Here is a 57,671-nt window from a genome sequence, read left to right as displayed (position 1 = left end):
CGCAAGCATCTCTTTTCCGGTTCCATTTTCGCCGGTAATAAGAATATTGGCCTCGGTTTTTGCCACTTTTGTAACAAGCCTGATTAGCTGCATCATGGCATTGGAACGTCCTATAACCATGCCCGGCTCGCTTTTGCGATTGCTTCCGTAGGGCATCTCTTTTGCGGCTTTGCCTTTCGCTTCGCGACGGGACTTATTCAAGGTAGTAAAGGCTGTTTGCACTTTCTCAAGCAGAACATCGTTATCCCATGGCTTCAGTATGAAGTCTGACGCTCCGTTTTTAAGAGCTTTTACGGCAAGTTCCACATCTCCGTATGCGGTAAGCATTATGACAGGCATGCCGGGCTTTATCTCAAGGATACGGCTCAACCAGAATAGCCCTTCGTTTCCGGTATTCACGCCTGCCGAAAAATTCATATCCAGGATTACCAGATCAATATCTTCTGTATCAAGCAGGGCAACGATCTGATTTGGATTTGCAGCCGTTTCTATATGCTCAAACTCACATTCCAACAGCATCTCCAATGAAGTGAGTACGCTCTTGTTGTCATCTACAATAAGGATTGTTCCGGATTGCATAGTTTGCTTTTTTCGGTAAAGGTATCAGCTATCCGTTTACTTAGCAAGCAAGTGTAAAAATATTTGACGGTTGCAGTAGGGAATTAACACCGATTCCATATCTTTGTATGGTAGTAACTATCAATAAAAGATTTATTATGACGCAATTAGATTTACAGGCACGGAAGCTCAACCTGATACAAGACATCATCAACACCATTGATAATGAAGAGCTGATGAGCCGTCTGGAAGCTGCTTATAAGCGCCTCAAGAAGTCTGCCTCGCCTGCTGCAAAACGCCCTTGCACCTATACGCTTGAAGAAGTGGAGGAGCGGTTGGATGAAGCCGTAAAGGCAGCAAATGAAGGTAGAATATATACAACAAACCAGGTTAGGGAACAGCTAAAAGTATGGCAACAGAAGTAATTTGGACGGAGCCGGCGCTTGTTCAATTGAACGAGGTTTATCGTTATCACAAGAAAGAATATTCGGAGTCAGTGGCCGTTAAGCTATTTAATGCCATTGTGGATGCGACGGATAATTTATCCTCATTCCCGGAAATGGCTCCTTGTGAGCAACTTTTGAGGCATCGTGCCGAAGGTTTCAGGTCATTGGTTCAGGGCTATTATAAGATTATCTACTATAGAGAGAAAGATATTATTTATATTGCCATGTTGTGGGATCGCCGCCAAAACCCAATCCATCTTATAGATAAATTCAAATAATCGAAAACCTTCCCATCCCTTCATATACGGTCATAATTCTTCCGGTGCTTTGCAGCGGAAGCAAACGCCTATGCCCTGAATTAAAGAAATTCATCATCCTGATGTCTGCATCGTATACTAGTAGCCGGATGTTCGGTACTGGTTAGCCTGTTTTTCCCAAACAAGTAGTTGTCCGCCGTACGTAAATCGATTGTCCGCCGCCCGTAGAACGATCGTCCGTTGGACGGTGAACGACTGTCCGACGTCCAGCGGACGATTAATAGTTCGGGGGAAAAAATATAGAAGATGCCGATAAAAAGAGTAACATTTCCCATTATCCAGGCTAACGCCCGGGTGTAAATTTTTTTTACGAATGTCTGTAAAATTTTTTTACACTGGCTTTGCTTCTGTTTTTTATTTAATTTGATAATCTGATAGTTGCAATTGTGGCATACCGTTTGCTTATCTTTTTTTGATGTAACAAATAATACGTATATGCGAATTGTAGCCATCTATTTTCTGTTATCCTTCTGTTTGATACAAACAAAAGCCCAGACCTACTGGTCGCTGGATGACTGTATCCGTTACGGAATAGAGCGGAACTTGAACTTGAAAAACAGCCGGCTGGATGTCCGGATAGCGCATGAAGACTATATTGGTGCTATAGGCCGTTTCTTGCCGGAGGTCTCTACCTCAGGTGGTTTAGGTAAACGCTTCGGGCGTTCGGTCGACCCTAAAACCAATTTGTATACTTCTTCTTCATTTGTAGAAAGTAATATGGGACTGAGTGTTTCCTTACCTTTATTTGATGGTTTTACGCGGATAAACCGGCTGAAGTTCAACCGTCTGAACCGGCACATCAGTAAGTTGAATGCTAAAGTAAAGGAAAACGACATAGCCTATCAGGTAATGGAAGCTTTTTATAAGCTTTGTTTTGAAAAAAAGATGTGGAGACTTGCTGTCGAACAACGTAAATTAAGCGAAGAATATCTTACACAGACAGAAGAATTTCTGAGCCTGGGACTTAAATCCTCTTCAGACTTGCGGGAGATGAAAGCCCGTCTTCAATCGGATATTTATCAGGAAACAGTGCGCGAAAATAACTGCAATTCTTTTCTTATCTATCTGAAGGAATTATTAAATCTTACAGCTTCCGATTCGTTGCAGATTGCTTATGACGCGGACGATGCAACATTGTCTTTGCAAGAAAATACTTCGGTGGAGGATATTTACAGACAATCCGAAGAGGTATTGCCTCAGTTTCTGGCAGTTCAATTACAACAAAAGGCAGCACGGAAGTCACTGGCCTTGGCTGCAGGTAAGTTCTCGCCATCTGTTTGGGCGGATTTCGGACTCAGTTCCGGCTATTATGATACAGAACGGAACGAACAGGGAAATGTAATTTCTTTGTCGGATCAGTTGAGGAACAACCAGCGTAAATATATCGGTATAAGCGTCTCTTTCCCGATCCTGAGTGGCTTGTCGCGCTTTACGGAAGTAAGGAAAGAGCGCTTGCGTGTGAAGCAGGCCGACAACAATGCCGCCCAACAAAAGATCACATTGTATGCCGAGATTGAAGACGCCGTGCAACAGCTTCGTGCTTCCATAGCAGAACACCGGCAGGCTTTGGAGCAACTTCGAGCTGAGGAAATCTCATTGCGTGAAAACGAAGAGAAGTGGGCGGAAGGCTTAATTTCTGTTTTTGAATTAATGGAAAAGCGTAACCGTTATATTTCGGCTAAGGCCGAACTATCACGCACCCGCCTGCAATATGAAATTAAAAGCCGTACGGTCGGATTCTACCGTACGGGAACATTTATTCCGTCAAATTAATGCATTATGATAAATAATATGGACACCCGTATAGAACGGAAATCCCGTTTTACGAAGAAGCAAATCTATTCTGCGGCAGGCAGCTTGCTGCTTTTACTTTGTGTTGCATGGCTTGTTCTTCGCGACACCTCTTCATCCATGAAGGTGGAGAAAGAACGTTTAACAATAAGCCGGGTGGAACAAGGGCAGTTTAATGACTATATTCGCGTGATCGGGCAGGTATTGCCAAGCCGTATTATCTATCTGGATGCCATCGAAGGCGGCCGTGTGGAAGAACGTTTGCTGGAAGAAGGAGCGATGGTAAAGGCCGGAGACGTAATTTTGCGCCTTAGCAATCCGTTACTTAATATCGGAATCATGCAGAGCCAGGCCGATCTGGCTTATCAGGAAAACGAACTGCGTAATACGCGTATCAGCATGGAGCAGGAGAGCCTGAGATTAAAGCAGGAGCGTATCGGACTGGACAACGACTGGATGAAAAGAGAACGCCGCTTCCGTCAATATGAACGGCTTTATAATAAGGGGTTACTCTCGAAAGAGGATTATCTTTTAGCTAAAGAGGAATATGAAACAGCTACAAAGCAGTTGAAAGTGGTGGACGAACGTATCCATAACGACAGCTTGTTCCGTAAGGCACAATTGGCCAGTCTGGACGAAAATATCCGAAACATGAAACTGAGTCTGGAACTGGTGCGCGAACGGTTGGAGAACCTCAAGGTGAAGGCGCCTGTAGACGGACAGCTCGGAAATCTGGAAGCCCAGATAGGACAGTCTATCGCCCAGGGCGAACGTATCGGACAGATCATCACGCCCGATCTGAAAGTGGAGGCAAAGATAGACGAACACTATGTGGAGCGTATTCTTCCGGGATTGCCGGCTGGTTTCGAACGTGAAGGAAAAAAATATGAAATGGAGGTAACGAAGGTTTATCCCGAGGTACGTGAAGGTCAGTTTCGTACCGACTTGTACTTTGTTTCCGGCCGGCCGGAGAATATTCGTGCCGGACAAACCTACCATTTGAACTTGCAATTGGGAGATCCGGTGCAAGCCGTGCTTGTGCCTCGCGGCAGTTTTTATCAGGCAAGCGCCGGACAGTATATATATGTAGTGAACGAAGACGAAACGGAGGCCCGTCGCCGTCCGGTTAAGCTGGGGCGCCAGAATCCACAATACTACGAAGTGGTAGAAGGAATCGAGCCGGGCGAAAGAGTGATTACCTCCGGCTATGAGTTGTTTGGAGAAAATGAACGTTTAATTATCAGATAAATGGAATATTGGTCGCAAGTGATAAGAAGCCAGCGGACGCGGAAGTCGCTTCTGTTTATTAATATATTCGGACTGTCCGTATGTATAGCTGCCGCATTGCTTATATTACTTTTTGTAAGGTTTGAGTTGAGTTATGACTCTTTTCATGACGGCGAACGTATCTACAGGGTGGAGAGCCGGTTGTATGAAGGGGAGGCGCTGACCGATAATTGGGCTACCACTGCTTTCGGACATGCACCTGCCATGAGCCATGAAATACCGGGTATCGAGAAGTACGCCCGCCTCACGGCGCAGGATAAAGAACAGGAGGTAACTTATGAGGATAAACAGTTTGCCGAGAAAAAGTATTGTTATGCCGAACCTACCTTTTTCGAGATGTTCAACTTTCCGGTAATAAAAGGCGATAAAACCGGCCAGTTGGTACGTCCTAATACGGTGGTGCTGACTGAAAGTGCGGCTCATCGCTACTTTGGCGATCAGGAACCGCTGGGTAAGATATTAACCTTCCGCACCGCTTCGGCCGAACAATACTTTGAGGTGACGGGAGTGATTGCCGATATGCCGGCCAATTCACATATCCGTTTCGACTTCCTATTGTCGTATTCTACCATACCGGAAGCTTTCAGGGATATTTGGTATATTCATGGGGTTTATACCTATGTACGGTTGGAACCGGGCAAGAACCCGAAAGATATAGAAACCGCTTTCCGTTCGATCTCCGATAAATATAAACCGGCTGCACTCAGCTATAAAACATGGGCGGTAGAACTGATACCGCTGAAAGATATTCACCTGACGCCTCAGAAACCGTATGAGAAGGAGACAAAAGGCAGTCGTACGGCCGTCTATATTCTTTTTTGGATGGCAATAGCCCTGCTGCTGATCGGGTGGGTGAATGCTCTGAACCTGACGATTGCCCGTTTTCTGGAGCGCGGACGCGAGTTCGGTATGCGGAAAGCCTTCGGTGCTTCACGCAGGCAAATCATCATACAAGGATTATTGGAAGCCGGGTTGCTAAATGCTGTAGCCGTAGTTGTTGGGATGGGATGGCTGGAAGCTCTTCTTCCTTTGGTCTATTCGTGGGCCGGACAAGATTTCGGGGTGGGCATTTTGTATCAGCCGGCTTTCTGGGCAACTGCTGCGGTTTTGTTTGTGGTGGGTACGTTGTTCACAGGCTTATATCCGTCGGTGTTGCTTACCCGTATCCGGCCGTCTGATATAATGCGCGGTAAGCTCTTGCATAGCCGGAAGGGGAATGTGATCAGGAAGACATTGATCGTTGTGCAGTTTGTTGCCTCTTTTGTCTTGATAACGGGTACGTTTGTTGTGATACAACAAGTACGTTATATGCAACAGCAAACATCTGCTATGTCGCTGAAACAAATATTGGTACTGAAATATCCGTCATATACGGAAGATATACAGGCTAAGATGGAGAGCTTTAAGAAGCAACTGGAAAAGATACCGGACGTACGCAAGGTCTCTGTCTCGGGGGCAGTGCCGGGTGTGGAGGTGGCTAACTATTTTAGTAACCGTCCGTATGGCAGCGATCTTTCCGATTCCAAAATGATACAGATGTTCCCTGTAGACTATGATTACTTTTCTATTTATCAGCCTGAATTGGTTTGCGGACGAAGCTTTTCGGAAATGTATGGCGACGAGCTGAACAAAGTAGTCTTGAATGAAGAGGCTGTTTCCGTTTTGGGCTTTTCCTCACCGGAAGCGGCTTTAGGCAAACAGTTGGCCATGGAGGTTGTGAAAGAACCGTTGGAGATAATAGGTGTGGTTAAGAACTTTCACCAGCAATCGTTATCCATATCTTATAAACCAATCATCTTCTTCATAAAGGAACGCGTATCTTTACTGGTGACTCCTTATATTTCGGTTGCTATGAACGGAGCGGCAAATGCCGGCAGGTTGGCAGAGATAGAGCAAGTCTACCGGGATTTCTTTCCTTCCGCTTTGTTCTCCTATTTCTACCTGGACGATTTTAATGACAACCAGTATAAGGCCGACCGCAATTTCGGATGGATGTTTGCCAGTGCCGCACTGCTGGCTGTGTTTGTTGCCTGCCTAGGGCTATGGGTGGTTACGCTTTTCTCCACGTTGTCTCGTGTAAAGGAAGTAGGCATACGCAAAGTGCTGGGTGCTACAAAGGTGAGCCTGTTTACCGTACTTACGCGCGAATTGTTAATGCTTACACTTTTGTCGGCTGTGGTGGGAATACCGCTTTCAGCTTTTCTGATGACGGGTTGGCTCGAGAGTTATGCTTTCCATATCGGTTTGCCATTGTGGATATATCCTGTGGCATTTATATTGCTCGTATTGGTTGCTTTTATTACGATTGTCCGTCAGGTATGGCGTGTTGTCCGCCTGCGTCCGATGCGCATATTAAGGAATGAATAATTAAATAAAAAACAGAATATGATTAAGACAGAGAATTTATCCATGGTCTTCACAACAGAAGATGTACAGACGAAAGCATTGAATGAAGTTAACCTGGAGATCAGGCAGGGAGAATTTGTTGCCATTATGGGACCATCGGGCTGCGGCAAGTCTACCTTGCTGAATATATTGGGCACACTGGATTCTCCGACTTCCGGCAAATATGTTTTCAATGGTGCGCAAGTGGATAAGATGAGCGAAAGCCAGTTGACATCATTCCGTAAGGGTAATATCGGTTTTGTGTTCCAGAACTTCAATCTGATTGATGAACTGACGGTTTACGAGAACGTGGAACTGCCCTTGGTCTATCTGGGTAGCAAAAGCGTCGAGAGGAAGAAAAAGGTAGCCGAAGTGTTGGAACGTATGAATATCGCCCACCGCGCCGGACACTTGCCCCAACAGCTTTCCGGAGGACAGCAGCAGCGTGTAGCCATTGCCCGTGCAGTTGTAACGGACTGTCCTTTGATTCTGGCAGACGAACCAACCGGAAATCTGGACTCTACAAATGGTATCGAGGTGATGGAGTTACTTTCCGAATTGAACAGGCAAGGCACAACGATTGTAATGGTGACTCACTCCAAGCGGGATGCAGGCTATGCGCACCGTATTATTCATCTGCTGGATGGGCGGATCGTATCGGAAGAACATAACGAACCAGTTTAAGAACTCAGCTTTATGATAATACAGAATTACTGGAACAGTGCCATTAATATAGTGGGGCTTGCCATTGGTATGACTGCCAGTTGGCAAACGGCCAAAGTGGTCTTCGGCAAACCGGCACGGGCGTTGCGATATGAATGATATACCCTTTTCTGTTATTCTTTCAGGAACGGTACTATATGTTTATGTATAATTTCCGGCTGGTTCAGATTGTGCCCGGTGTTGGGCAAGATTACTAATTCCGAATTGGGAATTGTGCAGTGTGCTTCTTCGAAACAAGCTGTTTCGAAGAAGAAATCTTTATCTCCTCCTATAATGAGGGTTGGAGATTGGATAGTTGCCGCCGCCTCTTTGGAAAGATATACTTCTGTTTGCCATAATGGGCGCATGTAAGTTATCAGGGAATCCATTCTTGCAAGGTCATTAGGGGACGCATCCGCTCCCAAGCGGTCTTTGCCTGTTACCGTTTTTATCCAGTTTACGCCTTCCGGTTTGTAGTCGGAATAGCGGAAACAACCGGCCAGCGAAATAATACGGTCTATACGTTGAGGATAAAGGGCGGCTAAACAATAGGCTGTAACTCCTCCGTCACTGAATCCTACAACCGAAGCCTTTCTTTCTTTCTCGTTGTCTAATACGGCTATTATGTCTTCTGCAAATAAGCCGAAAGAGTAAGGGCGGTTTCCTAACGTAGACCTGTTATGTCCGCGAAATGAAATTGCAATTACTTTGTGTGCCTTTTTCAGGCTGTCCGCCAGAGAAGTATATCCGTCTATGTTTCCTAAGCCGCCATGTAATATGACAACAGGTTTTCCTTGCCCGGATACTTCATAATAGATAAGCGCATCGCCACGATCTGCGTATTTTGCCTGTTTTTGTGCCGTAAGATGGGGCATGGTTCCGAGTAGCAGGAGAAGGAAAAGTATTTTTGCTGTTTTCATTTCTGTATATTATTCAATAGGGGGGAAGGGGAGTTCTGTGTCTTTGCGATAGCCGGTGCCGTTGAAGGTGGCAATCAGTTCGCCGGCTTCGTTAGTGATGCTGACTTCGCAATTGGCCAGCCGTTTGTGGCTGAACACTTCACGTGCTTCGGCATACAGGTAGCCACGGCTCTCGGCTTTGAAGAAGTTGATGCTGGAGGTGATGGAGAGCGTTAGCCGGGCGTGGCTGTTGGTGGCTGCTGCAAAGGCCAGATCGGCCAGGGTAAAGATTGCACCGCCTTGACATACTCCGCCTCCGTTCAGGTGCTCCGGTTTGATCTCCATACGGGCTTTAGCGTAACCATTGCCTGTTTCTGTCAGTTCTACACCTGCCAGAAGGGCAAATTTATCTCCTTGAAGGAATTCGTTTATTGTCATTTTGATATGTTATATGGTTTATTCAGTGTTATTTTGAAATGTTTTTGCTTTGATATTTCCTTTTTAGGCCTACAAAACCATTACCGCCCTTACGGTGAAGCCTCCGTAGGCCTGCAAAACCGTTACCAACGCGTGGGTAGTCCTTTCGTAGGCCTACAAAGCCTTCACAGCTGCTCGGGTGAAACATTTGTAGGGCTACAAAACATCCGCCGGAGCTCCGGTGAAGGTTCTGTAGCCCTACGGAGGCTTCGCAGCCGCAGCTGCGAAATCAGTTACTTAGCTTCCACTCTGCGCCGTCCTTCGTGTCTTTTATTTCGAAGCCGAGGGCGGTCAGTTCGTTGCGTATCTTGTCCGAAGTTGCCCAGTCTTTGTTTGCTTTGGCCTGTTGGCGGATGGATAATAAAAGGTCTACCGCTTTGCCAAACGTTTCGTAGTTGTTGCCTCCGGCAGACGCTTCGTCTTTCATTCCCAGAATGTCGAAGATGAATGTGTGGAATACATCTTTCAATTCTTCCAGGTCTTCGGCAGAGATGGTTGCTTTGCCGTCTTTTACGGAGTTGATGGCGCGGCAGGCGTCGAAGAGGTTGGAGATGACGATTGGTGAGTTGAGGTCGTCGTTCATCGCCTCGTAGCATCTCTGGCGCAGTCCTTTTACGTCTACGGATGAGGTGGCCGATGGTTGCAGCTTTTGCAAATGGCTGTAAGCTTCCATCAGACGGCTTAGCCCCTTTTCGGATGCTTCCAACGCTTCATTGCTGAAGTCTACCGTGCTGCGGTAGTGTGCCTGGAGAATAAAGAAGCGGATCGTCATCGGAGAATAGGCGTGGTGCAACATATTATGGTTGCCTGTGAAGAATTCTTCCAGTGTAATGAAGTTGCCTAACGATTTGCCCATCTTCTGCCCGTTGATCGTAATCATATTGTTGTGCATCCAGTAGTGTACCATGTCGTCGCCTTGCGAGGCTACGGCTTGTGCAATCTCGCATTCGTGGTGGGGGAAGATCAGATCCATGCCGCCGCCATGTATGTCGAAGTGCTCGCCCAGATATTTCTTACCCATGGCTGTACATTCGCAGTGCCAGCCGGGGAAACCGTTGCTCCAGGGTGAGGGCCAGCGCATGATATGTTCGGGCTGCGCACATTTCCAGAGGGCGAAGTCTACCGCATTGTGCTTCTCGTCTTGTCCGTCCAGTGCACGGGTTGTGTTGAGCATATCTTCGATGTTGCGTCCTGAGAGTACACCGTAGTTATGGTCTTTGTTGTATTTCTCTACGTCGAAGTAAACAGAGCCCCGGCTTTCGTAGGCATAGCCGTTGTCCAGTATTTTCTTTACCAGTTCGATCTGTTCGATGATATGCCCGGAGGCGTGTGGTTCGATGCTTGGCGGAAGAACATTTAATTCTTCCATGGCGTGATGGTAACGGTTCAGATAATATTGAACCACTTCCATTGGCTCCAGTTGTTCCAGACGGGCTTTCTTGGCAATCTTGTCTTCGCCTTCGTCGGCATCATGTTCCAAATGGCCTACGTCGGTGATGTTGCGCACATACCGTACCTTATAGCCCAGATGGGTGAGGTAGCGGAACAAGAGGTCGAAGGTGATAGCCGGACGCGCATGTCCCAGATGAGCATCTCCATATACGGTAGGACCGCAAACGTACATGCCTGCATGCGGTTCGTGCAGGGGTACGAATTGTTCTTTCTTTCGTGTAAGCGTGTTGTAAATGTGCAATGGATGTTCCATATCTATACGTTTTTAAGAGTCGCAAATATAGGAATAATCTCCCTGTATGGCAACCTGTTTATGCGGTATTACGTTAATTTAGTTTGCTGCCGGAACCGTATTGCAGACGATGTTGAAATTAAAGTGGTACCTTTGCCATGTAATCGTTTTTTATAGAGAATGAAGATACGTGCATTGACAGTTTTATTTTTGATGATATCTTGCATTTTGCAGATGACGGCGCAGGACAATGTGGCTGTGTGTGATAGTGCCGGGAAGAGAATTCCTGTTATAGAGTATAAGTTCAATCCCAAATCATTGATCCTTCCGGCCTCTTTAATAACAGTAGGTGCCATTGGTACGGCTATCGACGGCATGAGCGACTTCCATCTGTTTACCCGCAAAGAGTCGGTGAAGAAGATACATATAGACGATTATATGGAGTGGGGGATGCTGGCCTGGCCTTTTTTATGTGACTTGATGGGAAAAGAGAAGCATAACTGGGCAGATCAGCTTTGCCTTGTTGTGCTGGCCGAAGGTTTAAATGCCGGTATGACCCGTACTCTGAAATATACGGTGAAAGAACCGCGCCCCGACGGAGGAGCTTACTCCTTCCCATCCGGTCATACGGCAAATGCTTTTTTAGGGGCACATATGGCATATAAGGAGTTTAAGGATAGTAATGCCTGGCTGGCCTATTCCGGTTATGCCCTGGCTACTTTCGTAGCATGTTCCCGTTTGTACAATAATCGTCATTGGGTGGCGGATGTGGTGGCAGGTGCCGGATTTGGAATCTTATCTGTAGAGTTGTCTTATTTGATTTATTTTCCGATACGGAATGCCATCGCCCGTAAAATTAACCTTAAAAAGACGAATAGCCTGGTGCTGTCGCCCGTCGTGAATGAATATGGGGGAGGTTTGTATCTTTCTTATTCCTTTTAAATGCAAACCGGATTCCAGAGACTTTGGAGTTATGCTTGCAGAGTGTCCGGAGTTATGCTTGCAGAGTGTCTGGAGTTATCGCTGTAAAGTCTGTAGAGTTACCGCTGCATACGCTATGGAGTTATGCCTGCAGACACTTTGCAAGCATAACTCCAAACCGTTTGGACTAATTATAGTGCTCTCTTTGGTTCACTTCCAGCAACTCTTCTAAGTAAGTACGGTCGTTGCTCAGGCGTGGAATCTTATGCTGCCCTCCTAGTTTGCCTTTCTGCTTGAGCCAGTCGTAAAATACGCCTTCTTTTGATATTATTATTTCCAGAGGCTGGAGGGAAATGTCTTTATACCGTTTTGCTTCGTAGTCTGAGTTGAGTTCCTGCAAGTGTTTATCCAACAATGCTGCAAATTCACTGATTGATGGAGGCATTTCTTCAAATTCGATAAACCACTGGTGACGGCCTTTGGCTTTGTCTAATATAAAAAGAGGAGCGGCTGTATACTCATTTACTTTAGCTCCGGTTTCTCTACAAGTGAGACTAAGAGCCTTGTCTGCATTATCAACCATTAATTCTTCACCGAATGCGTTGATATAATGTTTGGTTCTTCCCGAAATGACGAATTTATGAGGGAAAAGCGAGGTGAAGCGTACGGTATCTCCAATCTGATAACGCCATAATCCTCCGGTTGTAGAGATAACCATTGCATAGTTTTTGTTGGTCTCTACCGCCTCCAGCGGCAAAACGGTGGGATTAGAGGTTCCTACTTCGTTCATGGGAATAAATTCGTAAAATATACCATAATCCTGCATCATCAGCAGACTGGGGTTATCGGGATCGTCTTGTATCCCGAAAAAACCTTCGGACGCATTATAGGTTTCAACATAATGCATTTTGCCGGAAGGGATCAATGCCTTGTATTGGTCGCGGTAAGGTTCGAAGCTGATACCGCCGTGGAAAAAGACTTCCAGGTTAGGCCATACTTCGGTTAAGTTTTCTTTTCCTGCTTTTTGAAGAATAGCTTTAATCAGTACCAGCATCCATGAAGGTACACCGGAAAGGCTGTTTACATCCTTATTCCAGGTGTTTTCTACAATTGCTTTTATTTTGCTTTCCCATTCGTCCATCAGTATAACGCGTTTACTCGGAACCCGCATCAGGTTGACAAGCGGACTAAGGTTCTGTAATAAAACGGCCGACAGGTCGCCACAATGAGCTTGTGCATTAAGTGGTGACGGACTATGGCTGCCTCCTAGTATCAGGCCTTTCTTAGAGAAAAAGCGGCTTTCGGGATTATTGCGAAGGTAGAGGGCTACACAATCAAAACCTCCCTTATAGTGGCATCCCCGCAGTATTTCGTTTGTTACAGGTAAAAATTTGCTTTTATCATTCGTTGTACCGCTGCTTTTGGCATACCATCGAATGATAGAGGGCCAAAGAATATTTCTTTCTCCATTTATCATCCGTTCAACATAAGGTTTGATATCATCATACGTTTGCAAAGGTACCCGTTGACGATAATCTTCATAGCTGCGTATACTTTTATAATCGTATTTTCTTCCCCACTCGGTACATCTGGCACCGGCTAGAAGAGCATGCAGCTGTCTACGCTGGATTATATCGGTATCCTGCCCAAACTTCTCAATATTTTTCTGACGTTGTAGAAAAAATAGTGAAATCGCTTTTGTTAAAATATCCATGCTCCCTATTTTGTATTGGACACAAATGTAGGCATTCTCTTTTTATTTATATCTTTGCCTAATAATAAATTAACGTTACTATGAAAATAGGGATTCTCTCATCCGGCGGCGATTGCCCTGGTATCAATGCTACAATACGTGGCGTTGGCAAGACTGCTATCATGCACTATGGAATGGATGTAATAGGAATCCACAGCGGCTTTATAGGCCTTCTGAATAAGGATATACAGACCTTTGATGAGAGAAGCCTCTCCGGAATACTTAATCTGGGAGGGACTATTCTGGGAACTTCTCGTGAAAAGCCTTTTCGTAAATTATTAGCTTCGGGCGATACTGAAAAGCCTCAGATTATTAAGCAGAATTATGAAGAATTAGGATTAGATTGTCTTGTATGCATAGGAGGAAACGGCACGCAGAAAACGGCGAATCTCCTTGCCCGCTTAGGATTGAACGTAATAGGCGTTCCTAAGACGATCGATAATGACGTTTGGGGAACGGATATTACTTTTGGATTCGATACGGCAGTTAACATTGCAACCGAATCTATAGACCGCCTGCATTCCACTGCAAGTTCTCATAAAAGAGTGATGGTTGTGGAAGTTATGGGACATCATGCCGGCTGGATTGCTTTATATGCCGGTATGGCCGGAGGGGCGGATGTTATTTTATTGCCCGAATTGGGGTATGACATTAACAAGGTAAATGAAGCAATTCTGAATCGTGCCCACCGCGGAAAGCCCTATTCTATTGTTGTTGTTGCCGAAGGTATTGATACTCCGGACAAAAAACGTCCGTCTGATTATATTACGAAAGAAATAGAGGCCGTTACGGGCATTGAGACTCGCGATACTGTATTAGGGTATACACAGCGGGGAGGAAATCCGTCTCCTTTTGACCGTAACCTTGCTACACGTCTTGGAGGTCACGCTACGGAATTGATTGCTAATAGACAATTCGGAAGGATGGTGTGCATGAAAGGGGCGTCTGTCGGATCTATTCCTCTATCGGAAGTGGCAGGTAAGCTAAAACTTGTAACACCGGAGCACGATTTGATTATTCAAGGAAAAAGGATGGGGGTAACATTCGGGAAATAAAATAAAAAAGGTTGTGCGTCAGAGGACGCACAACCTTTTTTACTTTATACTAGTAGGCGGCCGTTTATTTCTTAATACCTTGAACGGTTTGGCTTCCCTTTTCGGTAGTTAAGCGGAAGATATACATTCCAGTGGCAAAATCACCCGTGCTGAGACTGCTTCCCGGTTGCGGGATACTACGTATCAACTTTCCATCGGCCCTGTAGATATCAAGCGATTTCAGTTGTTGATAATTCTGGATCTGTACTTCATTCGAGAAGATACGTGGTTGAATGTCTACTTCTTCGCCTGTTGGCTTCAGTTCGTTACCTACGCTCGTTTCCGGAATTACTGTAGCCGGAGCGCTCTCGTCGGTACTATAAAGTGCCGTTACTTGGAGCAGAGGGGTACTTGTCGTCAGATTTTTCACCGTATAATTCCGTTGAGAAACAGGTAATGTCGTCAGTTCTCGGGTATCTTGATATACCTTATAACCGGTCAGCTCCGGAAAAGCCGTGATCAACTCTGCTTCTTGCGCATCGGAGGCGATAGCCAGTTTCCGGAATGATAATCGGCCTGTTCTCATGGGTTGCGGTTTCTCCGAGAAAGTGCTCGTGGAGAATACGGAACTTGAGGGGAGCTCACCTTCTTCCGCGCTTATTACGATCGATAACACAACATTGGCATCTAGCTCATCATCTGAGAATGTTTCCCATTTTTTTCCGTCCAAAGAATATAAATTCCCTTTTCCATCGACTGCGGGGCCTTCATCGGAGCATGCCGGGTATGTGTTATTAGCATAGCTTATCACATGAATGGCTACCAGTAAATCCTGCTTCGCGTCGATTACGAATGGTGTTTTAAGTGTGACCGAATTTATTTTACCTGATTTCAGTTGAGTGAAACTCTCTTCATACTCCCGGTTTCCCTGTTTGATATAGACTCCATAAGTGACTCCTTCCTGCGGATAGAAATTAACCTTCCGGATCGTTTTTTTATGCACCGGTTGTAGATCTTTCGTATCCCATTTCTGAGCGAAATAGAATGGATCTCCTCCGAGACCGAACTGTTGATAACGATCTTGTGATCCCCAACCAGCTATTTTTTCGAGGACTGGGGCATTCCATGTCAGTTGAATCTCACTCGTGGAGATCTGTTTGTATTTCAAATCTGTCGGACCTTCATACTCGTTTCCGATCGTTTTCCCATCCTGCGTCATTCCCTGCAACGAGGTGACGCCCGTTCCGAGTGGATCTAGCCAGACATCCATCCGGGCTGTATCATTATCACTGTATTTATTCCAGTGATAATACAATTTACCGTATAAATTCAATCCTTCGGGCAGTTCGCAACTGGAGCTTCCACCGCTCAGCGTACCTATAATCAAACCTTTGCTATTAAATAAAGGCGAACCGGAAGAACCTCCCTCGGTCACCCCGTGTCCGTTTAGCGTGGCATCGAAAGTAGCGTTCCAATGAGCGTTCGTGGCCCCGGTTTTTCCAACATCACTATTACGCCATGTAATCGATCCTGTCGGATAATTTCCATAGGTGGAGATTTTCATATAATCGCCGGAAGGATGATGGATGCCTACGCCCGAGAGTGAAAGCATATTTGAACGATCCCATCCGTTAAAGAATACATTATAATCATCGGGGATCTCATCGTTAAGCAACAGCAACAGTCCGTCGGAACCGTTTTCGATAGGGGTAGAGGCTTTCCGTGTACATCCTACCATGGTTTTTATCGGATAAATGGGTGACTCATTATCGCAGCCCACATGTTCTTGGTGGAAATAAAACAACCAGACTGCTAATTCCTCGGGAGTAACCGTCTGTTCACCCAACATATCTTGCGAACAATGGAAGGCGGATAATACATAAGGCTTTTTGTCACGGGCCGTATTATTTACCAGAGAAGCTGTACAAATATAGCTTCCTCCTTCTCCCTTTTTATTACGGATGTATTGAATCATTTGTATCACCCCCTTCTTTTGCTCCTGCCAATCGGCTCCCTCCTCGCAATTGATATTCACTTCGCAAGCTTCTGAAAAGCCGGCTCCCGGCGCTTCCTGTACTTCTGGCATGATCGCTTCAAGATGATTATACCCGTAACCGACCTCCCGGATGCGTAGTCGAGGTGTCTCGCCGGATGGTGCCGGTACATATTCGAGGATCACCTCATCGCCTGCTACGGCTTGGGTTGCGAACGGTCCGTTTTTAGGATGCGTACGATGCGTATAGGCACCCAATACTTGGTTTTTCGCTGCGTTATACAGGTATAACCGGGCACCTTTGGGGATATAAAAATCGGAGTAATACAGGATCAAGGCGATCGCTCCTTTCGCTTGAAGGTGAAGTTGCCATACTTGGCTGCCGTCGGGTAGTGAAATCCAATCGCCGCTATCGGCGATGTCGAAGCTGGTTGGGATCGACTTGGCTACACGCAACGGAGCGCCTTGGCTGACCCTCCACGCATCGACCGTCTTGAGGTCTTCCACACTGAAATTCACTGGAACTTGTTCTGCTAGCTTTTCACTTCGAAGTGAACCTGCGAATTGAAAGCTGGGGGGGAGTCCTCCTTCGCTGATCTGCGCCAACGAACTTGAAATCGAGAAATAACCGATATATAATATGTCGGTTATTAATATTCGGAGAAGTTTACTGTACTGGTTTTTCATACATACAACTTTTTTATACGAGCTTATTCTTATATAACGAATCAAACGATATACCTAAGTTTTGCTGTTTATCATACAGTTTCTTCCTCGGGTAATTCTTCAAATTCCTTTTCGCTTGTATTTTCTCCGGTACGCTTTTTCTTTAGCTCGGATATGAAGAGTTGGAAATCTCTGTCTGTGCGCAGTTTTTTTATTGCCATTTTCGCGGCATTCTGCTGTGATTCTTTTTTAGAATAACCGATGCCTACTCCTATTTGTACATCCGAGAGAGTAATAGCTGTTTGAAAAACAGGATTTCCATCGTTATCAGTAAAAGATTCAATCAGATCGAACTTAATTTCGAGCTTATTTTTCTGGCTCCATTCTATCAGGCTGGATTTAAAGTTGACCTCTTTGCGGGCGATATTATCTAAGTCAATATGTTGTTTGATAATGACATTCTGAATAAATTTATAGCATGTATCAAAACCTTTGTCCAGATAAATAGCACCGAATAAAGCTTCGAGGGCATTTCCGTACATGTGATTATTATGGGAGCTTAACTTGGCAGAGTATACGACAAACTTGTCTAATCCTATTTCCAAGGCTATTCTGTTTAAAGTCTCACGTTGTACGATTTTTGAGCGGGTATTGGTAAGGAATCCTTCTTTCCGGTTTTGGAAGTGTTTATATACAATATCAGCAACTACTGCATCTAATACTGCATCCCCTAAAAATTCCAACCGTTCATTATTTATCCATTTCCCGTCATTACCTTCTATAGATGAAGATTTATGTAGAAATGCCTGTTCGTAGATGTGGATATTCTCAGGGTAAAAACCTAGTATTTTATATAAAGAAGAATAAGGCTCCTTACCTTTATTTTTAAGGAGCCTTATTGTTTTGTATAGCTTTGAAAACACGTTACTTCACAAATTTTTTAACGATCGCGCAGGCATTATGACCACCGAACCCGAAGGTATTTGACAGTGCAGCCCGTACTTCTCTTTTTTGAGCTTTATTGAATGTGAAATTCAGTTTATAGTCTATTTCCGGATCATCATCACCTTCTGCGTGGTTGATTGTAGGAGGAACGATACCGTTATTTATTGCCATAATGCAGAGCATTGCTTCTATTGCTCCGGCGGCACCTAACAGGTGACCGGTCATTGATTTCGTAGAGCTGATATTCAGCTTGTAAGCGTGTTCTCCGAAAACTTCTTTGATCGCTTTTACTTCTGAGATATCACCTACCGGAGTTGATGTACCGTGAACATTGATATAATCAATATCTTCCGGAGCCATTCCGGCATCTTCTAATGCGTTGCGCATAACTAACTTCGCTCCTAATCCATCCGGATGGGAAGCTGTCAAATGATATGCATCAGCAGACATTCCTGTTCCTGCAATTTCGCAATATATTTTAGCTCCACGCGCCAAAGCGTGTTCCATTTCTTCTAATATCAGACAAGCACCACCTTCTCCCATTACAAATCCGTCGCGGCTTGCACTGAATGGACGAGAGGCTGTTTCGGGAGAATCGTTACGCGTTGATAATGCATTCATTGAATTGAATCCACCTACGCCTGATTCTGAAATAGCAGCTTCTGCACCACCTGTGACAATGACATTAGCCTTGCCTAAGCGGATGTAATTGTATGCGTCGCTAATTGCGTTTGTAGAAGAAGCACAAGCAGAGACTGTAGCAAAGTTCGGACCATGAAATCCATAAAGCATGGAGATATGTCCGGCTGCAATGTCTGAAATCATTTTCGGGATGAAGAAAGGATTAAACTTCGGACCAATTGTGTCTTTAGTCTTTGCATATCCTAGTACTTCTTCGTCAAATGTCTTGATACCACCTATACCAGAGGCAAAAATAACGCCGATACGGTTCTTGTCTTCCTTATCCAAGTCCATTGCTGCATCAGCGATCGCTTGTTTAGCAGCATCAATTGCGAATAAGCTATAACGATCACATTTGCGGGCTTCTTTGCGATCCATAACTGTCAATGGATCGAAGCCTTTTACTTCGCATGCAAATTGAGTCTTGAATTTGGATGCATCAAACTGAGTAATAGGCCCGGCTCCACTTTTCCCATTGATAATACCTTCCCATGTTTCAGGAAGGGTATTGCCAAGCGGAGAAATAGCTCCAAGACCTGTTACCACAACTCTTTTTAATTCCATACCTTTCAATAAAAGGATTGATTACTTCGCGTTTTCTTCGATGTACTTAATAGCGTCACCTACTGTTGTAATCTTTTCTGCTTGATCATCAGGAATAGAGATACCGAATTCTTTTTCGAATTCCATAATCAATTCAACAGTGTCAAGAGAGTCTGCTCCTAGATCATTAGTAAAGCTTGCTTCGTTTGTAACTTCTGTTTCTTCAACACTTAATTTATCAACGATAATAGCTTTTACTCTTTCAGAAACTTCAGACATAACTTTTTCAATTTAGATTAATAAATACGAATATACTTTTTAAATTTGCAGTGCAAAGAAAAGAATTTTTTATGTTACAAAACAAATTTAATGAGCTAAAAATGCGGAAAACTGCACATTATTTCTTTTCTTGTGCACTAAAACATCAAAAAATATGAAGAATATAGCGATTTTTGCCTCCGGTTCGGGTACGAATGCCGAAAATATAGCCCGATATTTTGCTAAAAGTGAAACTGTTAATGTTGCAGTTGTTTTATCAAATAATCGTAATGTCGGTGTACATGCCCGGGTAAATAAACTGGGAGTACCTTCATTTGTTTTTTCCAGGGATGAATTTGTTGAGGGGAAAGCTGTCTTGGCAAAGTTGACCGAGTATAAAATTGATTTTATTGTTCTCGCTGGTTTTATGAATAAGATTTCCGATGCTTTATTAAAAGCATATCCGGGAAAAATAATTAATATACATCCTGCATTATTGCCTAAGTATGGAGGAAAAGGTATGTTTGGTATGCACGTGCATGAGGCTGTCGTTGCTGCCAAAGAAAAAGAATCTGGTATTACTATACATTATATAGATGAGAATTATGATGAAGGGGCTATTATTTTTCAGGCTACATGCCCGGTTCTTTCTTCAGATACTCCGGAAGAAGTAGCAACCAAAGTGCATGCGTTGGAATATGCTCATTACCCGCATGTGATAGAGGAGGTTTTAAATATGTTATAATGCAGCTTTATATTCCGCAGGTGTCATTCCCATTTTTTCTTTGAAAAGGCGGTGGTAGGTTCTGACATTGCTAATGCCTGAATCTTGCGCAATGGCTTGAATAGTGTGGTGGGGATATTGTTTCATTAAAAGCATGGAATATTCCAATCGCATATCGTTAATGTAACTGTTGAAGTTGCTGTTTGCATTTTCCTGGAGCATCCGGGCAAATCTGTTTTTATCCGTTTTTATTCGTTTTAGAAGATATTCGCGTGTAAGATCTGGTTGCAAGAAAAGTTTTTCTTTAACTATTATTTCTTGTAATGTTGCGAATAGGTCGCTGTCGGCAGGCTCATTTGTTATTGAGACGATCTCTTTTACAGGCGACTTGATATTTGATTGGCTTAGTTCTTTGATTGTTTCGCGAGCTTGTTGTAGTTGATCCCTGCAAGAAATAAGTTGATCAGTCAGATTTGCTATAATTTTGTTTTTATGTCTGACAATTTGACTATTTCGATAGGTAAGCCAAGTTAGAAGAAGTAACAATATAATTATGTATGCAGAAATAATAAATAGCCTGCTCTGATCTTGTAGTTCTGCTGTGTCGGCATGTGTGACTGCTTTCTCCGAAGCCAGTATTGTCTGGTTATATATGTATTCCAGGGTTAATTTATTATTGTTTTGAAAGAAACCTATGGAAAATTGGGTTGTTAGTAGTATAAAGCAAAAGAGTAAGGGTTGTTTCATATCGGCATGTATTTGTTTTCTATTTAGAGTTGAACCCTAACGAAAGTAGTAGATGCCGCTCTTCCGGGGTGGCATTTATTACTGTATATGCCCTAAACTCCCGGGGATGATTGTAATTTGTACGGAACCATTCAAATTTATCAGGCGCTTCTCGAAGTGCTTTATCTACAACTGTTGGATTAAAGCTTGCCAGTATAGCTTGCTCAATTCTGCTTTGTGTGGAAAAACGATTCAAATCAATAATTGTGTTTTGAGGAGCGGGTGGAGTTACTTCTCCTATTTTTTCTATTGTGATGTGAAAAAACTTGCCGATATTTTCTAAACAGGTTCTTGTTCCGTTTGCTTTTCCGTCAGCAGAAAATCCTGCAATATGTGGAGTTGCGATGATTGCTTCTTCTAATAATTCACGGTCAATGTCCGGTTCATTTTCCCAACAATCGATAACTAGTTCGCTTATTTTGTTCTCCCGTTTAGCTTGTAGCAATGCCTGCGTGTCGTGTACTGCTCCACGGCAACTGTTGATGAACCAGGGGTTTCTTTTTAACTTGTTGAAAAACTCTTCGTTGGCAAGATGGCGGGTAGCGAAACGCCCTTCTTTTGTCAGTGGCACATGTATGGTAATAATATCTGCCTTTTGAGCTATTGTGTCGAGTGAAACGAATTCTGCTCTTCCCTCTGCTTCCTCCCGTGGAGGATCGTTTCGTAATACTTTCATGCCGTAGGCTGTACACAGTTTTTCCACCTCTTTTCCTACATGGCCAACACCAATTATACCAATGGTCTTGCCATTCAATGATTCATTCTTGTGTAATGATATTGCTACAATAGACGCCAGCACATACTGTGCTACGGATATGGCATTGCATCCCGGAGCATTTTTCCATGTGATTCCCGCTTCAGCGCAATATTTTGTATCAATATGGTCGAAACCGATAGTAGCCGTCGTGATCAGTTTTACTTTGCTTCCTTCAAGCAGTTTGCGATTGCATTTATCGATGCTCCGTACAATCAATGCGTCAGCATCTTTGACTTTTTCGGTATTAAATTCTTTAGAGTTAAGATATAGGACTTCGGCAAAAGGTTCGGCTATGCCTTTCAGGTAAGGAACAGTGTTGTCAGCTATTATTTTCATATTCTAATTGTTTAAAGTCATCTTAATTTATTCTTGTTGTAATGCGGACTTGCTTTTATCTGGAAAAATAAAGTGGACAGGATGGTTAAACAGGCACCAAAAAGATAGGCATAATCGAAACCTCCGAACCGCTGGGCTATGGAGCCACCTATCATTAATCCGGTACCGATACCTACATCCCAGCTCGTAAGGTAAGTGGAAGTTGCCGTACCACGTTGGCTGTTAGGAGCTAAATTGACAAATAAGGTGTTGAAAGCCGGGAACATTGTACCGAATGCCACTCCTTGTAGAAGTGCTATTACTACATAGAGATAGGAGGTAAAGCCAGGGTTCCATTTCATCAATGTCTGTAAAGACGCCAGCATAAAGAAACTTATGCAGGCCAGATACATACCTAATGATATGACTAATGTAATCCGCCCTTTGTCTACTTGTCTGCCTGAAAAAAGCCTTGATATTGCCAATCCTATTGCCATGAAGGTGAAATAAAGCCCGGCATTGACCGTTATTCCCAATTCTTCTGCATACATAGCGACATAGGTTGTTGTCATTCCATAAGGGATAGAAAGTAAAAGCAGGGAAATTCCTGCCCATGCTCCTTTTACCAGGAAAAAACGGTCTAATGATATGGGTTCGCGTTTTACCGGTTGTTTATAAGGTGTTTTTACCATATAGGCCATAATGAGCCCCAGACTTCCGGACAGTAGGGAACAGGTGAATATTACTTCGTATGAGCAAGTACCGTGCATGAATAATCCGATCATTGGCCCAAAACTCATAGCCGTATTATTGGCCAGTCCGTAATATCCGATGCCTTCGCCACGGCGTGAAGAAGGCAGGATGTCGATTACTATTGTATTCCCGGATACTGTTACCATGCCAAAGGCAAAACCATGAACAATACGTAAAGCAATAAACAGCGTTAATGTCGTAGCTAGCATATAGCCGCTGAAGATTGCGGTAAATATAAAATATGCCAACAGATATAAAGGACGGCGGGAGAATGTATCCAATAAATAGCCTGCAAAAGGACGAATGCATAAACAGGCTATTGTATAACATGACAGGATGAATCCGATCATAGACTTATCCGCCATAAACTGCTCTTTCAGATAAAAAGGAAGTATCGGCAATATGAGGTAAAAGGCGAAAAATAACAAAAAATTTGCCGTCAATATATAGCAAAAACCGGGTGATACTAGCTTGTCCTTTGCCATTGTTTGTTGTTTCAGATCGTTTCTTTCCGGTACAAAAGTAATAAATCATTCACTGCATGTGAACGATTTCAGGTAAAACCTTTTGTTTGCAGTAAACAATCTATGTACGAATAACAAGATGAAAAGTTCAGCTGATAACTATCAGCCAAGCGGCCGACAATTGTCAACCGTATGGCCGATAATTATTAACCGTATGGTTGACAATTGTCAACCTATATTTTTATCGTGGGTAAAAGTCGTATTCGTCCCAAAGAAAGACTACATGCTAAAAGAATGAATTAAAAAGATTTCATTACCTTTGCATCTTAGTATTTACGGTAAAAGAAATGAAAATATGAATTTTAGTGAACAATGCTGCCGGATTTTCGAACAAGCTACGGAAGCCTACCATGTTACCGATCATGTTGATGCAACGATACACAATCCTTATGAAGTAAAAAGTATAGAATTTTATCTCTACCTGAAGAACTGGATTGATGCTGTGCAATGGCATCTGGAGGATATAATCCGCAATCCATCTATCGATCCTGTCGGGGCATTGGCTATTAAACGCCGTATTGACAAGTCCAATCAGGACCGTACCGATTTGGTGGAGCTGATCGATAGTTTCTTTCTGGACAGATATAAAAATGTAAACGTTTTGCCGGATGCAACGATCAATACCGAAAGTCCGGCCTGGGCAGTAGACCGTTTATCTATTTTAATTCTGAAAATTTATCACATGCAACAGGAAGTGAACCGGCCGGATGCGGATGTTGAACACAAAGCTAGTTGCGAAAAGAAACTAGCCATCCTGTTGGAACAGAAAAAGGACCTTTCTACTGCTCTCGACCAGTTACTGGCAGATATTAAAACCGGCCGTAAATACATGAAGGTGTACAAACAGATGAAGATGTATAATGATCCGGCTTTGAATCCTGTATTATACGGAAATAAATAAGATGGCAAATGTATTGGTAATCAGACTTTCTGCAATCGGGGATGTGGCAATGACAGTTCCGGTAATTTATTCTGCGGCCAAGAGTAATCCTGCAGATACTTTTACGGTATTGACCCAGGCTTTTCTGATTCCGGTGTTCATGAATCGTCCGGATAATGTAAATGTTATAGGAATAAATACGAAAGGTTCAGAGAAAACGTTGGGCGGATTACTTAAATTTGCTTCGGCATTGTCGCAATATCAATACGATATTGTGTTGGACTTGCATAATGTAATTCGTTCGATTATTGTACGGAGCTTTTTCCGCATGAAAGGTAAGTCTGTCTTTGTATTGGATAAAACACGTAAAGAACGTGACCGTCTGACAAGCCAGAAGGACAAAAATCTTAAACAGCTTCGTCCGGTAATAGAAAGGTATGCGGATGTATTTCGTGCTGCCGGTCTAAATTATACAGAATCTTTTATTTCTCTTTATGAACAAAAACCAGCCGATTTGTCCGGGATGGAAACAATAGCCGGAGTAAAAACCGGTAAATGGATCGGTGTCGCCCCTTTTGCCAAGCATCGGGGGAAGATATACCCGGTTGACGACATGGAACAGGTGGTTGCCCGGCTGGCAGAACAAGAGGATATTACTGTATTTCTTTTTGGAGCAAAAGGGTACGAAGAAGCAGTATTGGAGGATTGGGCATTTCAGTATCCACGACTGAAAAATGTTGTCGGGCGTTACACGCTGGACAACGAATTGGCATTAATAAGCCAATTGGATTTATTGATTTGCATGGATTCTGCTAACATGCATTTTGCTTCTTTGGTAGGAACGCGTGTCTTGTCTATTTGGGGTGCGACTCATCCTTATGCCGGCTTCTATGGTTATCATCAGAAGGAACAAGATTCTATACAGGTGGATTTGCCATGCCGTCCGTGTTCTGTTTTTGGAGATAAACCATGCTTTCGTGGTGATTGGGCTTGCCTGACACAAATAAAGCCCGAAGCCATTCTGACTAAAGTGTTTTCCATACTCGACATAAAAGGATAAAAGTCTATTTGATAAAAAGGCTATGAAGATAGGGTTTGATGCTAAGCGTATAACTCATAACAGGACGGGATTAGGTAATTATAGCAGGTATATTGTGAATATACTTTCTTCTTTTTATCCTGGTAATTTGTACGAACTTTACTCTCCGGGTGAAGGTGATGCTCATTTACGTGCACAGGTAAATACCAGTCAGGCGATACGCTTTCATTATCCTTCCGGGTTAATTACATGCTTTCCGAAGGCTTTCTGGCGTTCGGTTGCATTATCTTCCGTTCTACAGAAAGATAAAATTGAATTGTTTCACGGATTAAGTAATGAACTGCCTTGTGGACTAAAGAAACGGGGTATTAAGTCTGTTGTGACAATTCACGATCTGATATTCCTTCGTTATCCCCGGTTTTATAGCCGGATAGATCGTTCTATCTATGCATATAAGTTCCGTAAAGCCTGCCGTGAAGCAGACCGCATAATTGCTATCAGCGAGATGACAAAGAGAGATATCATCCGCTTTTTCCATATTGATGCTGATAAAATAAAAGTTATTTATCAGGGTTGCGATTATTCTTTTATACAACCCGCCGATGATGAGAAGAAAGCAGCTGTCCGGAAAACCTATAACTTGCCGGAACGCTATATATTAAATGTGGGAAGTATAGAACGGCGAAAGAATTTACTTTTGGCTGTAAAAGCCATGAAGCAGATAGACAAGGATGTTGTACTGATTGCTATTGGCAAGCATACGGAGTATGCAGACGAAGTGGAACAATATGTGAAAGAAAATGACCTGGCAGACCGTGTCCGCCTTTTGAATCATGTGCCTTTTGAAGATTTACCGGCTATTTACCAACAAGCCTCTTTATTTGTGTATCCTTCTTATTTTGAGGGATTCGGTATTCCGGTAATTGAAGCATTGCATTCGGGCATACCGGTAATTGCGGCAACAGGCTCATGTTTGGAAGAAGCCGGAGGACCTGATTCTATTTATGTTGATCCTGATGATGACTCGGGAATGGCGGAAAGTATTGCTAAAGTATTGTCTTCTCCCGATTTGGTAAAGAAGATGACCGAATCTGGTAAAGCTTTTGTAAAGAACTTTTCCGATGAAATAATTGCCAGCCGTATAATAGAGCTATATAAAGAACTGCTTTAAAATTGTATTTTAGGTTTTAATACCAGCTTCATAATAAAATCATCCATTTCGAAACGTGCTGCACACCGGGGCATTAGCATTGGATTGCTTTTTGCACTTAAACGATCTGTAACAGTTGTAAAAGCAAGTTTATAACCGGCCTCTTTGGCTGTATGCTGTGCATAAGCTGTGACATCTCCTTTATTATAAATTCCGTTTGGGTAAGCCAGGTAGTCGCAGGAAACATGTAGCTTTTCTTCAATGATTTGTTTGCTACCTTTCAATTGTGTTTTTGTTTCTTCCTCTGTCTGGTAGATGTTACAGATGAAGTGGTCTTTACAATGTGATCCGATTGTACAGTTGTATTCTGTATGGAGTTTTATGACATCTTCCCAGTTCATCGGAGCTTCTATCTTGTGGAAATGACATAATTCTTCATATTCATCATGTGATATATTTTCAATTAGCTGATGGCAGATTTCATTAACCAGCCGGATATTGGAATGTTTTAAGATATGGATAACAGCGTCACAAATAGCCTCTCTCTGCATGTTGTTCTTTAATTCCGCCTTAAGCTTAAGGCAATCTATCTTTACAAAAGATAGATTATTATTCCGTATAATCATGCGTGCTATTGTTGTTGGGAAATAATTCCCGTTTTCGATATGATTGGTCGAAATAAATACGGTGAAAGGAATATTCAAAGATTTTAGAATAGGTGCGGCTATGGTTAGATTGTTCTTATATCCATCATCGAATGTCACAACTATTTCTTTTCCATTAAACTGGTTATTACGGAAGCGGTTTTCATATTCATGAATGGATATTACTTCGTAGTGCTTTGATAAAAAAGCTATCTCTTGTTCAAATATATCAGGGTTGATGTGCAGGGAATGGTTATTTTCTGCAAAATCTACGCCATGATAGAAAATGACTCTGGGATTTTTGTTCAGAAAACGTAATGCGCGGCTAATACCGAACTCTACCAGATTATGTTTCAGTTTACTATTTCTCATGTTTGTATTGTATCCAGTTTTCTGCTACTTTTTGATATTCAAAGTTAAGGAATAATCGGCTATGGGCCTGAAATGGATTTTTATTTTTTAATAATGGTAGTTTTGCCTCCATTAATGCCAGGTTGGTGGTTGTGTCACGTACGAGACTGTGATAAGAATTTTCACGGTCTATTGTATTGGAAATAATTTTCTTGAAACGGGTAAAGTATTTAATTTTATTCCCCATTGCGTGCTGGAAATGACGGAACATAACATCTTCATATCCGTAATTGCCACAAAATTCTTCATCATATCCTAAGGAAGAAAAGAAAGTCATTTTGGAAGTATAAAAGATATTACAAGGGGATTGTTGCTGATTTCCATTAGCATCAACCCGCTTGAATTTATATAATGTATGTTGTGGTATTTTGCTGTCTAATATTTGTGATAAAAGTTTTTCTGGGAAGAAGTGGTCGCAATCGGTCAGTATTATTTTGGGGCTGATTGCTTTTACAACTCCCAGATTACGGGCACCTCCCTGATTCCAGCGGATATCGCTTATTATACGATAAATCTGGTAGTTAATATTAATATGACTGGGAACTGTTACAGGTATAGGCGAACAATCATCGACTATAACAAATTGAATCCGTTTCAGGACTGCCGGGGCTATTTTGGAATAATCTTCCAATAAATTAGTTAAGACATTTGTATTTTTCTGATTAAAGAATACTGGCATTATATAACTTAATTCGATGTCTGCCGGTTGTATAGACTTCATATTTAATTTGTTTTACCTTATATCAAAATTACCTGAGATGCTGAAAAGGGGATAGGGCAAAACTAGACAAAGTTTTTTTACAATCCAATTATTCGGGAAGAATATCTTATCTTTGCCCTTCAGTATTGTCTTTTAGAGGCTGATAAGTTCATAAAGTCATGAAAAAAGGATCAACTATTTTAGTAACGGGAGGAGCCGGTTTTATAGGTTCTAACCTGTGTGAGTATTTGTTGCAGGAAGGGTATAAGGTGGTATGTCTGGATAACTTTGCAACCGGGAAACCCGAAAATATCAGTTCGCATTTTAATAATCCTTCTTTCAGATTGATTGTGGGAGATATCCGTAATTTATCGGATTGCGAAAAAGCGGTGGAAGGAGTAGATTATGTGTTGCATGAAGCTGCGCTAGGCTCCGTGCCACGATCCATAAAAGATCCGGTTACAACCAATGCTGTTAATATCAGTGGATTTATAAATATGCTTGTAGCGGCACGTGATGCAAAAGTAAAACGCTTTATTTATGCAGCCAGTTCGTCTACTTACGGTGATTCTGTTACTCTACCGAAAGAAGAGGATATAATAGGAAAGCCTTTGTCTCCTTATGCAGTGACAAAGTATGTAAATGAACTGTATGCGGATGTCTTTTCCAAAACGTACGGAATGGAATGCATCGGTTTACGTTATTTTAATGTATTCGGGCGACGCCAGGATCCGAACGGAGCTTATGCGGCAGTAATCCCTTTGTTTGTAAAACTGCTTATGGAGCATAAATCGCCTGTTATAAATGGAGATGGCGAATATTCCAGAGACTTCACTTATATAGACAATGTGATTCGGATGAATATGCTGGCGCTCTCTACTTCCAATAAGGAAGCGCTTAATACTGTATATAATACGGCTTTTGGTGAAAGGACGACACTGAATCAACTGGTTGGTTGTTTGAAAGAGTACCTGAGTGATTTTGATCCGGCTATAGCGGCTATTGAAGTTGAACACGGCCCTAACCGTTTGGGCGATATACCACATTCGTTAGCTTCTATAGAAAAGGCTAAAAGGCTGCTGGGCTATAATCCGCAGTTCAGTATGCGGGAAGGATTGAAACAATCGGTTCGCTGGTATTGGGAGAACCTGAAATAAATCGATTATTAAATGACTGTAACATGGAGAATATAAAGATTGCTGTTATTGGATTAGGATATGTAGGCTTGCCTTTGGCCCGATTGTTTGCTTCTAAGTATCCGGTCGTTGGTTTTGACGCGAAGCAGGCCAGAGTGGAAGAGCTGATGTCCGGACATGATTCTACATTAGAGGTAGGCGACTCGGTTCTGCAATCTGTATTGATAGATAAAGTGCCTTCCGCCGGAGAGAAAGGTTTGTATTGCTCCTGCCGGTTGGATGATATAAAGGACAGTAATTTTTATATCGTATGTGTGCCTACTCCGGTAGACCGTCATCATTCCCCTGATCTTACTCCTTTGTATAAAGCCAGCGAAACCGTGGGCAAGGTGATAGGCAAAGGCGATATTGTTGTTTTCGAGTCGACTGTTTATCCCGGAGTTACGGAAGAAGAATGCGTTCCGGTGATCGAAAAGGTGTCGGGACTAAAATTCAACGCAGACTTTTATGCCGGTTATTCTCCGGAGCGTATCAATCCGGGGGATAAGGAACATACGGTTGAGAAGATAAAGAAAGTAACTTCCGGCTCTACTCCCGAAGTGGCTAAAAAGATAGACGAAGTATATAACTCTGTTATTATAGCCGGAACCTTCCTTGCCTCCGGTATCAAAGTGGCGGAAGCAGCTAAGGTAATAGAAAACTCGCAGCGGGATATAAACATTGCATTTGTCAATGAGTTGTCTAAGATATTCAATCTGATAGGTATCGATACCAGTGAAGTGCTTGCCGCTGCTGCTACAAAGTGGAACTTCCTGCCTTTTAAACCGGGTTTGGTAGGCGGACATTGTATAGGCGTAGACCCTTACTATCTGGCTCAGAAAGCGCAAGACTATGGCTATCATCCTGAAGTAATCCTGGCCGGCCGGCGTATAAATGACAGTATGGGGGAGTATATTGCTAATCAGGTAGTGAAATGTATGATAAAGAAGGACCTGCCGGTACGTAATGCTGAAGTGCTGATATTGGGTTTTACTTTTAAGGAGAATTGCCCCGATGTACGTAATACAAAGGTTTACGATGTGGTAAAAGCCTTACAGGATTATGAAACGAAAGTGACTATTTATGATCCCTGGGCTAAACCCCGGGATGTTGAACACGAATACGGACTGGCAGTAACGGACAAGCTCCCGGAACACAAATATGCCGCCATTGTTCTTGCAGTGGCTCATAAAGAATTCCTTGCGCTGGATATTCAGGCTTTGACCATTCCTAATGGAGTTGTGTATGATGTGAAAGGTTGTATCGATCCTGCTATTGTTGATAACCGCTTATGAACATGCAGTATCGGATAAGTTCGGCATACGCTCATCTTGAGAAGGAAATCCTTTCCATCCCCGAGCGTTTTGATAAAGAGGGTGAACTTATTTATAGCGGACGCAATGTGCTGAAGGTGATGGATATTGGAGGTTTCCGCATGTGTATTAAGTCATTTAAGCTTCCGCATATCATCAATAGAGTAGCGTATGCCTATGTGCGCCCTTCAAAAGCCAGACGTTCGTACGATTATGCAGAACGTATGATGGAAATGGGTGTAGGAACTCCTGCCCCTGTCGGATACATTCTTTATAAGGATGCCATCGGGCTGACTTATAGCTATTATATCTCCCTTCAGCTGGACGGAGTAATAACGTTTCGTGAAATTGCAGAATTGCCGGAGGAAGAACAAGATGATGTATACCGCGCTTTTGCCCGTTTTACCTACGACTTCCATCAGAAAGGCATTTTCTTTATAGACCATTCTCCCGGTAATACATTACTTAGAAAAGAGGATGACGGCAATTATCATTTCTACCTGGTAGACCTGAACCGTACACGCTTCGAGCCTGTCTCTACGCAGAAAGGCCTGAAGAACTTGTCTATGCTGGAATTGCCCGACGATAAATTACGGATCATTGCGAAAGAATATGCTAAACTGAGCCATGCCGATGCCAATCGCATGGCGGAGCAGCTTGTGCAGTATTCATCTGCCCATAATAACTTTGTAGAATTAAAGAGCATAATCCGTGATAACAGGCGCCGCATCAAACGCCTGTTGTTCCCTCGAGATGCGAAATAATACGGTCGGCCAATGCATGCCAGTCGAAGTTCTTCACATGCCGGTAAGCGTTTTGCCCGAGCTGTTGGCGTAGAGTCTCATCCTCTATCAGTTTCTTAATCTTGCGGCGGAACAGGAATGTGTATCGCTTGGTGAGCAATCCTGTTTCTCCGTCTATCAGCAAGTCTTTGGTACCGGCTTGGGTGGCAATTACCGGAAGTGCACATGCCATCGCCTCTGACACGGTGTTAGACCATCCGGCATGACGTTCGGCAGCAACAAATAGATCGGCCTTGTTAAATATCTCCGAGTTCTTATCGAACGGATGGTTCTGGATGAAGTCGAACGGCACACTGGCCGTGAAGTTGTTTATCAGCTCCTGCGCTTTCTCGCTGATTGCCGTATCGAATAGCAACATGCGGATGTTGTACCCCTTCTTGTAAAGCTTTTCGCATGCACGGACAACATACTTTGTCCCCTTTACCCGTTCGGCCAGGCGCCCGTAGGCCATGACTACAAATGGACGGTCTTTTACTGCATAGCTTTCCTTTGCCTTGTAGTTGGAAGTATCAACTCCACCCAATGCCTTGAACGCTTCGATGCCGTATTTCTTTTTGTCGTGCAGGTAGATATTGGACGAGCAGGCAAATATCTCTACTCCTCCATGCTTCAGGAAGGGTTTCAGATTCTCGGTGATGCGGACATGATAAAGTATTCTCCGTCTGGCATTGGCTGTGGTAAGTTGTTCTATGAATTTTACTTCGGTGGTGAACAAAGCGTCAATAGAATCTTCCGTCAGCATAGAGAAAGGCTTTGTCTCTCCTTTGAAATTGAACCAGGTGGGAGAGGCTCCGTCGGGAGTATAGACCGTAAACGAATGTCCCTTCTCAATAAATATATTACCTAATTCCAGAAAGCGTTTTACGCCGCCGTATAATTTGGTATGCGGTAAGATAACTCCTAAATGCATAGTTCAGTTCTTATATTATAGATTGTTTTAACCTTATTCCCAGAGCGCTTTTGCCTGTCCGCTCTTCTTGAAAGCGCAAAGCCACTTCTTCAACCGGCTGCGTGAAATGTCTTTCTTTAGTAGCAATTCATTGGGTTTGCCTATTTTGCCGGCATCGAAAGGCTCTCCTCGTCTCAGGATATCTCTCATGAAAGAGGCGGATGTGATACCCCATTTCTGCAGGAATTGCAGACTGCCGTTATTCTTCCTTACGCGGCCTGTTGAAACGGATTCGAAGTGATACACCCGGCTTTCGGACAGACCCTTGAAGATACGTACGCCTGCCATCCACAGCTTGGCCGAAAAGTCGGGATCGCTATACATGCCGGGAGAGAACTCTACACTGTAGCCTCCTGCCAGATCCCACATTTCTTTATGCACCACATTAGGAGGCCAGGTAGAACCGAACCAGTCCGTATGTGGCAATGTGCGGTAGTTATCCAATAAGTCCTGCTCTCTGAACGTTTCGAGGCTCTCTCCGAAATTAGCAGGAGCAATGACGCTTTTGCAGAAAAAAGGGCGCGGCTGTATCAGCGTGGCGGACAGGAAGAACTTATTGTCCGGCATCCTTTGGATCTCTTCCCACAACACTTTGTCCCATTCGGGGCAGACGTACATATCGTCATTCATGTATAGGATATAATCCGTCTTTACCCGTGTTCGCAAGGCATTGAGTGCCCAGCAGACACCGGCATTCTCTTTGTTGTGGATGTATTCATATTCTTTGTTCTCCTTCAACCAGTCTGCGGTGCCATCCGAACCTTCGTTTACATAAATCAGTATCTGGTGTTTGTAAGTAGAGTTCTTACGGATGCTCTCCAGGCACAGTTTGAGGTAACCCAGATTGTTCCAGGTAGGGATGAGTATGGAGAATCGCTTGTCGTTTTGTGTCATTGTTTTAAACTATGAATGTGTACAGTGGTGCAAATATAGGGATTACTTTGGCAGGAAAGGAAATAGTATTTACCTTTATTGCCTTAATTAATGTAATCTAAATACTTACACAATGAATGTATCCCTGATTGTCTCTACTTATAATCGTCCGGACGCTTTGGAAGTTTGCCTCGACAGTATCAGACACCAAACAGTACTGCCCGACGAGGTAGTAATAGGCGATGATGGTTCGAAGGATGAAACCAAAGAACTGATAGAACGTATGAAAGCCGGCTTTCCTGTCCCCATTGTGCATGTCTGGCAGGAAGACAATGGCTTCCGCCTGGCAATGATGCGTAATAAAAGCGTGGCGGCTGCTTCGGGCAACTATATTATAGAAATAGACGGCGATGTCTTCCTTCATCCCCGTTTTGTGGAAGACCACATACGCCTGTCCGGAAAAGGCATCTATGTAAAGGGCGGACGCGTCAATCTGAATCGCGAGCTTACCGGAAAGATATGCCTTGAGCGGCGTGCTCCCCGGATATGGCCTTGGACTAAAGGCATTGAAAGCAAGCCGGAGAATGGCTTCCACTTCAAACACCTGTCCTCGTTTCTGGCGCCTCGTTACCGCAAGCACGCTTCTCCCGGATTAGGTTGTAATATGTCTTTTTATAAGGAAGACTACATCCGGATAAATGGTTACGACGAGTTCTTCGAAGGTTGGGGAGGCGAGGATTACGACTTTGCCAACCGCCTCCTGGCCAGTGGATGCGTAAAGCGCTACCTCAAGTTTGCCGGCATAGTCTATCACCTGTGGCACGAAGATAAATACATGCAGAATGCCGATAAGAACTTCAAGTATATGGAAGGCCAAAACAGCCATCAGGTCATAAGGTGCACCAACGGGGTGGATAAGTATCTATGATTCAACCCTGTTCTTGGTTTATTCATGCTGGGGGTGCGTTATTGTGAGTATAAAGTATCATTTCCTCCCGAAATCCGCCGGTATTTCTCCCCATTCGGAGGTTTCCCATTTAAGGATGCGGGTGGTGTAGGTATTTGTGTTGAGCCAGCGTTCGGCACGTTCTATCAGGTCGAATATGGGTTTGTTGGCAGGTTCGCGTTCGAGCAGGGTCTTGCACTTCTTCTTCTGTATCCAGAGGATGGCGTTGCGGCTATCCGAATAGAGGGGAAGGTCGCTACCGTTTTGTTTCAGAAAGGCAAGCCCGTGTACAATGGCCAGAAATTCGCCGATGTTGTTTGTTCCCCGCTTCAGGGGGCCTATGCGAAAGACCTCTTGCCCTGTTGCGGTGTATACACCCCGGTATTCCATGTCGCCCGGGTTGCCGCTGCAGGCGGCATCTACAGCCAGGCTTTCGTTGATGGGCTTTCCGACAGGTTGTGCCGGCGACAGTTTTGCCGCGGCTCTGGAAGATGCAGTCGTCTTCAGGTAGTGCATGTAGCCTTTTTCGTAGGCGGCGACGGCCTCTTCTTCGGTTTCGAACGATTTGTATTTGGCGCCGTCTTGTCCTTCTACCTGGGCTTTGCAGTCTGCCCAATTATCATAGACGCCCGGAGCAACTCCTTTCCATACGACGTAGTATTTATTCTTTGCCATGCTTGCCTTGTTGTTTTTCGCAAAGGTAGTATAATTATCCGTGACCTCCCAGTTCGGAGGCGTCTTTAGCATATTCCCGGTAGGCTTGTGCCCAGGCTTCCATGGTGTCTGTGCCTGGGCTTTCGGACGAAGCTCCCTACCTAGGGAGAAATAATCTCCTTAGCTAGGGAGAAACTATCTCCCTACTTAGGGGGCAATCATCTCCCTAGGTAAGGAGATGGTTTTAATGTGTGTGCTAAAGGAAGATCCGGGTTAGAGCTTTAGCTTGGCTCGTGTGCCGGCCGGAATGGCATCTTTGTGTACCATGATGTAGATGGTCTTGGCACGTACGAAGCTGTCCGACATGTTCAGGTAGCCGCCAAAGGCGTTGCGGTCTGTCCCCCAGGAGTTCTTGGTGATGTAATACTTTGTACCGTTCTGGTCTTTGGCGATGCCGGTGATGTGCATCAGGTGATCGTCGGTGGTGACAAAGGCTTCGAAGCCTTGTTGACGTACTTCGGGTGTGACGTTTATTTCCGGACAGGGTTGTTCAAACTTGTAAACCTCGTCCAGGCGTTCCTTTATGTCCATCTTCTCGAAACGGGCGCGGTCGGTGGTAGAGAAGTCTTCTACTTTTACGACTTCGGGGTTGATGGCTACACCGTTTTTGAAGGAGAAGCCTTTCTCGCTTACGTCGCCGTCCCAGCATACGGTATAGCCGTTGCCCAGGGCGCTGTCCATTACGGATATCAATTCGTCGAGCGGGAGGTTATACATTAGCTCGTGTTCCCAGTTGTCGGGCACTTCGGGACTGAACGGTTTATAGTAGGGGTGGTGCGTGAAACTGGTTAGTTCGATATAATCGTCCATGTCGAGCCCAAGGGAGGCGGCAAACGTTTTGGGGGTGTATTCCTTCCCTTTGTAGGTGAACTTTTCGGGGAGTTTGCCCAGATAGGTGTCGAACAGGTTGTTTATCAGCTTGTCGTATTCGGGGCTGCGGTGGCGTAGTTGTATGGCCACGTTGGCTATGGCGTGGAGGTACTTGACCAGTTCGCCGTGGTTATGGCGATCCGAATTGTAGTTGATGCCTGTGTAGGCCTCTTCGGGTACTACGCCTACCTGGTCGAAAGCGTGTTTGTAGGTGTGCGAGAGGCTTCCTTGCCCGATATTGCCTTTTCCTTCGCGCAGGTAGTTGTCTTGCAACTGGTTCATGTACTTCTGGCGTACGATGAACATTTCGGAGAGGTCGTACGTGCCTTTTCCCATACGCAGCAGCTCGGATTCGAGGAATGATGTGGTGGCAAAGCACCAGCATGTGCCTGTTGATGCCTGGTTCTTTACAGGCGTGGCCGGCAGTTTGACCACTTCGGTAAATTGGTAGCCTTGTGCAAAGGTTCCGCCGGCAGCCAGCAGGAGGGCACAAGATAAAGCGAGTGTTTTCATATGTGTAAATTATTAGAATCCTCTTGCAAACATTTTCCAGAACTCGTCGGCAAGGTTTTGCCAGTGTTGCATGGTGGCTCCGGCAAAGTCGGCCGTATATCCGGTCAGGAAGGCATTGGCGGCAGCGTCGCCCTTTTCTGCCCGTATGGCTTGGTAGCGGCTTTCTACAAAGGGCATTTCTGCTTGTCCTTTTTCTTCAAAGTGGGCGATGCCCTGGTTTATGAATTCCTTTGTCAAGCCCCAGCGTACGGTGGCTAGCTTATTTGCTTTGCGGTATTTCCAAATGGCGGCATCGTCGCGGTGGCGGTGTTGCCCGCAGATGTTGAAGGGTTCGGGCAGCTTTGTTGTTCCGCAGAAGATTGGGAAGCGGGGGCTTTCGCCGGGGTTGTCCAATGCCATCCATACTACGCCTCCAACGGCATCGGGCAGCCAGCTTCTTAGTTGTATCACGGTGGAATAGGAGCATTGGGGTACGGCTACCAGACGGTTGCGCGTCACGGCGCCTTCGCGGACGGCGTTCAGCATATTGATCATGTCTGTTGGCATCCACGGATTGGCAGCGGGGCTGATGATGGTGTCGGTCGTGTTTGTTTCTTTGTCCTTTACGGCTACCTTCAGGTTCTTGGTGACGTCCCATTCCGTCCCTTCGTATGTTTGGCGGAGCAGGGCCATTACGTCGGTAACGTTTACAGGCTTGTCCGGTTTTACGCTGATTGGCAGTTCTTCCTGGTCGAACGACAGCTTTAGCGAAGGGGCAAGCGCATTCAGAATGAAGTATTCGCGTACGCTGAATGATTTCGGTTCTCCAAAGTAATTGGCGCCCGCGTATGCTTTCCAGAACTTGAAAGGCTCTTTGCCGTCCCAATATCCCAGTCTGCGGGCTACATCGTAAACGTTGGCCGAGGCCATGCAGTTGTCTTTGTCTTTTAGGTTGAGAGTCGAAATTCGTGGGATGTTGGCCGATACGCCTACATGGTCGTCGGGTATGCGTACGGCAGCCCATACACCGCCTATTTTGTCGGGCCCTTCTCCAAAGAGTTCAAAGTGCCATACTTCGCGGGTGTCTGCAATGGTAAGGCATTCGCCTGAATCGCCATAACCGTATTTGGCAACCAGTTCGCCTATCAGGCGGATGGCATCACGGGCGGTTGTGCAGCGTTGTAAGGCTATCTTTTCGAGTTCTTCAATTACGAACATGCCTTTGGGGTTCTCCAGTTCTTTGCGGCCGGAGATGGTGGTCTCGCCTATGCCCAGTTGTTTTTCGTTCAGGCAAGGATAGGCTGTGTTAAGATATCGGTAGGTGGTATTCGCTTCGGGGATGGAGCCTTTATATTCCATCCGGTTCTGATCGTTGTAGTATTCGGTGTGCATCCTGCCGGTATAGATAGCAACAGTGGTGTCGTTGTTGTGTGTAGTTCCCGGTATGATATCCATCCATGTGCGGTAATTGCCGTCGCATGTATGGCTGGTTATGACAGAGCCGTCTGCCGATGCTTTCTTTCCCACCATGATGCTGGTGCAACTTTCCGGAGAATTAACAGGCTGTGAGTATTCAATTTCCTGTGCAATGACGGGTCCCCCGCAAATTAGCAGAGCGAGGACAAGGTTAACTATTTTATTCATATCGTTGTATGTTTAGGAACAGCGTGTAAAGATATAAAAAAAGCGATACCTTGTAAAGATACCGCTTAGTTGTTTTATCTGTTAAATCTTTTCTTCCTTGCGTCCCGTTCGGAAGAACTTCTGCGCCAGGGTTTATCCGAGCTGCGTCCTTTGCGGTCTCCTCCTCCGAAGTCTCTGCCGTCGCGTTTGCCTTTGAAGCTGCTTCCTCCGCGTCCTTTGCGGTCTCCTCCTCCGCCTTTCTGGGCTTGTGCCGGTTCCACGGAAATACGGCGGCCTTCTATTTCGAAGCCGTTCATACTGTCCATAACGCGCTTTGATTCACCTTCTTCTACTTCAAAGAATGAGAAGTTGTCGCGCAAATCTATCTTGCCGATGCGTACTTTGCCGGGAACGCATTTGTTGACAAGTTCTATCAGTTGGTTCGGGAATAATCCGTCCGCTTTACCGAAGTTAAGGAAAAAGCGTGCAAAGCCTTCTTCTGCTTCATGGCCGCGACGACTGCCGCGTTCCCCTCTTTCCCCTCTCTCTCCGCGTTCAGATCGTGAACTGCGTTCATCTACTACCTGGATTTCGTCTGCATCTTTGTAATAGTCTATCATGCGGTTGAATTCCATGGATACAACGCGTTTGATAATGTCTTCTTTGTCCAGCCATTCCAGTTTACGGAAGATGGAGGGCATAAGTGAAGCGATTTCTTCTTCGTCTACTTTTACTTTCTCAATCTGGTCTACCAGGTTGAACAACTGCTTTTCGCAGATTGCATGTCCGCTCGGGATTTCTCCTTTTTCGAACTTCTTGTTCAGTATGCGTTCTATTTCGCGGATTTTGCCTTTTTCTTTTATATGGCAGATAGCGATGGAGATACCGGTTTTGCCTGCACGTCCTGTACGTCCGCTTCGGTGTGTGTATGATTCCACTTCATCAGGCAAGCCATAATTAATAACATGTGTCAGGTCGTCAACGTCCAGTCCTCTGGCTGCTACATCTGTTGCTACCAGCAGTTGGATGTTTTTTACGCGGAACTTCTGCATTACATAGTCTCGCTGCGCCTGGCTCAGTTCTCCGTGTAAGGAGTCGGCATTGTAGCCATCCTGTATCAGCTTATCGGCAATCTCCTGAGTTTCTTTACGTGTACGGCAGAAAATGATACCGTATATGTTGGGGTAAAAGTCTGCAATACGTTTTAGCGCCAGATATTTATCGCGTGCATGAACCATGTAGTAAACATGCTTGATGTTTTTATTACCCTCATTCTTCCGTCCGATAACGATCTCTTTCGGGTTGTTCATGTACTTCTTTGTAATGCTGGCAATGCCCTGTGGCATTGTAGCAGAGAACAGTAGCATATTGCGTGAAGCAGGAACTTCCGCCAGAATTGCGTTAATGCTGTCGGTAAAGCCCATGTTCAGCATTTCATCCGCTTCGTCCAGAATTACATTCTTTATATTGCTAAGGTCTACTGTTTTACGGTTCATTAAATCCAGCAGACGTCCCGGAGTGGCAACTACTACGTGTACTCCTCTTTTCAGCATCTTTATCTGGCTTTCTATGCTTGATCCGCCATATACGGGTAATACTTTCAGATTATCGATATATTTGGAATAATCATTCAGATCGTCTGCGATCTGCAAACAAAGTTCGCGGGTAGGACATAGGATAAGAGCTTGTGGCTGATATATATGAACGTCAATTTTTTGTAGGATCGGCAAACCGAATGCTGCAGTTTTCCCTGTTCCTGTCTGTGCGAGTGCGATTACGTCATTATCTTCTCCCAGTAAGAAAGGAATCACTTCCTCTTGTACGGGCATGGGCGATTCGTAGCCCATTTCTTGAATTGCCTTTAATATAGGTGCGGCAACTCCTAATTCTTCAAATGTTTTCAAAATGCGATGTTATATATTGTGTATAATATTCAGAACGTGCAAAGGTACGCAAATAATTTTGATACACATTAATATAGAAGCATATCTTTTATTTGTTCACGTTTCTTTTCTGTTAATCCTAAACCTTTTGACAGGTATTTGTTTACTGACCCGTATTCTTTTATAATTTTTTGGGAGGTCAGATCCATTAAAGATATATTCGCTGTGAGCAGGACAGTTATGCTTTCCTGGGCATCTGTGCTGAGATCACGGGCCTGATAAGCGAAATGCCCTACATCGATATAGTTGTTGGAAGCCAGATAATCCTGTTCAATGATCTCTTCGGGTATTCCTAACGCGGAAAGTAATATGAATGCAAGAAAGCCTGAGCGGTCTTTGCCTAAAGAACAGTTAAACAGGATAGGGTAATTGTTTGCATCTTCAAATAGGTCTAATGCCTTTGCAAACTGTGCACTGTTGTCTGTTACGAATTGCAAATACTGGTCTTGCATATAAAGGATGGCATCCCCTTTTTTTATTTTATCTTCCTTGATACGTTGAGGTATTTCTGCCATTTTCCCTGCGGAAACGGGTATATGAACAATATTTGCATTGCTGTAACGGATAGGGGCTGCGGCAATCTCCTGTTCTGTGCGAAGATCGATAATCGTTTTTATTCCAAGGTTGTTCAGGCGGATGGTGTCTAGTTCGGTTAAGGAACTTAATTGTCCGGAACGAAAAACTTTGCCCCATTTAGTCATTTTATTATGCTTATTGAAATACCCCCCTAAATCGCGGAGGTTTTGTATGCTATCCATTATAACAGACCGGGCGCCTACTTTCTGGTAATATTTATCATTGAATGACAATAGAAAGTATTTCCGGGTGATATTGTCATTTGTAATATAAGTGGAGACACCATCCCTGATATTTGCGTATCCGGCCGGAATTGCCGTGTTGAATGTTTCAGGATTATCGGAAACATATATTTTCAGTGTCCCTTCAATCTGAGGATCTGTTTCCCATTTGATTATGTAATTGCCAATGTCGTCGCGTAAACAAAGGGAACGTATCTCCGGTGTATTGGAAGTACATCCTATAAGCGTAGTTATACTGGTGAATAAAAAAAGAATTTTACCAATCATCGTTGTTTTACAATATGCTTTGTTTACAAAGATAATAAAAACGGAATCTTTTGTAGCCTGGCTTAATGTTATTTAAGACTGTCTCGGATAAGTGGCTGCAAATTCTTCGGATATGTAATTGTTATAGCTTTGACATACCTCCGATGCAAAATCCATACCGCAGCGTATGATCTTCTCCCACTTTTCTTTACTTAACGTATTCAGGTCTGTATGGCGTACATCTTGTTGCAACAGGCCGAAAATAATTCCTGCATTAAAATTATCGCCGGCTCCGATTGTACTTACGGGACGAATGGAAGGGGCATCAAAATGCTCATTCATCGTATTGGTGAATAGGTTTACCCCGTTTTCGCCATGCGTCGAAATAAAACGGCTACAATAGAATTTGATATGTTCTTTATATACGGTTTGCATGTCTGTTTTGCCAAACAGATTTAGAAAGTCTTCATCCGAACCGCGTACTATATCTGCATATTCAAGGTTTTCAAGAACGGTTGGAGTCAGGCGGATTGCTTCGTGGGCATGCGCCTTGCGGAAATTCGGGTCATAATAAATAATGGCCTTTCTTTCGCGTGCGTATTGTAAAAATTCAATCATCCGGCTTCTTAATACCGGATTAAGGGAATAGTAAGAACCGAATATGAATATATCGTCTTCATTGATACGGGGTAATGCAACTTCCAGCCGTTGTGCCGGATAATCTTTATAAAAGATATAATTGGCATTATTTTCATCATTCAGGAAAGCTAAAGAAACAGGGCTTTTTCCATCAGGAAAACAATCTACAAAGTCGGTAGAGATATGGTTCTTTTCCATAAACTTCCGTATGATTTCTCCGACCCGGTCATTTCCTATTTCGCTGATAAAAGAAACCGGGACGCCTATCCGCCCTAATGATACCAGCCCGTTAAATACAGATCCTCCCGGTACGGCCGTATGCGGTTGGTCTCCTTTGAATATGATATCGAGGATAGTTTCTCCGATGCCAATTACTTTTCTCATAGCGTATTATTCATTTTTGCTTTGTTCACGGCTTTTTGATCCCAAATAGCCGCCATGATGCCGTTTGGCGTAGTCTTTATTATTGAAGTTAATACGCTTCATCGTGCTGACTACCAGAATATCTCCAATAACGGTCATTACGGTTGTGGATGTGGTAGGCGTAAGCCCTAAAGGACAAACTTCTTTAGGAGCACCGGTTAACAAACAGACTGTAGCCGCATTGGCTAAAGGACTATCCGGGTTGCTGGTTATAACGATAAATTTCATATCGGGAGCCAATCCTTGTGTCAATTCTACTAATTCGACTAACTCACGTGTTTTGCCGGAATTGGATATAAGCAACATAATGTCATTATCCCTGACAATGCCCAGATCGCCGTGTTGGGCTTCGCTTGGATGCAGAAAGAATGCAGGAGTGCCGGTAGAGCTAAAAGTTGTAGCGATGTTCATCGCGATTTGCCCGGCTTTGCCCATTCCGCTCGTAATCAGCTTTCCTCCCAGCTCGTGTACGTGATGTGTAATGAGTGATACGGCTTCTTCATAACCCGGAGAAATAGGAATATTACGTACTGCCTGGGCTTCCTGTTCCAATAATAAAGAGATGCTCTCGTGTGTCATAACTGTCGTTTGTAATATTTAACGGCCTGATTGTTTTTTAATACCGATTTGCAAAAGTACCTACTTTTGGTGATACTCGCATAATAAGAACCTTATAATTTCATCCCGATCATTTTAGAAAATCATCGGGATGAATTTGAAAAACGATCGGGATCGTTTAATTATTTATGATAAATGGGTTAAAGGCAAACATGGATATACTTTTGTGTTATGGTAAAAGAACAATATATTATATGTACTTTTGCGGCGTAATTTAAGTAAAGGTAGAAATGGAATACTTTTCTCATATATTATCTAACGGGCTTCGGATTGTTCATCTTCCTGTCGATTCTCCTGTGTCTTATTGCGGATTTGCGGTTAATGCCGGTACGCGTGATGAAAATGCAGACGAATTTGGCTTGGCTCATTTCGTGGAGCACATGGTGTTTAAAGGAACGAAGAAGAGGAAAGCCTGGCATATCCTGAACCGGATGGAGAATGTGGGCGGAGAGCTAAATGCTTATACAACAAAAGAAGAGACTTTTGTGTATTCTGTTTTTATGGAAGAACATTACCGGCGGGCTTTTGAATTACTTATCGACCTGATATTTTATTCTCAATTTCCGGAACAAGAGATAGAAAAAGAGGTGGATGTGATTCTGGACGAAATTAATTCGTATGAAGACAGTCCCTCCGAATTGATATTTGATGAATTTGAAAACCTGCTCTTTAAGGATCACGCATTAGGGCATAATATATTAGGGGATGAAAAATCCCTTTTGAACTTTGACTCCGGATCAGGACGTTCTTTTATGCGTCGTTTTTATGCTCCCGAAAACATGGTGTTTTTCTCTATGGGACGTATCTCTTTTAGTAAGATCGTGAAAATGGCTGAAAATGCCTTGACGGGAATCTCATTTCCGATGGCTGAACGTGTCCGTAAAGCACCTGGCCCTATTCTTCCCTGTGAAAGAAAAATACATAAAGATACGCATCAGGCACATGTGCTGATTGGAGGCCGGGCTTACAGTATGTTTGATGAGAAACGTATTCCGCTGTTTCTCCTTAATAATTTATTGGGCGGTCCGGGAATGAATAACCGTTTAAATGTATCGCTCAGGGAAAAAAACGGATTGGTGTATAACGTAGAGTCTAATGTCACCTCTTATACCGATACCGGACTGGCAAGTATTTACTTCGGTACCGATCCTAAAAATAAAGAAAAAGCGATCCGGCTTGTGCATAAGGAACTGGATAAATTACGTGATGTGAAATTGTCGGCAACGCAATTGACTGCTGCGAAGAAACAGGTTATTGGACAATTAGGTGTGTCGGGCGACAATCGTGAAGGTCTTTTTTTAGGTCTGGGGAAAAGCTTTCTTCATTATAATCGTTATGATACATTATCCGAAGTGTTCGCTAAGGTAGAAAAACTGACAGCCGAAGAGATACAGGAGGTAGCAAATGAAATTTTTGCCCCCGATAATTTATCAAGTCTTATTTATGAATAATGGTTTTTACCAGCATTCTATTTCCCCTTTGAGCTCCGGTATATCGGATTTGGAAAATACCGGGTTTTTAATGCCTTTCTTTTTCTGTAAAAGATAATCTTTTAGTAAGAGAAACGCTTGTTTGCTGAGTAAAGAGATGGCTATCAGATTACAGATTGTCATCAGTCCCATTGTAACATCCGCCAGGCTCCATGCCAGATCCAAGCTTGCCAATGCTCCGAACATGACCATGCCGCCTACCAGAAGACGGTAAAGAAACAATATGCTTTTCCTTGAAGTGATGAAACGGATATTTGCTTCTCCGTAATAATAGTTACCAATAATACTGCTGAAAGCGAAAAGCAGAATTGCTAAAGCCACGAAAATACTGCCTATATTGCCAACTTCGTTTGTCAGGGCATGTTGTGTGAGTTGTACGCCATTGATGGAACCGTCCAGCGGTGCACCGCTGAACAGGATAATAAATGCTGTGCACGTACATATAATTAATGTGTCGGTAAATACGCCCAAGGCTTGTATTAATCCTTGCTTTACCGGGTGCGACACATCTGCTGTGGCTGCTACGTTGGGAGCCGATCCCATACCAGCCTCATTACTGAATAATCCTCGCTTGATACCTTGCATAAGTGCAGCCCCTACAGCTCCTCCGGCCATTTGTTCCCAACCGAAAGCATTAGCAATGATGGTTTCGAATACCTCGGGTAACCGGGTGATATTGAATAAGACGATTCCTAATGCCAAGGCGATATATCCTAACGCCATTACCGGAACAACAATACTGCTTACTTTAGCAATCCGTTGTATGCCTCCGAATATAATAAGTATGGTGAATACTGTAATAATTACTCCCACCAGAACGTGGTCTATGCCAAATGCCCCTTCCCACGCGGCACAAATGGTATTGCTTTGTACCGAGTTGAAGGCAAAGCCGAATGTAATGGAAATCAATATGGCAAATAATACTCCCATCCATCTCAGTTTCAGTCCGTACAGCATGTAGTAGGCCGGGCCGCCGATAAACGATTCTTTCCCTTTTCTTTTATATAATTGTGCCAAAGTAGATTCTACAAACGCACTTGACGAACCCAGCAAAGCAATCAGCCACATCCAGAATACGGCTCCCGGGCCGCCAACTGCAATTGCAGTTGCTACGCCTGCCATGTTGCCTGTGCCTACACGGCTGGCCAGTGATACGGCAAATGCCTGAAACGAAGAAATATGTTTCTCTTCTTTATTATGCGTGGTACCGGAATCTCCTAATAAACGAATCATTTCCCCGATCATGCGGAATTGTACGAAACGGGTTTTCAGGGTAAACCATACGGCACAACCCAATAACATAACGATTAATATGTATGACCAAAGAATTTCATTTATTCCACTGATCCATCCGTTTAATATATCCATAAAGGTAGCCTTCCGAAATAATAAATTTATCTGATGCAAACATACATAAAAATCTATATATATGGATGTTGCTGAATGATCTCTGAATTTTATTATGATTTTTTGCTTTTGAAATGTAACCAGTAATGGTGTTGTGTCGTCTTATCAACAGAAACAAATTACAAACGGGACGGGCCATCCTGCGAAGAAAAAATAACACAATAGCATTATGAAACGGATAAGTATGGTAATCGTGCTGCTTTGCTGCATGGTAACAGAAGTTTTTGCCCAAAATTTAATGATAAAAGGACAAGTGAAAAATGCCCAAAGCAATGAGACATTGGAATTTGCCAATGTAGTATTGCAAACGCGCGACTCGGTTTTTGTTCAGGGCACGACTACAAATGAAAAGGGGAATTTTTCGCTTGATAAAGTAATGCCAGGCAATTATATATTAGTCGTTTCCAGTCTTGGATATAATACAGGATATATAACGTTGGATGGTTTTTCTAAGAGCGTTGTACTTGGCGATATTTTGCTGGGAGACGCGACTGTGTCTCTGGATAATGTAACAGTTACTGCATCCGGACAGACAAGTCGCATGGACCGCAAGATTGTTTTTCCTTCCGAACGTCAGTTGAAGGCTTCTTCTAATGGGATGGATCTGCTTCAACAAATGATGTTGCCGCGTGTTCAGGTAGATGTATTGAACAACCAGATTAAGATGCCGGGAAATGGGGTGGTTCAATTACGTATTAACGGGGTGAAGGTTGAACAGGAAGATATAAAGGCCTTGATTCCTTCTGATATTATCCGTATAGAGTATCATGATAATCCGGGGCTTCGTTATGGAAACGCCGATATTGTATTGGATTATATTGTGCGCCGTCCGGACACTGGAGGTAGTTTTGCTGTGGATATGGCACAGGGATTGAATGCTATGTGGGGAGAATATAATGCATCGGCCAAGGTGAATCATAAAAAATCGGAATGGGGTGCTTACTATCGTATCGGTCCGCGCGATTTCTACGGATTGAAACGTAATAATGAAGAAGAATTCCATTTGGCAGACGGGACATCATTAAACCGTGTAGAAATTGGAGAACCCTCGCGAGGCCGTATGTTCATGCATAATCTGAATCTGAATTACAGTTACCAGGAACCTGAAAAATATATGTTTAATGCTGCTTTTCGCTATAATACCACGCACCAGCCGTATTGGGATTATAGAGGCGTATTGATGAATAAGAAAAATCCGGATGATAAGGTGGATATGATCGACCGTAATGACAATGATTATAAAACCCCGGCTTTGGATTTATATTATCAGCGGAATTTAAAGAATGACCAGACCCTGGTTTTTAATCTGGTTGGAACCTATAACAAGACAAAAACAGCCCGTGTTTATAAAGAGAGCCGCAATGAAGAAGTGCTGACGGATATTAATAACAGGGTTAATGGTGGGAAATATTCATTGATCGGGGAAGCCATTTATGAGAAAAAACTGGGTAATGCCAACCGTATAAGCGGGGGGTTGAGGCATACGCAATCGTATTCGGATAATGCTTATATCAACGGACATAATTATAAGACTCACATGGTACAGGCAGAAACCTTTATGTATGGCGAGTTTAAAGGGAAATTAAAGAAAGTGGATTATTCTTTGGGAGTAGGAGTAAGCCGTTCTTATTATGATCAGCGTGGTTCGGACGAAGAATATGAACGCTATACGGTTAATCCCCGGTTAACTCTTTTCTGTCCGCTTCCCGGTGAATCTTCTGTCCGTCTTAAAGCAACCATAAGGAATGTGACTCCTTCATTAGGCGAATTGAGTGCTATTGACCAGATGATTGACTCTTTGCAGATACAACGCGGTAACCCGGATCTGAAAACATATATGAGTTATTATACCGAATTGAATTATGAGTTCCGCAAAGGTTTGTTTTATACCAATTTTACCGGTGCTTATGAGTATCAACCTGATGCTATCATGGATGAAAAGTATCAGGAAGGGAATAAGATTATCCAGACCTGGGATAACCAGAAGAATTGGCAACGTGTGGTTGCAAATGCCAATATAAAATTCGGCCCTGTTAAAGATATTTTCCAGATTTCTTTTGATGGTGGTGTGAATCATTATATAAGTAACGGAAATACCTATAAACATCGTTACACGAATTGGTGGTGCGACGTTAATGCATCCGTAACCTGGAAGAAATGGTCGCTTTGGTATATGGTGATCACAAATTGGAACTGGTTTAAAGGTGAGACATTGACCGGCGGAGAAAATATACAAGGTATTATGTTGAGCTATCGCCATAAGGGTTTAAATGTAGGGATGCGTGTAATAAACCCGTTTACGGATAATTATAAGGTTGAAACAGAGAATTGGAACAAGTATGCTTCTTATAAACGGTCGATGTATATAAAGGAAAGTTCACGCTTGTTTGTAGCAACTGTTTCTTATAATTTCTCTTTCGGACGCAAATACAGTGCCGGACAGAAGAAACTTAATAACTCCGATAATGATTCGGGCGTTATGAGTACAGGAAAATAAAAATACTCATACACTTTGCTGTTTTTTTAATCAAAGGACAGGTAAGGGACTAAATGTTCCTTGTCTGTCTTTGTAAACTCTTCAAGTAACTGCAGGTTTTCCCATCCGGAAAGTCTGCCTTTTTGCTTTACCAGTTGTTCGATGCAGCGAGCTTGCCGGTAACTGATATAAGGATGTTTGCTTAGCTTTTTCGATGACATTATGTTAACATGAAGCTGGCGGATCAATGACACATCTACCGTAAACCACGATTTCATTGCTTCATATCGTTCTTCGTCTATTCCATAGACTTCGCTAAGCTGTGTAACAGAGTAAAATCCGCCTAATAAGTTCCGGTACTTGATGATGCGCCGTGCAAAGGTGCTTCCAATACCCGGAACTTTCTTTAAGATGGTGGTGTCGGCAGAGTTCAATTCTACGATTGTCCCTTCAGGGAATTTCCGGGTATAAAAAGACTTTCTTTCGGATGGAATTTTATTTTCTCCCCGAAGGAATCCGGATTTCTTCCGAAAGGAATGTTTGGAACTTTGGAAACCGGATGATGGATTCTTGCTTTGCGGATTGTTGGTACGGGTTGCTTCGGATGGAACGGCCGTATTGTTAAATGAAGCCGTTGCCTTAGGCAAATCGGCCTCTTGTTTATTTTCTTTGAATTGTAAAGCGAGCCACGAAAGAGAGATCAATATAAGTAATACGGTTAATGCTCTCCTTTCTCCTTTCGAGAAATAAAATAAATCACGCCAGTTCATAGTTCCAGGTTTTAATAATATGTATTGTAAAGATAGGAGTTACCTTTTGATAGGCAAGTAACTCCTGTTTTTTATTTTAGAAAAGGCGGGTGATCCATTTGATAAGGCCTAGCTCATTTACAAAGATGATACCGATTGCAACCGGGGCAATGTACTTTATGAAAAAGGCGTATGTGTTGAACAGGTAAAACTTGACAGTCCCTTTATTCGTCAGTTCTGCTTTCAATACTTTTTTATCAATGCGCACCCCTACAAATATGCAGATGAACATGCCTCCCAGCGGCATCATGATCTTGGCCGTGAGATAGTCCAATGCATTGAAGATGGTCAGGCCACCTATGGTAAACTCCTTCAGCATGCCGAAAGAGAGGGAACAGAGGATAGCAATAACAGATACGCCTGCGGAGACAAACCAGGCTGCTTTTTTTCTTGTCATATGATATTCTTCGTGTACGTAGGCTGTGGCTACTTCATGTAAAGATATTGTGGATGTAAGTGCCGCCAGTGCCAGAAGGATAAAAAAGATCAGCGACCAGATATTGCCGAAAGGCAGTTGCTCGAATACGTTCGGGAGGGTGATAAATACCAGTTCTGGCCCGGCAGTCGGTTCAATACCGAAACTGAATACCGCCGGAAATATCATGATCCCTGCAAGCAACGCTACCAATGTGTTTAGAGCAATAACTTGTATGGCTGTCAGCTGTAGTTTCGTATCGCTCGAAAAATAAGAAGAATAAGTGATAAGACATCCCATGCCTATACTCATCGCAAAGAATGTTTGCCCCATTGCACTTAAGATAACCGATGATGTAATTTTATCGAAATCCGGTTTAAACAAGAACGAAAGCCCTTCGGACGCTCCGTCCAGAGTAATAGAGCGTACACATAAGATGAGTAATATCAGGAACAATGCCGGCATCATTATTTTGGATGCCCGTTCGATTCCTTTTTCTACACCCGAGATAATGATGAAATGGGTCAGTGCCACGAATATCAGTGTCCAGCCGATAGGTCGTAAGGCGCTACTTGAAAAGGTTTCGAAATCGGCAGTAAATTCGGATGCCGATTTGCCGGCCAGTGAACCGGATATAGCCTGCCATATATATTCCAGCGTCCAGCCGGAAACAACCGAATAGAATCCGAGAATAAGAAAGGCGGCCAATACACCGTTGTAACCAATCAGACTCCACTTCGTACCGGGTGCCAGTTTCTTAAATGCTCCGGCTGCATTGCTGCGTGAGTGGCGGCCTATAAAGAACTCCGTAATCATGATCGGAAGCCCGAACAAAACGGTGCAGATAATAAATACCAGCAGGAATGCACCTCCTCCGTTTGCTCCTACCATATATGGGAAACGCCAGATACTGCCTAGCCCTACGGCACAACCTACGGTGGCTAGTATTACTCCTATCTTGCTTCCGAATGTTACTCTGTTATTTTGTGTCATATAAAAAATACTTGATTTGGTTTATTCTAATACCACGCCGTCTTTGATGTGTATAACCCGGTCTACGTTCGATGCTAATTGTTCGTCGTGGGTTACGATGACGAATGTTTGTTTCATCTGCTCCCGCAATTCAAAAAAGAGCGCATGCAGTTCTTCTTTGTTCTTCGTGTCCAGGCTGCCGGACGGTTCATCGGCAAGGATAACTGCCGGATTGTTGATCAAGGCGCGTGCTACGGCTACCCGTTGCTTCTCTCCGCCGGAAAGTTCGGCCGGTTTGTGGCCCATGCGGTCGGACAGCTTCAGGAAATCGAGCATTTCTTTCGCTCTCTTTTCTGCAACTCCCGGTTTTTCTTTGGCTATTAATGCCGGAATCATTACGTTTTCCAGTGCTGTAAACTCAGGTAAAAGCTGGTGGAACTGAAATACGAAACCAATATTTTTGTTGCGGAAAGCAGCCAGCTCTTTGTCTTTGAGCCGCCCGGTTTCTGTTCCGTTGATGATTAAGCGTCCACTGTCCGGAGAGTCCAGGGTTCCGATGATTTGAAGAAGTGTCGTTTTTCCGGCTCCACTGGGACCGATGATGGCTACTATTTCACTTTTTTCTATCGTGAGGTCGATGCCTTTCAGTACTTGAAGGGTGCCGAAGCTTTTCGTTATTCCTTGGGTTTGAATCATATCGATTGGCAGTTGAAAATAATAATTGACGATTAAATATTGCGTATTACGTAGGAGGCCAGATAACAACCAAACAGGGCTGGCATATAGGATACCGTGCCGGTGGTTGATCGCTTGCATTGTTCGTTGTCTATTTCTATGATGGCATCCGGATTGGCCATTTCGGTTGAGAAGACAACCGGTACGCCGCGATTGATGCCCATTCCGCGGAGCCGTTTCCTGACGGCTTTGGCAAGGGCACAGCTGCATGTTTTCGATATATCGTCGATCTTGACTTGCGACGGATCTGCTTTGGCTCCGGCTCCCATAGAGGAAATAATAGGAATGCCCCGCTGGCAGGCGTGATAAATGAGGAATACTTTGGGGCTGAGTGAGTCGATTGCATCGACAATGAAGTCGAATTTTGCCGATAGCACTTCTTCTGTCCGTTCGTCGCGAAGGAATTCGTTAATTACCGTCAGCTTTAGCCTGGGATTTATGTCCGTCAGACGGCTGGCCATTACTTCTGCTTTGGGTTTCCCCAGGGTGGAATGAAGTGCGGGAAGTTGCCGGTTGAGGTTGCTTTCGTTTACCGTATCGGCGTCAACAATTGTCATGTGGCCAATTCCGGAGCGGCAAATCTGTTCTGCTGCATAAGCACCTACGCCGCCCAGTCCAACGACCAATACATGCGCTTTGGCAAGATATTCCATGCGGTCTGCTCCCAGCAAAAGTTCCGTCCGTGTATTCCAACTGTAACTCATTTATCTTTTTTTGATTACAAAAGTAATAAAACAGAAGGAATTGGCTTTGGATTCTTTATATTTTAACGAAGAAGGAGCTTCGGAGTGGTACAAAACTATCACCGGAGCGCCGGCAAACCTTTGTAGCCCTACAGAGGTTTGCCGGCGCTCCGGTAACTATTTTGTAGGGGTACGAAACCATTGCAGCTACGCCGGTGATCATTTTGTAGGGCTACAAAACCTTCGCCAGTACTCCGGTAATAGTTCTGTACCCCTACAGAGGCTCCGCCAGCGTGTGGGTCATACTTTTGTAGGGGTACGGAGCTATCCGGGCTTAATCCCGGATAGGAAATTCGGTAATGCGAAGCGTTGTGCAGCCATACGGAATCAATTCGATCGGTTCTTCCTTGCCGGTATCTTCGCCAATTTGGATGTAATAGGCTACGTCTGCAGCCGAGCCACGGGATAGTGTCCATCCGTTCAGCCGTTTTCCTTTTGCCTTGATCTTAATAGGCGCGTTTTCCACGTTCCAGGGATAAGTTGAAACAGAGGTGTTTTTTTCTACAATGAAAGATTTTCCGATAGATTCGGGGCGCAGGTCTTTGTGTGACAAAGCATAGTTCCACGGGCTGTCTGAAGTTACTTCATAATACCACGGGCCATAAATTGCAGCCTTCTCGGGTTCAAAGTTTTTCTTCTCCCATTTCTCGTCCATCTTCAGTGCATAGAGTAACGGCCCGCGTTTAATTACGGCAGCACCGTCGTACCATTGTTCGGATTCTACCTGCATTGGGAATTGGATGCTTAATTGATCGCCGTTCTTCCACTTGCGGTTGATGCGTGTAATTTCGCCGGCAAAAGCTTCGCATTCCAATGTTTGTCCGTTAAGCATGATCACCGGGTTCTGGCACCAGGCCGGGATGCGCAAATGGATCGGGAAGAATGCCTCTTTTGTCTTCTCCGGGAAATGGATGTCGAATAGGACTTGTTCGTCAAACGGGTAGTTTGTTTTTTCGTCAATCTTTACCGTAACGTTGTCTGCTACTTTGGCTGTTACCACAGACGGCGCGTAAACCAGGGCGGCTATTCCGTTGTCTGCCGTGGCATACCAGAGGTTTTGCACCAGCTTAGGCCAGCCCTGATGAAGATTGGACGTGCAACAAGGATAACCTGTAAGTGTTCCGAAAAGAATGTCCGTATCTTCGTGTGGAGTTACGAAGTTGCGCCATTCCCGTGAAACGGTTACCTGATTTGTCTGCTGGTAATACTGGCGGGCATCGTAATTGTCCGTAACCTGTGTTGGCAGGGCGTTGTAAGCTACGCGTTCCAGATGATCGGCCCATTGCACGTCGCCGGTTATTTCCAGCATTTTTTCCAAAGAAAGCATCATTTCGACGGCTGTACAGAGTTCGGATCCGGTTGTAGGGCTGCCAAACCGTAATAATTCGTCGCCTCCCCATAATCCGGTAGGCAGGCCTATCGTGTTGCGGATCGTGTTGCAGGCGGTTTTTACGGCTTCCAGTTGTTTTTTGTCTCCGCTTTGCTGATAGTAGATAACGGGTTCTTTGAATCCTTGTCCCAGATTTACACAGTGCAGGCTGTGCTGGCGGGCGAGATAATCTTTCTCAAGGAAAATCTTAGTCCAGTCAAACGTCTGTTTGTGGATCAGTTCACCCAGATCGAGCAGGAATTTATCTCCGGTGATGTTGTAAAGCCAATATACAATCATCAGGTTATCGCCTCCGCGTTGTTCTCCCCAGAAAGTCCATTTGCCCAGGGGAGAGGTTGGCAACTCATTAAGCTGGTATTTGAAATAGTTTGTGAGGAATGGGATGACGCGCTGGTCGCCGGTTGCCGAATAATATTGCTGCATGATTTTCAGCACCACCATCTTGGGCCACCAGTCGTGGGCGTTGTCGCGTTGCAGACCGGGTTCGTAAGGGCGGTCGGTATCGGGGCCGAAATAGCCGTTCTCTTTTTGTGAGGCTAGCGTCCATTCGATCCAGGGCTTAACCTTTTCGATCAACTTCTGGTCGTTCATGATGTAGGCTAACGGAAGAAGACCGTCTATCCAGTACGGCCCGCGTTCCCAGACGTCGCCGTCACCTCCGAGCCAGCCGTTGCGTTGTCCCATGACTTTCTCGTATATCTGGTCGAGGTTGCCGGTCATGCCATCGGCCATGCGCTTTAGTTGTTCGTTCAGCCATCCGGACGGTTTGATTGTTCCGATGGGAAGCTCCATATAGGGCTTTGTAACTAAAGGATAACGATTGTTTTGATAATTCAGATTGATACTTTCATTTCTTCCGGCTTCCGTGTTTGCAGACAGCGGAGCAGCCGTAATGAAAGCCGCCAGTGCGGCCATTGCTACGTGTTTCATGGTCGTGATTTAATTAGAGAATTATAAAGAATTTAATAACACTTCCCAAAAATAGGTATTTATTTCTGAAAAGTGTTATTGCGGATAAATAATCGACCGTACCCGATCTGTTTGTCAATCCTGAGTACGGCGGGGTTCAATTGGAGGTAGCGGGCCAAACTCGCCATGTGCGGCCGCCTTGATGCTGTAGTTTTTGTACATCCAATGGTCGCGATACCAGGTACAGGGCTTGAACTCGTCGTTAAGTTCTTTCATCTTGCCGCTCATTCCGGTTCTTAATTTATTCAAGACACCGGCATATTCTTTCTTATCGATAACGTTCTGTTTCATATGAGGATCTTTTTCTCTGTCGAACAGCAGTTCCGAGCCGTCTACCAGATATTTGGCATAAGTATAGCGCTTGTCGCGAACGGCACGCCACTCAAAGCCGTCTTTCCATTGATAAGTATGTCCCATTCCCTGCATGAAAGCGAATGGAGGTTCTTCCCCTTTTTCATGGCGAAGAATAAAACTCAGGTCTTTGCCTTCCATTTCCTGTGGAATCTGTTTATCCAATCCCATTAATCCTAAAAGGGTGGGAGTAATATCCGGTGTATTCAGGCAGGCATCGCTTTTCCCTTTGGTTCCTAATTTGGGATAACGGATCAGGAAAGGGATGCGTGCGGCTTCATCGTAAAACGTCAGTTTGTACATCTTGCCTTGCGATGCGAACATTTCTCCGTGGTCGGAGGTAAAGACAACAATCGTGTTGTCGGCAATCCCCATGTCGTCTATAGCCGATAATATGCGTCCGAATTCTTCATCGATTGAATTAACCATAGAGTAGTAGCAACGCATGGTTTCCTGATAGCCCCCTTCTTTAATGAAGCTTTCTTTCCAGGCGGAATCGCCGTCAAAGAATTCCTGAGGAACACGGTCCATATATTTGTCCGGAACGTTGTTGAAATTGTCCGGAAGTTCAAAGCTGGTGTTTTTAAACTTCTCATAACAATCTTTTTGGACATTCTCTTTTGTCCATGGGTCATGCGTTGGATTCCATGAGAGGAACAAGGCAAACGGTTTGTCTTTATTCGCTTCTTTTTTAATGTAATCTACGGCTAATCCTGTAAAGACATCCGGGCCGTATTGCCCGGTTAAGTCCACTTTTACCTGTTCTCCGTTTTCATCATCCGTGTAGTAATACGATTTATAACTGTCGTGGTTAAATGAATAGGCAGCCCAGTATCCGTCGAATCCCATGCGTTCGGGGCCACGTTCGTAGCTTCGGCGATGCTGGTCGTTCAGGTGCATTTTGCCGATATACCCCAGATTATATCCGGCATCGTTTAATACGTGGGCTATTGTACGATGGTTCGGATTCATGTTGATTTCATTTATTACCATGCCTGTCGAGCTTGTATATTTCCCCGTGAAAAGACATGAGCGGTAAGGGGCGCTTACCGGAGTTACCGAAACAGCATTTTCGAAATTGACGGCTTGCCTGGCAAAACCGTCGATATTAGGTGTAATGGCTTTGGCATCTCCGGCATACCCCAGCACATCTGCCCGTAATTGATCTGCGAATACGTAGATCAGGTTGGGGCGGGATTGTTCTTGTGCCGACAGGGTAATGCCGGATAATAAAAAACCAACTCCCAAAACACTACAATTGAATATCTTCATATTATATAATTATTAATTCGTTGAAAATACATTATTCGTAATTAGGATTCTGGCTTAACTTGCTGTTGGAATCCAAAACACGCTGGGGTATTGGGAATACGGAACGATAATCACTGCTGCTTTCATGCGATAACCATTTTGCTTTAGTGTACGTACCAAAACGGATCATGTCGCGTCTTCTTGTGAATTCTCCGGCAAACTCCCAGCCTAATTCATCGTAAAAGCGTCCGAATTGTTCGGGCATACGCGTATTCTGCGGAGTAAGCGTATAATTAGTAACTGTTCCATATTTGTAGGAAGATGGTTCTTGAAGTTGTGCACCGGTAACATTCGCCTTTTCAGGATGATCTTTAAAAGCCCGTGCTCTGACTGTACTAACCAGTTGGGCTGCTTCGTCCGCCTTACCTGTCCGCAGTAAAGACTCGGCTTTCATCATGTATACCTGTGCCAAGCGGAAAATAACAAAATCATTGTTCAAACCGGCACGTGCACCTTGCACTATTTCGTATTTGAGCCATCTTACGCCTTCGCCTTCACCAACGTTTACGCCGTTTGGCATTTTGTTCTCATATACCAGCGGTTTGTTGTTCATATCCGTAAATCCAACACAAGGATCTCCGTTCGCTTTAAATTGAGGACCAGATAACCACGTTGCATTCAATCTTGCATCGTCCGGGTCATACGTATCGATAAATTGAGGCACTCCTTTATAAGAGCCGGTTCCGCTAGGCGTAGCTTCCAGATTGTAAGTATCTTTATTTGCTTTATGCAGTGCATCGCGATAATATTGGAATCCATTAGCATAAATTTCATCATACGGAACCACCAGAATGTTTTCCAAAGAGTTTTCGTTATGTGTAGAAAATGGAGTCTTGTAATCTGCATCCAGTTGGTATTTACCCGAATTAAGAACGGCATTACATTCTTCTATACATTTATCCCACATAGGAGTACCTACATATACTTCTGCATTCAGATAAACATTAGCAAGTAGTGCATGCGCTGCCCATTTGGTGAATCGCCCGTATGTATCGTTTGTTTTGTCTGTGGGCAGATCTTCAATTACGGCCTTGATTTCGGATGTTACAAAGTCAAACATCTCTTGTCTGGTGGAATTGGAAGGCAGATCGTTTGATGGTTCTGTCATTAACGGCGCGTTATTCCAATTATCCATAATAATCCAGTAGTGGAAAGCGCGCAAAACACGTACCTCTGCTATCAATCGCTTTTCATTCTCGTTCGCTGCAAGTGGAAATTCTTTATTATTAAGCTGACTTAAAACCCGGTTTGCCAAAATTACTCCCGTATATTGATTTTTCCACAAATCGAGAATAAGCGTTTGCTCCGAATTCCACATGTGGAGGTGCATACGCCGGTATACACCGCCATCGTCCCATCCGCCAATCATATTTGCAGGCATTATTATTTCATCCGAAGAAATTTCTTGTGTCCGGTTTCCTGCGCCGTAGTAGCCTCTTAAGTTTGCATATATGGAACCAACGGCTTTTGTTGCGTCACCAAGAGTATAGTTATAAGAGCTTTCTGTGATGGAAGAATATACCTTTTCATCGAGGTTTGTGCAAGCAGAAGTCATAAGGAGTGCTGTTGCACCGAATGCCAATAGATGTATATTGAATTTATTCATGATTTTCTAGTTTTAGTAGATTAGAATGTCAGTATAGTTCCAAGAGTAAACGAGCGTGTGGACGGATAACGTTCACGGGTATCGCATCCCGGATTCAGGCCACTGGCGTTTACCTCCGGATCTACACCGCTGTAACCGGTTATTGTAAACAGATTGCTTCCTGAGAAATAAAGATTTACTCTCTTTAGATAATTATTTTTTAGATTGAATGTATAGCCTAATGTTATGTTATCGATTTTCCAATAGTCTCCTTTCTCTATATAATAACTTACATATTGTAACTCTTGCTGGCTACTTAACTTTTTGCCGTTCAGTTTAGGTCCGAAAGCCGTATTTAGCAGATTGCCTCTTGCCAGGAATATAGGGCTGTCATAAAATAATTTAGGCATATTCAATATATCAAACCCAAAAGCGCCGCGCATATTGACAGACAGATTAAAACCTTTGTAACTGAAGTTATTTATCCAACTCAAAAAATGTTTGGGTAAACCATTCCCAATAACTTTTTTATCATCAGGTTGCTGTTCCA

At 43.9% G+C, this 57,671-nt stretch carries 52 protein-coding genes (2 of these 52 running past the window's edge); 20 read left to right on the top strand and 32 right to left on the bottom strand.

Annotated features, from left to right (window positions below):
* On the bottom strand, positions 1 to 579 hold the beginning of the coding sequence (locus ACYIB7_RS15205; protein WP_480337674.1) for a sigma-54-dependent transcriptional regulator. The gene continues 786 nt to the left of window position 1, outside the view; only the first 579 of its 1,365 coding nucleotides appear in the window; its start codon is at positions 577 to 579; its stop codon lies beyond the left edge, outside the window.
* 137 nt (positions 580 to 716) lie between these two features.
* Between ACYIB7_RS15205 and ACYIB7_RS15200 the strand changes: the two genes are divergently transcribed.
* The 7 genes from ACYIB7_RS15200 (at position 717) to ACYIB7_RS15170 (ending at position 7,606) form a co-directional block, all read left to right on the top strand.
* On the top strand, positions 717 to 983 hold the full coding sequence (locus ACYIB7_RS15200) for a hypothetical protein (RefSeq protein ID WP_455627638.1): 267 nt from the start codon (positions 717 to 719) through the stop codon (positions 981 to 983).
* Complete coding sequence (locus ACYIB7_RS15195) at positions 968 to 1,282, top strand: type II toxin-antitoxin system RelE/ParE family toxin (RefSeq protein ID WP_480337673.1); 315 nt, start codon at positions 968 to 970, stop codon at positions 1,280 to 1,282. Before ACYIB7_RS15200 ends, ACYIB7_RS15195 begins: the two co-directional genes overlap by 16 nt.
* A 474-nt stretch (positions 1,283 to 1,756) precedes the next feature.
* A complete protein-coding gene (locus ACYIB7_RS15190) occupies positions 1,757 to 3,094 on the top strand; it encodes a TolC family protein (protein WP_480337671.1) in 1,338 nt (445 codons plus the stop codon).
* Between the two features lie 18 nt (positions 3,095 to 3,112).
* Entirely contained in the window at positions 3,113 to 4,360 is a 1,248-nt protein-coding gene (locus tag ACYIB7_RS15185) for an efflux RND transporter periplasmic adaptor subunit (RefSeq protein ID WP_480338486.1), read from the top strand.
* Complete coding sequence (locus ACYIB7_RS15180) at positions 4,361 to 6,766, top strand: ABC transporter permease (protein ID WP_480337669.1); 2,406 nt, start codon at positions 4,361 to 4,363, stop codon at positions 6,764 to 6,766.
* An 18-nt stretch (positions 6,767 to 6,784) separates the two neighbouring features.
* Positions 6,785 to 7,468, top strand: coding sequence for an ABC transporter ATP-binding protein (locus ACYIB7_RS15175; RefSeq protein ID WP_480337667.1), 684 nt, complete (start codon positions 6,785 to 6,787; stop codon positions 7,466 to 7,468).
* Between the two features lie 12 nt (positions 7,469 to 7,480).
* Positions 7,481 to 7,606: a hypothetical protein gene (locus ACYIB7_RS15170; RefSeq protein WP_480337665.1), complete on the top strand. Its 126-nt coding sequence runs from the start codon at positions 7,481 to 7,483 to the stop codon at positions 7,604 to 7,606.
* A 14-nt stretch (positions 7,607 to 7,620) separates the two neighbouring features.
* On the opposite strand, the gene ACYIB7_RS15165 is transcribed toward ACYIB7_RS15170, so the two are convergent.
* The 3 genes from ACYIB7_RS15165 to cysS all read right to left on the bottom strand — a co-directional run bounded on the left by ACYIB7_RS15165 (position 7,621) and on the right by cysS (position 10,567).
* Entirely contained in the window at positions 7,621 to 8,406 is a 786-nt protein-coding gene (locus ACYIB7_RS15165; RefSeq protein ID WP_103982892.1) for an alpha/beta fold hydrolase, read from the bottom strand.
* A gap of 9 nt (positions 8,407 to 8,415) precedes the next feature.
* On the bottom strand, positions 8,416 to 8,823 hold the full coding sequence (locus ACYIB7_RS15160) for a PaaI family thioesterase (protein WP_099464733.1): 408 nt from the start codon (positions 8,821 to 8,823) through the stop codon (positions 8,416 to 8,418).
* A gap of 268 nt (positions 8,824 to 9,091) precedes the next feature.
* A complete protein-coding gene (gene cysS, locus ACYIB7_RS15155; RefSeq protein WP_103982894.1) occupies positions 9,092 to 10,567 on the bottom strand; it encodes a cysteine--tRNA ligase in 1,476 nt (491 codons plus the stop codon).
* Between the two features lie 213 nt (positions 10,568 to 10,780).
* Here cysS and ACYIB7_RS15150 point away from each other — a divergent pair, with 213 nt between their 5' ends.
* A complete protein-coding gene (locus ACYIB7_RS15150; RefSeq protein WP_480338485.1) occupies positions 10,781 to 11,488 on the top strand; it encodes a phosphatase PAP2 family protein in 708 nt (235 codons plus the stop codon).
* Between the two features lie 166 nt (positions 11,489 to 11,654).
* Here ACYIB7_RS15150 and ACYIB7_RS15145 read toward each other — a convergent pair whose 3' ends face one another.
* Entirely contained in the window at positions 11,655 to 13,181 is a 1,527-nt protein-coding gene (locus ACYIB7_RS15145; RefSeq protein ID WP_480337663.1) for a GH3 auxin-responsive promoter family protein, read from the bottom strand.
* 80 nt (positions 13,182 to 13,261) lie between these two features.
* Here ACYIB7_RS15145 and ACYIB7_RS15140 point away from each other — a divergent pair, with 80 nt between their 5' ends.
* Positions 13,262 to 14,275 (top strand): ATP-dependent 6-phosphofructokinase, encoded by a 1,014-nt coding sequence (locus tag ACYIB7_RS15140; RefSeq protein WP_103982897.1) that lies wholly within the window; start codon positions 13,262 to 13,264, stop codon positions 14,273 to 14,275.
* 64 nt (positions 14,276 to 14,339) lie between these two features.
* Here the strand turns inward: ACYIB7_RS15140 and ACYIB7_RS15135 are convergent, their stop codons facing one another.
* The 4 genes from ACYIB7_RS15135 to ACYIB7_RS15120 all read right to left on the bottom strand — a co-directional run bounded on the left by ACYIB7_RS15135 (position 14,340) and on the right by ACYIB7_RS15120 (position 19,361).
* Complete coding sequence (locus tag ACYIB7_RS15135; RefSeq protein WP_480337661.1) at positions 14,340 to 16,934, bottom strand: T9SS type A sorting domain-containing protein; 2,595 nt, start codon at positions 16,932 to 16,934, stop codon at positions 14,340 to 14,342.
* A gap of 71 nt (positions 16,935 to 17,005) precedes the next feature.
* Positions 17,006 to 17,836 (bottom strand): ribonuclease III, encoded by an 831-nt coding sequence (rnc, locus tag ACYIB7_RS15130; RefSeq protein WP_103982899.1) that lies wholly within the window; start codon positions 17,834 to 17,836, stop codon positions 17,006 to 17,008.
* Position 17,837: 1 nt separating this feature from the next.
* Entirely contained in the window at positions 17,838 to 19,103 is a 1,266-nt protein-coding gene (fabF, locus tag ACYIB7_RS15125; protein ID WP_103982900.1) for a beta-ketoacyl-ACP synthase II, read from the bottom strand.
* Positions 19,104 to 19,124: 21 nt separating this feature from the next.
* Positions 19,125 to 19,361 (bottom strand): acyl carrier protein, encoded by a 237-nt coding sequence (locus tag ACYIB7_RS15120; RefSeq protein WP_099464725.1) that lies wholly within the window; start codon positions 19,359 to 19,361, stop codon positions 19,125 to 19,127.
* 154 nt (positions 19,362 to 19,515) lie between these two features.
* Between ACYIB7_RS15120 and purN the strand changes: the two genes are divergently transcribed.
* Entirely contained in the window at positions 19,516 to 20,085 is a 570-nt protein-coding gene (gene purN, locus ACYIB7_RS15115) for a phosphoribosylglycinamide formyltransferase (protein WP_099464724.1), read from the top strand.
* On the opposite strand, the gene ACYIB7_RS15110 is transcribed toward purN, so the two are convergent.
* Genes ACYIB7_RS15110 through ACYIB7_RS15100 form a run of 3 tightly spaced genes read right to left on the bottom strand, consistent with a single transcriptional unit; the run spans position 20,080 to position 23,160 of the window.
* Positions 20,080 to 20,811 carry a helix-turn-helix domain-containing protein gene (locus ACYIB7_RS15110; protein WP_103982901.1) on the bottom strand — a complete coding sequence of 244 codons (732 nt, stop codon included), beginning with the start codon at positions 20,809 to 20,811 and terminating at the stop codon, positions 20,080 to 20,082. The two genes, purN and ACYIB7_RS15110, sit on opposite strands and share 6 nt — an antisense overlap.
* 19 nt (positions 20,812 to 20,830) lie before the next feature.
* Positions 20,831 to 21,943: a 4-phosphoerythronate dehydrogenase PdxB gene (gene pdxB / locus ACYIB7_RS15105; protein ID WP_480337659.1), complete on the bottom strand. Its 1,113-nt coding sequence runs from the start codon at positions 21,941 to 21,943 to the stop codon at positions 20,831 to 20,833.
* A gap of 17 nt (positions 21,944 to 21,960) precedes the next feature.
* The gene (locus ACYIB7_RS15100; RefSeq protein ID WP_103982903.1) at positions 21,961 to 23,160 is read right to left on the bottom strand and encodes an MFS transporter; all 1,200 of its coding nucleotides are present in this window, start codon (positions 23,158 to 23,160) and stop codon (positions 21,961 to 21,963) included.
* A 118-nt stretch (positions 23,161 to 23,278) separates the two neighbouring features.
* Between ACYIB7_RS15100 and ACYIB7_RS15095 the strand changes: the two genes are divergently transcribed.
* From ACYIB7_RS15095 to ACYIB7_RS15080, 4 genes are read left to right on the top strand one after another with little or no spacing between them, the layout of a single operon-like run.
* Positions 23,279 to 23,437, top strand: a complete 159-nt coding sequence (locus ACYIB7_RS15095) for a hypothetical protein (RefSeq protein WP_480337657.1) — start codon at positions 23,279 to 23,281, stop codon at positions 23,435 to 23,437.
* A 57-nt stretch (positions 23,438 to 23,494) separates the two neighbouring features.
* The gene (locus tag ACYIB7_RS15090; RefSeq protein WP_103982904.1) at positions 23,495 to 24,100 is read left to right on the top strand and encodes a DUF4254 domain-containing protein; all 606 of its coding nucleotides are present in this window, start codon (positions 23,495 to 23,497) and stop codon (positions 24,098 to 24,100) included.
* Position 24,101: 1 nt separating this feature from the next.
* Positions 24,102 to 25,139 carry a glycosyltransferase family 9 protein gene (locus tag ACYIB7_RS15085; protein ID WP_103982905.1) on the top strand — a complete coding sequence of 346 codons (1,038 nt, stop codon included), beginning with the start codon at positions 24,102 to 24,104 and terminating at the stop codon, positions 25,137 to 25,139.
* A gap of 22 nt (positions 25,140 to 25,161) precedes the next feature.
* On the top strand, positions 25,162 to 26,289 hold the full coding sequence (locus ACYIB7_RS15080; protein WP_103982906.1) for a glycosyltransferase family 4 protein: 1,128 nt from the start codon (positions 25,162 to 25,164) through the stop codon (positions 26,287 to 26,289).
* On the opposite strand, the gene ACYIB7_RS15075 is transcribed toward ACYIB7_RS15080, so the two are convergent.
* Positions 26,286 to 27,284, bottom strand: coding sequence for a polysaccharide deacetylase family protein (locus ACYIB7_RS15075; protein ID WP_480337655.1), 999 nt, complete (start codon positions 27,282 to 27,284; stop codon positions 26,286 to 26,288). The two genes, ACYIB7_RS15080 and ACYIB7_RS15075, sit on opposite strands and share 4 nt — an antisense overlap.
* Positions 27,274 to 28,044, bottom strand: a complete 771-nt coding sequence (locus ACYIB7_RS15070; RefSeq protein WP_103982908.1) for a glycosyltransferase family A protein — start codon at positions 28,042 to 28,044, stop codon at positions 27,274 to 27,276. The genes ACYIB7_RS15075 and ACYIB7_RS15070 overlap by 11 nt, the downstream gene beginning before the upstream one ends.
* Positions 28,045 to 28,202: 158 nt before the next feature.
* On the opposite strand from ACYIB7_RS15070, the gene ACYIB7_RS15065 reads away from it, so the two are divergent.
* Genes ACYIB7_RS15065 through ACYIB7_RS15055 form a run of 3 tightly spaced genes read left to right on the top strand, consistent with a single transcriptional unit; the run spans position 28,203 to position 31,275 of the window.
* Entirely contained in the window at positions 28,203 to 29,180 is a 978-nt protein-coding gene (locus ACYIB7_RS15065; RefSeq protein WP_103982909.1) for an SDR family oxidoreductase, read from the top strand.
* Between the two features lie 23 nt (positions 29,181 to 29,203).
* Entirely contained in the window at positions 29,204 to 30,493 is a 1,290-nt protein-coding gene (locus ACYIB7_RS15060) for a nucleotide sugar dehydrogenase (protein WP_480337652.1), read from the top strand.
* A 2-nt stretch (positions 30,494 to 30,495) separates the two neighbouring features.
* Entirely contained in the window at positions 30,496 to 31,275 is a 780-nt protein-coding gene (locus tag ACYIB7_RS15055) for a lipopolysaccharide kinase InaA family protein (protein WP_160034641.1), read from the top strand.
* Here the strand turns inward: ACYIB7_RS15055 and ACYIB7_RS15050 are convergent.
* Positions 31,241 to 32,224 carry a glycosyltransferase family 4 protein gene (locus ACYIB7_RS15050; protein ID WP_480337650.1) on the bottom strand — a complete coding sequence of 328 codons (984 nt, stop codon included), beginning with the start codon at positions 32,222 to 32,224 and terminating at the stop codon, positions 31,241 to 31,243. The genes ACYIB7_RS15055 and ACYIB7_RS15050 overlap by 35 nt on opposite strands.
* Positions 32,225 to 32,257: 33 nt before the next feature.
* Complete coding sequence (locus tag ACYIB7_RS15045; RefSeq protein WP_103982911.1) at positions 32,258 to 33,157, bottom strand: glycosyltransferase family 2 protein; 900 nt, start codon at positions 33,155 to 33,157, stop codon at positions 32,258 to 32,260.
* A gap of 112 nt (positions 33,158 to 33,269) precedes the next feature.
* Between ACYIB7_RS15045 and ACYIB7_RS15040 the strand changes: the two genes are divergently transcribed.
* Positions 33,270 to 34,064: a glycosyltransferase family 2 protein gene (locus tag ACYIB7_RS15040; protein WP_480337648.1), complete on the top strand. Its 795-nt coding sequence runs from the start codon at positions 33,270 to 33,272 to the stop codon at positions 34,062 to 34,064.
* 57 nt (positions 34,065 to 34,121) lie between these two features.
* Here the strand turns inward: ACYIB7_RS15040 and ACYIB7_RS15035 are convergent, their stop codons facing one another.
* The 7 genes from ACYIB7_RS15035 to ACYIB7_RS15005 all read right to left on the bottom strand — a co-directional run bounded on the left by ACYIB7_RS15035 (position 34,122) and on the right by ACYIB7_RS15005 (position 42,429).
* Positions 34,122 to 34,757 (bottom strand): ribonuclease H1 domain-containing protein, encoded by a 636-nt coding sequence (locus ACYIB7_RS15035; protein ID WP_103982914.1) that lies wholly within the window; start codon positions 34,755 to 34,757, stop codon positions 34,122 to 34,124.
* A gap of 252 nt (positions 34,758 to 35,009) precedes the next feature.
* The gene (locus ACYIB7_RS15030) at positions 35,010 to 36,179 is read right to left on the bottom strand and encodes a C1 family peptidase (protein WP_103982915.1); all 1,170 of its coding nucleotides are present in this window, start codon (positions 36,177 to 36,179) and stop codon (positions 35,010 to 35,012) included.
* Positions 36,180 to 36,191: 12 nt separating this feature from the next.
* The gene (locus ACYIB7_RS15025) at positions 36,192 to 37,802 is read right to left on the bottom strand and encodes a dipeptidase (RefSeq protein ID WP_480337646.1); all 1,611 of its coding nucleotides are present in this window, start codon (positions 37,800 to 37,802) and stop codon (positions 36,192 to 36,194) included.
* Between the two features lie 74 nt (positions 37,803 to 37,876).
* Positions 37,877 to 39,628, bottom strand: a complete 1,752-nt coding sequence (locus tag ACYIB7_RS15020; protein ID WP_103983683.1) for a DEAD/DEAH box helicase — start codon at positions 39,626 to 39,628, stop codon at positions 37,877 to 37,879.
* 125 nt (positions 39,629 to 39,753) lie between these two features.
* Positions 39,754 to 40,809 (bottom strand): tyrosine-protein phosphatase, encoded by a 1,056-nt coding sequence (locus tag ACYIB7_RS15015; protein ID WP_480337644.1) that lies wholly within the window; start codon positions 40,807 to 40,809, stop codon positions 39,754 to 39,756.
* A 72-nt stretch (positions 40,810 to 40,881) separates the two neighbouring features.
* Complete coding sequence (locus ACYIB7_RS15010; RefSeq protein WP_103983677.1) at positions 40,882 to 41,811, bottom strand: carbohydrate kinase family protein; 930 nt, start codon at positions 41,809 to 41,811, stop codon at positions 40,882 to 40,884.
* A 6-nt stretch (positions 41,812 to 41,817) separates the two neighbouring features.
* A complete protein-coding gene (locus tag ACYIB7_RS15005; RefSeq protein WP_103983676.1) occupies positions 41,818 to 42,429 on the bottom strand; it encodes an SIS domain-containing protein in 612 nt (203 codons plus the stop codon).
* 269 nt (positions 42,430 to 42,698) lie between these two features.
* Between ACYIB7_RS15005 and ACYIB7_RS15000 the strand changes: the two genes are divergently transcribed.
* The gene (locus ACYIB7_RS15000) at positions 42,699 to 43,919 is read left to right on the top strand and encodes a M16 family metallopeptidase (RefSeq protein WP_480337642.1); all 1,221 of its coding nucleotides are present in this window, start codon (positions 42,699 to 42,701) and stop codon (positions 43,917 to 43,919) included.
* Positions 43,920 to 43,925: 6 nt separating this feature from the next.
* On the opposite strand, the gene ACYIB7_RS14995 is transcribed toward ACYIB7_RS15000, so the two are convergent.
* A complete protein-coding gene (locus ACYIB7_RS14995; protein ID WP_480337640.1) occupies positions 43,926 to 45,326 on the bottom strand; it encodes an alanine/glycine:cation symporter family protein in 1,401 nt (466 codons plus the stop codon).
* A 208-nt stretch (positions 45,327 to 45,534) separates the two neighbouring features.
* Here ACYIB7_RS14995 and ACYIB7_RS14990 point away from each other — a divergent pair, with 208 nt between their 5' ends.
* Positions 45,535 to 47,862, top strand: coding sequence for a carboxypeptidase-like regulatory domain-containing protein (locus tag ACYIB7_RS14990; protein WP_480337639.1), 2,328 nt, complete (start codon positions 45,535 to 45,537; stop codon positions 47,860 to 47,862).
* A 26-nt stretch (positions 47,863 to 47,888) separates the two neighbouring features.
* On the opposite strand, the gene ACYIB7_RS14985 is transcribed toward ACYIB7_RS14990, so the two are convergent.
* The 8 genes from ACYIB7_RS14985 to ACYIB7_RS14950 all read right to left on the bottom strand — a co-directional run.
* Positions 47,889 to 48,611 (bottom strand): ComEA family DNA-binding protein, encoded by a 723-nt coding sequence (locus tag ACYIB7_RS14985; RefSeq protein WP_103983672.1) that lies wholly within the window; start codon positions 48,609 to 48,611, stop codon positions 47,889 to 47,891.
* Positions 48,612 to 48,687: 76 nt separating this feature from the next.
* Entirely contained in the window at positions 48,688 to 50,058 is a 1,371-nt protein-coding gene (locus ACYIB7_RS14980) for a sodium-dependent transporter (protein WP_099464698.1), read from the bottom strand.
* A 21-nt stretch (positions 50,059 to 50,079) separates the two neighbouring features.
* On the bottom strand, positions 50,080 to 50,733 hold the full coding sequence (locus ACYIB7_RS14975) for an ABC transporter ATP-binding protein (protein ID WP_103983671.1): 654 nt from the start codon (positions 50,731 to 50,733) through the stop codon (positions 50,080 to 50,082).
* 32 nt (positions 50,734 to 50,765) lie between these two features.
* Entirely contained in the window at positions 50,766 to 51,476 is a 711-nt protein-coding gene (locus ACYIB7_RS14970) for a tRNA threonylcarbamoyladenosine dehydratase (protein ID WP_103983670.1), read from the bottom strand.
* A 313-nt stretch (positions 51,477 to 51,789) separates the two neighbouring features.
* On the bottom strand, positions 51,790 to 53,835 hold the full coding sequence (locus tag ACYIB7_RS14965; RefSeq protein ID WP_480337636.1) for a beta-L-arabinofuranosidase domain-containing protein: 2,046 nt from the start codon (positions 53,833 to 53,835) through the stop codon (positions 51,790 to 51,792).
* A 114-nt stretch (positions 53,836 to 53,949) separates the two neighbouring features.
* Complete coding sequence (locus tag ACYIB7_RS14960) at positions 53,950 to 55,497, bottom strand: sulfatase family protein (RefSeq protein ID WP_103983668.1); 1,548 nt, start codon at positions 55,495 to 55,497, stop codon at positions 53,950 to 53,952.
* A 31-nt stretch (positions 55,498 to 55,528) separates the two neighbouring features.
* A complete protein-coding gene (locus ACYIB7_RS14955; RefSeq protein WP_480337634.1) occupies positions 55,529 to 57,142 on the bottom strand; it encodes a RagB/SusD family nutrient uptake outer membrane protein in 1,614 nt (537 codons plus the stop codon).
* A 20-nt stretch (positions 57,143 to 57,162) separates the two neighbouring features.
* Positions 57,163 to 57,671 carry the 3' end of a TonB-dependent receptor gene (locus tag ACYIB7_RS14950; RefSeq protein ID WP_103983666.1) on the bottom strand. The gene runs 2,731 nt beyond the window's last position, so 509 of the gene's 3,240 nt are visible here — the last part of the coding sequence; its start codon lies off the right edge, out of view — the gene reads right to left on this strand; the stop codon is at positions 57,163 to 57,165.

This window comes from Parabacteroides sp. KHUB-03 (assembly GCF_056640975.1).
Note: the sequence above shows the minus strand (reverse complement) of the source record. Positions and strands in the feature narration are given on the sequence as shown.

Bases quoted from the DNA above. Each gene is read 5' to 3' on its own strand.
- ACYIB7_RS15000 (WP_480337642.1), top strand. From the start codon at position 42,699: ATGGAATACTTTTCTCATATATTATCTAACGGGCTTCGGATTGTTCAT.
- ACYIB7_RS14970 (WP_103983670.1), bottom strand. From the start codon at position 51,476: ATGAGTTACAGTTGGAATACACGGACGGAACTTTTGCTGGGAGCAGAC.
- ACYIB7_RS15050 (WP_480337650.1), bottom strand. From the start codon at position 32,224: ATGCATTTAGGAGTTATCTTACCGCATACCAAATTATACGGCGGCGTA.
- ACYIB7_RS15110 (WP_103982901.1), bottom strand. From the start codon at position 20,811: ATGAAACAACCCTTACTCTTTTGCTTTATACTACTAACAACCCAATTT.
- ACYIB7_RS14980 (WP_099464698.1), bottom strand. From the start codon at position 50,058: ATGACACAAAATAACAGAGTAACATTCGGAAGCAAGATAGGAGTAATA.
- ACYIB7_RS15080 (WP_103982906.1), top strand. From the start codon at position 25,162: ATGAAGATAGGGTTTGATGCTAAGCGTATAACTCATAACAGGACGGGA.
- ACYIB7_RS15190 (WP_480337671.1), top strand. From the start codon at position 1,757: ATGCGAATTGTAGCCATCTATTTTCTGTTATCCTTCTGTTTGATACAA.
- ACYIB7_RS15040 (WP_480337648.1), top strand. From the start codon at position 33,270: ATGAATGTATCCCTGATTGTCTCTACTTATAATCGTCCGGACGCTTTG.
- ACYIB7_RS15195 (WP_480337673.1), top strand. From the start codon at position 968: ATGGCAACAGAAGTAATTTGGACGGAGCCGGCGCTTGTTCAATTGAAC.
- ACYIB7_RS15135 (WP_480337661.1), bottom strand. From the start codon at position 16,934: ATGAAAAACCAGTACAGTAAACTTCTCCGAATATTAATAACCGACATA.
- ACYIB7_RS15010 (WP_103983677.1), bottom strand. From the start codon at position 41,811: ATGAGAAAAGTAATTGGCATCGGAGAAACTATCCTCGATATCATATTC.
- fabF (WP_103982900.1), bottom strand. From the start codon at position 19,103: ATGGAATTAAAAAGAGTTGTGGTAACAGGTCTTGGAGCTATTTCTCCG.
- ACYIB7_RS15045 (WP_103982911.1), bottom strand. From the start codon at position 33,157: ATGACACAAAACGACAAGCGATTCTCCATACTCATCCCTACCTGGAAC.
- ACYIB7_RS15030 (WP_103982915.1), bottom strand. From the start codon at position 36,179: ATGAAAACACTCGCTTTATCTTGTGCCCTCCTGCTGGCTGCCGGCGGA.
- ACYIB7_RS15025 (WP_480337646.1), bottom strand. From the start codon at position 37,802: ATGAATAAAATAGTTAACCTTGTCCTCGCTCTGCTAATTTGCGGGGGA.
- ACYIB7_RS15035 (WP_103982914.1), bottom strand. From the start codon at position 34,757: ATGGCAAAGAATAAATACTACGTCGTATGGAAAGGAGTTGCTCCGGGC.
- ACYIB7_RS15085 (WP_103982905.1), top strand. From the start codon at position 24,102: ATGGCAAATGTATTGGTAATCAGACTTTCTGCAATCGGGGATGTGGCA.
- ACYIB7_RS14960 (WP_103983668.1), bottom strand. From the start codon at position 55,497: ATGAAGATATTCAATTGTAGTGTTTTGGGAGTTGGTTTTTTATTATCC.
- ACYIB7_RS15120 (WP_099464725.1), bottom strand. From the start codon at position 19,361: ATGTCTGAAGTTTCTGAAAGAGTAAAAGCTATTATCGTTGATAAATTA.
- ACYIB7_RS15150 (WP_480338485.1), top strand. From the start codon at position 10,781: ATGACGGCGCAGGACAATGTGGCTGTGTGTGATAGTGCCGGGAAGAGA.
- ACYIB7_RS15060 (WP_480337652.1), top strand. From the start codon at position 29,204: ATGGAGAATATAAAGATTGCTGTTATTGGATTAGGATATGTAGGCTTG.
- cysS (WP_103982894.1), bottom strand. From the start codon at position 10,567: ATGGAACATCCATTGCACATTTACAACACGCTTACACGAAAGAAAGAA.
- pdxB (WP_480337659.1), bottom strand. From the start codon at position 21,943: ATGAAAATAATAGCTGACAACACTGTTCCTTACCTGAAAGGCATAGCC.
- ACYIB7_RS15075 (WP_480337655.1), bottom strand. From the start codon at position 27,284: ATGAGAAATAGTAAACTGAAACATAATCTGGTAGAGTTCGGTATTAGC.
- ACYIB7_RS15160 (WP_099464733.1), bottom strand. From the start codon at position 8,823: ATGACAATAAACGAATTCCTTCAAGGAGATAAATTTGCCCTTCTGGCA.
- ACYIB7_RS15070 (WP_103982908.1), bottom strand. From the start codon at position 28,044: ATGAAGTCTATACAACCGGCAGACATCGAATTAAGTTATATAATGCCA.
- ACYIB7_RS15200 (WP_455627638.1), top strand. From the start codon at position 717: ATGACGCAATTAGATTTACAGGCACGGAAGCTCAACCTGATACAAGAC.
- ACYIB7_RS15065 (WP_103982909.1), top strand. From the start codon at position 28,203: ATGAAAAAAGGATCAACTATTTTAGTAACGGGAGGAGCCGGTTTTATA.
- ACYIB7_RS14995 (WP_480337640.1), bottom strand. From the start codon at position 45,326: ATGGATATATTAAACGGATGGATCAGTGGAATAAATGAAATTCTTTGG.
- ACYIB7_RS14965 (WP_480337636.1), bottom strand. From the start codon at position 53,835: ATGAAACACGTAGCAATGGCCGCACTGGCGGCTTTCATTACGGCTGCT.
- ACYIB7_RS15180 (WP_480337669.1), top strand. From the start codon at position 4,361: ATGGAATATTGGTCGCAAGTGATAAGAAGCCAGCGGACGCGGAAGTCG.
- ACYIB7_RS15165 (WP_103982892.1), bottom strand. From the start codon at position 8,406: ATGAAAACAGCAAAAATACTTTTCCTTCTCCTGCTACTCGGAACCATG.
- ACYIB7_RS15090 (WP_103982904.1), top strand. From the start codon at position 23,495: ATGAATTTTAGTGAACAATGCTGCCGGATTTTCGAACAAGCTACGGAA.
- ACYIB7_RS15015 (WP_480337644.1), bottom strand. From the start codon at position 40,809: ATGATTGGTAAAATTCTTTTTTTATTCACCAGTATAACTACGCTTATA.
- ACYIB7_RS15020 (WP_103983683.1), bottom strand. From the start codon at position 39,628: ATGGGCTACGAATCGCCCATGCCCGTACAAGAGGAAGTGATTCCTTTC.
- ACYIB7_RS15100 (WP_103982903.1), bottom strand. From the start codon at position 23,160: ATGGCAAAGGACAAGCTAGTATCACCCGGTTTTTGCTATATATTGACG.
- ACYIB7_RS15055 (WP_160034641.1), top strand. From the start codon at position 30,496: ATGCAGTATCGGATAAGTTCGGCATACGCTCATCTTGAGAAGGAAATC.
- purN (WP_099464724.1), top strand. From the start codon at position 19,516: ATGAAGAATATAGCGATTTTTGCCTCCGGTTCGGGTACGAATGCCGAA.
- ACYIB7_RS14955 (WP_480337634.1), bottom strand. From the start codon at position 57,142: ATGAATAAATTCAATATACATCTATTGGCATTCGGTGCAACAGCACTC.
- ACYIB7_RS14975 (WP_103983671.1), bottom strand. From the start codon at position 50,733: ATGATTCAAACCCAAGGAATAACGAAAAGCTTCGGCACCCTTCAAGTA.
- ACYIB7_RS15145 (WP_480337663.1), bottom strand. From the start codon at position 13,181: ATGGATATTTTAACAAAAGCGATTTCACTATTTTTTCTACAACGTCAG.
- ACYIB7_RS15175 (WP_480337667.1), top strand. From the start codon at position 6,785: ATGATTAAGACAGAGAATTTATCCATGGTCTTCACAACAGAAGATGTA.
- ACYIB7_RS15095 (WP_480337657.1), top strand. From the start codon at position 23,279: ATGAAAAGTTCAGCTGATAACTATCAGCCAAGCGGCCGACAATTGTCA.
- ACYIB7_RS14990 (WP_480337639.1), top strand. From the start codon at position 45,535: ATGAAACGGATAAGTATGGTAATCGTGCTGCTTTGCTGCATGGTAACA.
- ACYIB7_RS15005 (WP_103983676.1), bottom strand. From the start codon at position 42,429: ATGACACACGAGAGCATCTCTTTATTATTGGAACAGGAAGCCCAGGCA.
- ACYIB7_RS15140 (WP_103982897.1), top strand. From the start codon at position 13,262: ATGAAAATAGGGATTCTCTCATCCGGCGGCGATTGCCCTGGTATCAAT.
- ACYIB7_RS15185 (WP_480338486.1), top strand. From the start codon at position 3,113: ATGGACACCCGTATAGAACGGAAATCCCGTTTTACGAAGAAGCAAATC.
- ACYIB7_RS14985 (WP_103983672.1), bottom strand. From the start codon at position 48,611: ATGAACTGGCGTGATTTATTTTATTTCTCGAAAGGAGAAAGGAGAGCA.
- ACYIB7_RS15170 (WP_480337665.1), top strand. From the start codon at position 7,481: ATGATAATACAGAATTACTGGAACAGTGCCATTAATATAGTGGGGCTT.